Source organism: Marinobacter shunpengi (genome assembly GCF_045449715.1).
In the GTDB taxonomy this organism is placed as follows: domain Bacteria; phylum Pseudomonadota; class Gammaproteobacteria; order Pseudomonadales; family Oleiphilaceae; genus Marinobacter.
Window position 1 is genome coordinate 1 of sequence record NZ_JBJJLA010000028.1, and the last position, 57,671, is coordinate 57,671.

Annotated in this window: 47 protein-coding genes and 1 pseudogene (1 of these 48 running past the window's edge); 35 read left to right on the plus strand and 13 right to left on the minus strand. The window is 57.1% G+C overall.

The genetic code is table 11. The annotated features are described in order from the left end of the window. Positions 1-120 precede the first annotated feature (120 nt). Entirely contained in the window at positions 121-1,428 is a 1,308-nt protein-coding gene (locus ACJO3T_RS19390) for a TRAP transporter large permease (RefSeq protein ID WP_406979219.1), read from the plus strand. A gap of 148 nt (positions 1,429-1,576) precedes the next feature. On the opposite strand, the gene ACJO3T_RS19395 is transcribed toward ACJO3T_RS19390, so the two are convergent. The 5 genes from ACJO3T_RS19395 to ACJO3T_RS19415 all read right to left on the minus strand — a co-directional run bounded on the left by ACJO3T_RS19395 (position 1,577) and on the right by ACJO3T_RS19415 (position 11,397). Further along, entirely contained in the window at positions 1,577-2,347 is a 771-nt protein-coding gene (locus ACJO3T_RS19395; RefSeq protein ID WP_406979543.1) for a VOC family protein, read from the minus strand. A 79-nt stretch (positions 2,348-2,426) separates the two neighbouring features. Next, entirely contained in the window at positions 2,427-2,891 is a 465-nt protein-coding gene (locus ACJO3T_RS19400) for an acyl-CoA thioesterase (protein ID WP_406963606.1), read from the minus strand. 83 nt (positions 2,892-2,974) lie between these two features. Continuing rightward, on the minus strand, positions 2,975-6,256 hold the full coding sequence (locus ACJO3T_RS19405; RefSeq protein WP_406979545.1) for an acetyl-CoA carboxylase family protein: 3,282 nt from the start codon (positions 6,254-6,256) through the stop codon (positions 2,975-2,977). A 78-nt stretch (positions 6,257-6,334) separates the two neighbouring features. After that, complete coding sequence (locus ACJO3T_RS19410) at positions 6,335-8,053, minus strand: AMP-binding protein (protein ID WP_406979546.1); 1,719 nt, start codon at positions 8,051-8,053, stop codon at positions 6,335-6,337. Positions 8,054-8,100: 47 nt separating this feature from the next. Then, complete coding sequence (locus ACJO3T_RS19415) at positions 8,101-11,397, minus strand: carboxyl transferase domain-containing protein (protein ID WP_406979547.1); 3,297 nt, start codon at positions 11,395-11,397, stop codon at positions 8,101-8,103. 224 nt (positions 11,398-11,621) lie between these two features. Between ACJO3T_RS19415 and ACJO3T_RS19420 the strand changes: the two genes are divergently transcribed. From ACJO3T_RS19420 to ACJO3T_RS19455, 8 genes are all read left to right on the plus strand, one after another. Beyond that, positions 11,622-12,272, plus strand: a complete 651-nt coding sequence (locus ACJO3T_RS19420; protein ID WP_406963610.1) for a TetR/AcrR family transcriptional regulator — start codon at positions 11,622-11,624, stop codon at positions 12,270-12,272. Between the two features lie 68 nt (positions 12,273-12,340). Continuing rightward, on the plus strand, positions 12,341-13,414 hold the full coding sequence (locus ACJO3T_RS19425) for an ABC transporter ATP-binding protein (RefSeq protein WP_406979549.1): 1,074 nt from the start codon (positions 12,341-12,343) through the stop codon (positions 13,412-13,414). Beyond that, positions 13,411-14,415, plus strand: coding sequence for an ABC transporter ATP-binding protein (locus ACJO3T_RS19430; protein WP_406979551.1), 1,005 nt, complete (start codon positions 13,411-13,413; stop codon positions 14,413-14,415). The genes ACJO3T_RS19425 and ACJO3T_RS19430 overlap by 4 nt, the downstream gene beginning before the upstream one ends. Positions 14,416-14,490: 75 nt before the next feature. Further along, positions 14,491-16,074 carry an ABC transporter substrate-binding protein gene (locus ACJO3T_RS19435; protein WP_406963613.1) on the plus strand — a complete coding sequence of 528 codons (1,584 nt, stop codon included), beginning with the start codon at positions 14,491-14,493 and terminating at the stop codon, positions 16,072-16,074. A 113-nt stretch (positions 16,075-16,187) separates the two neighbouring features. Further along, positions 16,188-17,123 carry an ABC transporter permease gene (locus ACJO3T_RS19440; RefSeq protein WP_406963614.1) on the plus strand — a complete coding sequence of 312 codons (936 nt, stop codon included), beginning with the start codon at positions 16,188-16,190 and terminating at the stop codon, positions 17,121-17,123. After that, complete coding sequence (locus ACJO3T_RS19445; RefSeq protein ID WP_406963615.1) at positions 17,120-18,010, plus strand: ABC transporter permease; 891 nt, start codon at positions 17,120-17,122, stop codon at positions 18,008-18,010. The genes ACJO3T_RS19440 and ACJO3T_RS19445 overlap by 4 nt, the downstream gene beginning before the upstream one ends. Positions 18,011-18,045: 35 nt before the next feature. Continuing rightward, the gene (locus tag ACJO3T_RS19450; protein WP_406979552.1) at positions 18,046-19,692 is read left to right on the plus strand and encodes an AMP-binding protein; all 1,647 of its coding nucleotides are present in this window, start codon (positions 18,046-18,048) and stop codon (positions 19,690-19,692) included. 7 nt (positions 19,693-19,699) lie between these two features. Beyond that, positions 19,700-21,355 carry an AMP-binding protein gene (locus ACJO3T_RS19455; RefSeq protein WP_406979553.1) on the plus strand — a complete coding sequence of 552 codons (1,656 nt, stop codon included), beginning with the start codon at positions 19,700-19,702 and terminating at the stop codon, positions 21,353-21,355. 27 nt (positions 21,356-21,382) lie between these two features. Here the strand turns inward: ACJO3T_RS19455 and ACJO3T_RS19460 are convergent, their stop codons facing one another. Together ACJO3T_RS19460 and ACJO3T_RS19465 are read right to left on the minus strand one after the other, a co-directional pair. Beyond that, positions 21,383-22,459: a phosphotransferase family protein gene (locus ACJO3T_RS19460; RefSeq protein WP_406979555.1), complete on the minus strand. Its 1,077-nt coding sequence runs from the start codon at positions 22,457-22,459 to the stop codon at positions 21,383-21,385. Positions 22,460-22,498: 39 nt separating this feature from the next. Continuing rightward, complete coding sequence (locus ACJO3T_RS19465) at positions 22,499-23,194, minus strand: GntR family transcriptional regulator (protein ID WP_406963619.1); 696 nt, start codon at positions 23,192-23,194, stop codon at positions 22,499-22,501. A 251-nt stretch (positions 23,195-23,445) separates the two neighbouring features. On the opposite strand from ACJO3T_RS19465, the gene ACJO3T_RS19470 reads away from it, so the two are divergent. The 4 genes from ACJO3T_RS19470 to ACJO3T_RS19485 all read left to right on the plus strand — a co-directional run bounded on the left by ACJO3T_RS19470 (position 23,446) and on the right by ACJO3T_RS19485 (position 27,548). Then, positions 23,446-24,240 (plus strand): enoyl-CoA hydratase, encoded by a 795-nt coding sequence (locus tag ACJO3T_RS19470; protein WP_406963620.1) that lies wholly within the window; start codon positions 23,446-23,448, stop codon positions 24,238-24,240. Positions 24,241-24,295: 55 nt separating this feature from the next. Further along, positions 24,296-25,120 (plus strand): enoyl-CoA hydratase, encoded by an 825-nt coding sequence (locus ACJO3T_RS19475; protein ID WP_406963621.1) that lies wholly within the window; start codon positions 24,296-24,298, stop codon positions 25,118-25,120. 77 nt (positions 25,121-25,197) lie between these two features. After that, entirely contained in the window at positions 25,198-26,382 is a 1,185-nt protein-coding gene (locus ACJO3T_RS19480) for an acyl-CoA dehydrogenase family protein (RefSeq protein ID WP_406979556.1), read from the plus strand. After that, the gene (locus tag ACJO3T_RS19485) at positions 26,379-27,548 is read left to right on the plus strand and encodes an acyl-CoA dehydrogenase family protein (RefSeq protein ID WP_406979557.1); all 1,170 of its coding nucleotides are present in this window, start codon (positions 26,379-26,381) and stop codon (positions 27,546-27,548) included. Before ACJO3T_RS19480 ends, ACJO3T_RS19485 begins: the two co-directional genes overlap by 4 nt. Before the next feature lie 75 nt (positions 27,549-27,623). Here the strand turns inward: ACJO3T_RS19485 and ACJO3T_RS19490 are convergent, their stop codons facing one another. Next, positions 27,624-28,772: a C4-dicarboxylate TRAP transporter substrate-binding protein gene (locus ACJO3T_RS19490; protein WP_406979559.1), complete on the minus strand. Its 1,149-nt coding sequence runs from the start codon at positions 28,770-28,772 to the stop codon at positions 27,624-27,626. Positions 28,773-29,066: 294 nt separating this feature from the next. On the opposite strand from ACJO3T_RS19490, the gene ACJO3T_RS19495 reads away from it, so the two are divergent. The 6 genes from ACJO3T_RS19495 (at position 29,067) to ACJO3T_RS19520 (ending at position 35,746) form a co-directional block, all read left to right on the plus strand. Beyond that, the gene (locus tag ACJO3T_RS19495; RefSeq protein ID WP_406979560.1) at positions 29,067-29,837 is read left to right on the plus strand and encodes a VOC family protein; all 771 of its coding nucleotides are present in this window, start codon (positions 29,067-29,069) and stop codon (positions 29,835-29,837) included. Between the two features lie 11 nt (positions 29,838-29,848). Continuing rightward, positions 29,849-30,988, plus strand: coding sequence for an acyl-CoA dehydrogenase family protein (locus tag ACJO3T_RS19500; protein WP_406979561.1), 1,140 nt, complete (start codon positions 29,849-29,851; stop codon positions 30,986-30,988). A 9-nt stretch (positions 30,989-30,997) separates the two neighbouring features. Beyond that, complete coding sequence (locus ACJO3T_RS19505; protein WP_406963627.1) at positions 30,998-32,194, plus strand: acyl-CoA dehydrogenase family protein; 1,197 nt, start codon at positions 30,998-31,000, stop codon at positions 32,192-32,194. A gap of 176 nt (positions 32,195-32,370) precedes the next feature. Beyond that, entirely contained in the window at positions 32,371-33,117 is a 747-nt protein-coding gene (locus ACJO3T_RS19510) for a GntR family transcriptional regulator (protein WP_406963628.1), read from the plus strand. Between the two features lie 46 nt (positions 33,118-33,163). Then, the gene (locus ACJO3T_RS19515; RefSeq protein ID WP_406979562.1) at positions 33,164-33,955 is read left to right on the plus strand and encodes an enoyl-CoA hydratase-related protein; all 792 of its coding nucleotides are present in this window, start codon (positions 33,164-33,166) and stop codon (positions 33,953-33,955) included. A gap of 57 nt (positions 33,956-34,012) precedes the next feature. Further along, entirely contained in the window at positions 34,013-35,746 is a 1,734-nt protein-coding gene (locus tag ACJO3T_RS19520) for an AMP-binding protein (protein ID WP_406979563.1), read from the plus strand. Here ACJO3T_RS19520 and ACJO3T_RS19525 read toward each other — a convergent pair. From ACJO3T_RS19525 to ACJO3T_RS19545, 5 genes and pseudogenes are all read right to left on the minus strand, one after another. Continuing rightward, on the minus strand, positions 35,743-37,116 hold the full coding sequence (locus ACJO3T_RS19525) for a sodium:solute symporter family transporter (RefSeq protein ID WP_406963631.1): 1,374 nt from the start codon (positions 37,114-37,116) through the stop codon (positions 35,743-35,745). The genes ACJO3T_RS19520 and ACJO3T_RS19525 overlap by 4 nt on opposite strands. 243 nt (positions 37,117-37,359) lie before the next feature. After that, the gene (locus tag ACJO3T_RS19530) at positions 37,360-37,764 is read right to left on the minus strand and encodes a PilZ domain-containing protein (protein WP_406979565.1); all 405 of its coding nucleotides are present in this window, start codon (positions 37,762-37,764) and stop codon (positions 37,360-37,362) included. A gap of 259 nt (positions 37,765-38,023) precedes the next feature. Next, positions 38,024-38,977 carry a cyclase family protein gene (locus tag ACJO3T_RS19535; protein ID WP_406979566.1) on the minus strand — a complete coding sequence of 318 codons (954 nt, stop codon included), beginning with the start codon at positions 38,975-38,977 and terminating at the stop codon, positions 38,024-38,026. Between the two features lie 834 nt (positions 38,978-39,811). Then, a pseudogene (locus tag ACJO3T_RS19540) lies at positions 39,812-40,800 on the minus strand (transposase family protein). Between the two features lie 79 nt (positions 40,801-40,879). Next, a complete protein-coding gene (locus ACJO3T_RS19545) occupies positions 40,880-41,767 on the minus strand; it encodes a LysR family transcriptional regulator (RefSeq protein ID WP_406979567.1) in 888 nt (295 codons plus the stop codon). A gap of 291 nt (positions 41,768-42,058) precedes the next feature. Between ACJO3T_RS19545 and ACJO3T_RS19550 the strand changes: the two genes are divergently transcribed. The 16 genes from ACJO3T_RS19550 to ACJO3T_RS19625 form a co-directional block, all read left to right on the plus strand. Next, positions 42,059-43,264 carry an MFS transporter gene (locus tag ACJO3T_RS19550; protein WP_406979569.1) on the plus strand — a complete coding sequence of 402 codons (1,206 nt, stop codon included), beginning with the start codon at positions 42,059-42,061 and terminating at the stop codon, positions 43,262-43,264. A 10-nt stretch (positions 43,265-43,274) separates the two neighbouring features. Next, entirely contained in the window at positions 43,275-44,681 is a 1,407-nt protein-coding gene (locus ACJO3T_RS19555) for a flavin-containing monooxygenase (protein WP_406979570.1), read from the plus strand. Then, complete coding sequence (locus ACJO3T_RS19560; RefSeq protein WP_406979571.1) at positions 44,669-45,559, plus strand: hypothetical protein; 891 nt, start codon at positions 44,669-44,671, stop codon at positions 45,557-45,559. Before ACJO3T_RS19555 ends, ACJO3T_RS19560 begins: the two co-directional genes overlap by 13 nt. After that, the gene (locus tag ACJO3T_RS19565) at positions 45,560-46,084 is read left to right on the plus strand and encodes a hypothetical protein (protein ID WP_406979572.1); all 525 of its coding nucleotides are present in this window, start codon (positions 45,560-45,562) and stop codon (positions 46,082-46,084) included. It abuts the gene before it with no gap. Positions 46,085-46,128: 44 nt separating this feature from the next. Then, positions 46,129-47,877: a fatty acyl-AMP ligase gene (locus tag ACJO3T_RS19570; protein WP_406979573.1), complete on the plus strand. Its 1,749-nt coding sequence runs from the start codon at positions 46,129-46,131 to the stop codon at positions 47,875-47,877. Continuing rightward, positions 47,870-48,127, plus strand: a complete 258-nt coding sequence (locus tag ACJO3T_RS19575) for a phosphopantetheine-binding protein (protein ID WP_406979575.1) — start codon at positions 47,870-47,872, stop codon at positions 48,125-48,127. The genes ACJO3T_RS19570 and ACJO3T_RS19575 overlap by 8 nt, the downstream gene beginning before the upstream one ends. 17 nt (positions 48,128-48,144) lie before the next feature. Further along, the gene (locus ACJO3T_RS19580; protein WP_406979576.1) at positions 48,145-48,648 is read left to right on the plus strand and encodes a PaaI family thioesterase; all 504 of its coding nucleotides are present in this window, start codon (positions 48,145-48,147) and stop codon (positions 48,646-48,648) included. 12 nt (positions 48,649-48,660) lie between these two features. Continuing rightward, on the plus strand, positions 48,661-48,948 hold the full coding sequence (locus tag ACJO3T_RS19585) for a DUF6506 family protein (RefSeq protein ID WP_406979577.1): 288 nt from the start codon (positions 48,661-48,663) through the stop codon (positions 48,946-48,948). Positions 48,949-49,049: 101 nt separating this feature from the next. Next, positions 49,050-49,847 carry a 4'-phosphopantetheinyl transferase superfamily protein gene (locus ACJO3T_RS19590; protein ID WP_406979578.1) on the plus strand — a complete coding sequence of 266 codons (798 nt, stop codon included), beginning with the start codon at positions 49,050-49,052 and terminating at the stop codon, positions 49,845-49,847. Positions 49,848-49,952: 105 nt separating this feature from the next. After that, complete coding sequence (locus ACJO3T_RS19595; RefSeq protein ID WP_406979580.1) at positions 49,953-50,801, plus strand: metal-dependent hydrolase; 849 nt, start codon at positions 49,953-49,955, stop codon at positions 50,799-50,801. 323 nt (positions 50,802-51,124) lie between these two features. Continuing rightward, positions 51,125-51,910, plus strand: a complete 786-nt coding sequence (locus ACJO3T_RS19600; protein WP_406979581.1) for an alpha/beta hydrolase — start codon at positions 51,125-51,127, stop codon at positions 51,908-51,910. Positions 51,911-51,986: 76 nt separating this feature from the next. After that, positions 51,987-52,955: a fatty acid desaturase gene (locus ACJO3T_RS19605; protein WP_406979582.1), complete on the plus strand. Its 969-nt coding sequence runs from the start codon at positions 51,987-51,989 to the stop codon at positions 52,953-52,955. Continuing rightward, entirely contained in the window at positions 52,952-53,965 is a 1,014-nt protein-coding gene (locus tag ACJO3T_RS19610; protein ID WP_406979584.1) for a TauD/TfdA family dioxygenase, read from the plus strand. The genes ACJO3T_RS19605 and ACJO3T_RS19610 overlap by 4 nt, the downstream gene beginning before the upstream one ends. 6 nt (positions 53,966-53,971) lie before the next feature. Next, positions 53,972-55,798: an asparagine synthase (glutamine-hydrolyzing) gene (gene asnB, locus ACJO3T_RS19615; RefSeq protein ID WP_406979585.1), complete on the plus strand. Its 1,827-nt coding sequence runs from the start codon at positions 53,972-53,974 to the stop codon at positions 55,796-55,798. A 6-nt stretch (positions 55,799-55,804) separates the two neighbouring features. Next, the gene (locus ACJO3T_RS19620) at positions 55,805-56,929 is read left to right on the plus strand and encodes a lysophospholipid acyltransferase family protein (protein ID WP_406979586.1); all 1,125 of its coding nucleotides are present in this window, start codon (positions 55,805-55,807) and stop codon (positions 56,927-56,929) included. Positions 56,930-57,258: 329 nt separating this feature from the next. After that, positions 57,259-57,671 carry the 5' end (the start) of a fatty acyl-CoA reductase gene (locus ACJO3T_RS19625; protein ID WP_406979587.1) on the plus strand. Its footprint extends 1,123 nt past the window's final position, so only the first 413 of its 1,536 coding nucleotides appear in the window; it begins with the start codon at positions 57,259-57,261; its stop codon lies off the right edge, out of view.

A 57,671-nucleotide genomic window follows, 5' to 3' on the forward strand; every position in this document is an offset into this window, starting at 1 on the left:
CTGATGGTGCTGGTGGTGCTGTACAAGCTGATCATGAGTTTCCTCCCCCAGGAGAGTGGCCTGGATACCGAGCGTGCCAAAGCCGACGAACTCGACCCGGACTGACGAGAGACAATAATAATGAGTGACGTACAGATTGGCCTGACCGGTCTTGGCCTGATCATCTTCCTGATTGCCCTGCGTATCCCCATCGGCGTCACGCTGGTGGGGGTGTCCTTCGGTGGCCTGTGGTACCTGATGGGCTTCAACGTGGCCTGGGGTTCCCTGGGCATCATTCCCTACCAGTTTGCCACCAACTGGGTGCTCAGTTCGGTGCCCATGTTCCTGCTGCTGGGCTTTATCTGCTACCACACCCAGCTCACCCAGGGCATGTTCCGGGCGGCGCGGATGTGGCTGTCCGGCATTCCCGGGGGCCTGGCCATTGCCGCCATCTTCGGCTCCGCCGGGTTTGCGGCGGTGTCCGGTTCGTCGGTGGCCTGTTCTGCGGCCATGGGGCGGATTGCCGTGCCGGAAATGGTGAAGTACCGCTACAACCCGGAACTGGCCACCGGCACCGTGGCGGTGGCGGGCACCATCGGGGCGCTGATTCCGCCGTCCATCATCATGATCCTGTACGGCATCATCGCCCAGGAGTCCATCACCGGGCTGTTCCTGGGGGGGATCTCCGCCGGTATCCTCACCGCCATCGGTTACATCACCGTGGTGCTGGTGCGGGTCAAGCTGAACCCGGAGCTGGCCCCGGACACCAATGAACAGATTCCCTTCGCCGACAAGGTGTGGGCGCTGAAGGACACCTGGCCGGTGATCCTGATCATGATCGGTATCTTCGGCGGCCTGTTTGGCGGCATCTTCACGCCCACCGAGGCGGGCGCGGTGGGGGCCTTCCTGTCGCTGGTGGTGGCGGGCATCAAGGGCAGCCTGACCTGGGGGCGGTTCCGGGATGCGATCCTGGAAACCCTGCTGACCACCAGCGCGCTGATCATCATCGCCGTGGGGGCCAGCCTGCTGACCCGCTTCCTGGCCCTGTCCGGTGCCGGTGATTTCCTGTCCGAGTGGATCATCGGCCTGGAGGCCTCCACCGTGGTGATCCTGCTGGCGATCGTGCTGATCTACATCCTGCTGGGCATGTTCCTGGAGCCCATTGGCGCCATGCTGCTGACGCTGCCCATCGTGTTGCCGATCATCGATAACCTGGGCCTGAGCCTGCTGTGGTTTGGCGTGGTACTGACCAAGTTGCTGGAGGTGGGCATGATCACCCCGCCCATTGGCATGAACGTGTTCGTGATCAAGAGTGTGGTGGGCAAGCTGGTGAGCACCGCGCAGGTCTTCCGGGGGATCTTCTGGTTCCTGGTGATGGACCTGTTCGTGCTGTTCCTGCTGATGGCCTTCCCGGACATCATCCTGTTCCTGCCGGGGCTGGGTAAGTAGGAGACCAAGGCAATGCTTCCGCGCAGGCCTAGCGTCCCGTTCTTCGGGAGCCACTGGGAGCCTTGAGAGCAAGGCTCCCAGTGGCTCAGTAGCTCAGCGAACTAACCAAACGGGGCACCAGGGTTTGAACTGGCGCGCCGGGGCATGGCTACTCGCAGGTGAACCGGACCCCACCCAGCCGGAATCCGTTGTGCCACGACGGTAGCCCCCGGTCGGACGCCCTGCCAACGATATCGGCTGGATCTGACACCGCCAGGTCGATCCCCGTCAGGCCGTGGTCCCTGGAAGCTTCCCCGTAGGAAAAGCGCAGCAGCGCATTGGCAAGGGGAATGGCGGGCAGGCCATTATGGGACTGGACCGGCTGCCCCAGGACCCGAGACCAATGGTCCGCCAGGCGCTGCGGGTCAGTGCCGGATAGCTCCAGCCCGATGATTCCGCTTATGGCAGTGCCGCGGGCGCTGTCGACCCAGTCCAGTCCCCCGGCGGGTTGCCAGTTGCCCTGCACGTCCGCCTTTTGGTCCCAGTCCACTTCCAGGAACGCGGCGCCCATGTCCCTGGGGTGCAACTGCATGATATTCCAGGTGCCACGGTCGGACTCGTAGGCTACCCGGACGTTGTTTTCTGCCGCCCGGGCTCGAAGCTGTGCCTGCTCCTCCAGCATCGGCACCTGGCAGATCACCATATAGCCGCCATCACCCCCCTTGCGCTCCAGGAAACGCCCGGCCGCCGTGCCGCTGCGAACCGGCGCCACCACTTCCAGGAACTGGCTGCCGAATGCCATCAGGGCATTCTCCAGCCCGAAGGCTGCCACCTCCGGATCGCGGTGGCAAACGGGTGTCTGGAAAACGGCTTCGATATCCTGCAGGCAGGGCTCCAGCTTGTCGGCGACCAGACAGACCTGGCGAAGGTGGATAGGCATGGCAACTCCCTGTGTGTTGTTGTCTGGCGTATGGTGGTTGGTTGTTCATGCTTGTTGGTTGTTCGTTAATCAGGCGATTCTATGCATCAATCGCCTGTCGGGCAGTATAGAGGCCAGCATGGTCGATAAACTCACCCGGGCTGCCGTGTTGCAGCGCCTCTCGCATGGCATCGGGAATCGGCATTTTTTCCACGGTTTCCGGGTGAGCGGCGACGCCGATCATCTCACCCCGGGCGAGGAACTGGCCGGTGCGGGCATTCAGGATGTCCATTGTCAGGGTGAAGGAGGTATTGCCGATGTGGCTGGCGTGTACGGAGATCTCCAACGGGTCGCGGTAGCGTGCGGGCGCCTTCCATTCTATGGTCAGCTTGACCACCTGGTAGTCGAAGCCACCACCGGGCAGTTGCTCCTGGTCACAGATGTGATGCAGGAATTCGGTGGCGGCCAGATCGATATAATCGCCGTAGCGGGCATTGAAGACCACCTTCTGGGCATCGCATTCGCCGTAGCGGACCTGCATGTAGTATCGGAATGGCTGGTTCATAGGGACTCCGGTTCGGTTGCTGATTGGTATTTCTGGTCATCCTTCAGGCGCTCCCGGCATGGGGGCATGCCGGGAGCGTTGTATCACGGGCGCGTGCCGAAAGCCGGTCTGCCCAGTAACTGTGGCAGCCGACGGTAGGCATCCTCCACCCAGTCGCACAGCAGCTGTCGACTTTGCCTTGGGTCGATCAGGTTCTGGACACCGAACTTCTCGGCGGTGCGGAACGGCGACGCGATCTTCTCCATCTCCTGGCTGAGGCGCTCCATTTCCTGCTCGCGGTTTTCCGCCTGGTTGAGCTGGGCGCTGAATGCGGCCTCGATACCGCCACGGGAGGGCAGCGAACCCCAACTGCCGGATGGCCAGGACCAGCTTGGCGCCGCCCGGTGCCGGTTGACGATGCCGGCACCACCCACCCCATAGATCCGGCGCAGGATCAGTTCCGCCTGGGGTGCCCGGGCCTGGTAGATGGCGGACAGGGCTCGCACGCCGTGGCGGATGGTGCCTCGCCGTTCCGCGGCGGAGCCGATGGACACGCCACCCTGGTCGGTCAGACTGACAATGGGCAGATGGAAGGTCTCGCACAGATCCACCAGCCGGGTAGCCGCCTGTGCGCCCTCCACGGACATGGTGACTCCCTTCAGCGGGTTCGTGGCCAGCACCCCGACGGGGTAGCCATTAAGTCGGGCCAGGGCGGTGACGGTGGAGCCGCCATATTCCGCATAGGTGAACACAGAACCCTGGTCAAAGATGGATTCCAGGATGGCGCCGATATCATAGGGCTTGCGGGAATTGCGGGGGATGGCTTTCAGCAGGAATTCGTCGCGCCGGTCCACCGGGTCATCGCAATCCTGTATCGGCGGAAGCTCGTCAACATTCGTTGGCAGATAGGACAGGAAGGTCCGAATTACATCGAAGGCTTCCTGCTCTGAGTCCACCATTCGCTCGACCACGCCGCTGTCGGTATGGATATCGGTGCCGCCGAGCCCCTCGAGGCTCAGGTCTTCCCCGGTACTGCCCTTGACCACGGGTGGCCCGGCGGTGAACGCCTGACCAATGCCCCGGACCATGATGGCCAGGTGTGACATGGCGAGCCTGGCGGCGCCCAGTCCGACGGTCGGGCCCACGGCTGCCGAAACCACCGGGGCCAGCGACAGGTTGTCCACTACCGCATCCCAGCCGGGATTGTGGGGTACGTAATGAAAGCCGTTTTCCAGGGCCATTTTCACGCTGCCACCGCCGGAGGCGCCATCCAGCAAACGCACCACAGGCAGCCGCATCTCGCGGGCGTAATTCTCCAGGAAGATCTGCTTGCCATGGATGGCGGCATCGCCTGAGCTGGCCCTCAGGGTAAAGTCGTCCACGCCCAGGGTCACCTTTCGGCCATCGACCCTGGCGGTGCCGCCGATAAAGTTGGCGGGTTTGACGTGGGTCAGCTCACCGTCCTCCCCGTACTCGGCAAACCCGGTCAGGGCGCCCACTTCGATGAAGCTGCCCGAGTCCGCCATCGCTTCCACACGTGCGCGGGCGGTCAGTTTGCCTTTCGCCGTCTGTTTGCCGACCTTGTCGGGACCGCCCATCTCCTGGGCCATCCGAAGGCGGCGCTGGATCTCCTCAACTTCGTCGCCCCAGCCCTGTTCCTCCTCGCTGAACAGGCCACTCGTGGGGCTATCCGCCGTGGATGCCACGGTGTCGGTGGATTCGACGACGGCCAGGATTGCCTGCTCCCGGATGACGTCGCCGGTAGCCACCGATATCGAGCGCACAATACCGCTGTGGGGAGCGCGGACCGACTGTTCCATCTTCATGGCTTCGATCACCATCAGCGGCTCGCCCTGGCGTACCGGGTCGCCGGGAGTGACGTCGACGGAGACGATCATGCCTTCCATCGGGGCGTGAACGGCATCGGCCGGGTCGTAGTCCGCCGGCAAAGGTTCCGCCGGTTCCTGGCGGGCCTGGTCATCCTGGTGACCGGCGTCCGACGTTCCCGGCGGTAGCAGCGTACTCTGTCCCGCCATGGCCTCCCGCAAGGCTGCCATGTGGTCGCCAATAAACGATGTGCTGTAGTCGTTGCCCAGGAATGCCGGGTGTTCCAGGATGGCCCTCAGCAGCGGGGTGTTGGTGGGAACACCGGCAATATGGAACTCACGGAGGGCCGAGGACAGGGCGCCAGCGGCGGCCGGGAAGTCATGGCCACGGGCGATCACCTTGGCAATCAGCGAGTCGTAGCGATGGCTGCTTTGGTAGCCGGCATAGCCGTACGTGTCCACCCGGATGCCCGGTCCGGAGGGGGGCGCGAAGGCCCGTAGCAGACCAGCCCTGGGCACCGTGCTACCGTCGTCGGAAAGCTCTTCCAGGTTGACCCGGGCCTGTAGCGCAAACCCCTTGGGCGCCGGCGGCGCCTGCAGGCCAAGGTCCGCCAGTGAGTGGCCTGCAGCAAGCTGGATCTGGGTCTGCACCAGGTCGACCCCGGTGATCTCCTCGGTCACGGTGTGTTCCACCTGTAGGCGGGGGTTGGCTTCCATGAACCAGAAGCCGTCGCCGGACACCAGGAATTCAAAGGTGCCGATGTTGTCGTAGTTCACGTGGGAGGCCAGCCGCAGGGCCGCGTCCAGGATTTGGTCCCGCAGGCTGTTGTCCAGTACCGGGCTGGGGGCGATCTCCAGCAGTTTCTGGTGGCGCCGCTGGACGGTGCAGTCCCGCTCCCACAGGTGAATGGCCTGGCCGGAGCCGTCGCCCACCACCTGCACTTCGATGTGCCGGGCATCCAGCAGCAATTTCTCGACGTACAGGTCGCCGTTGCCGAACGCCTGCTGGGCCTCCGACCGGCAACGCTCGAACGCCTCATCAAGCTCGGCGGCATCCCGAACCGCCCTCATGCCCCGGCCACCACCGCCGGCCATGGCCTTGAGCATGACGGCGCCGTGTTCCCGGGCAAAGGCCCTGGCGTCCTCCAGACTGGTGGGCTCCGAGGTGCCGGGCATCACTGGCACCCCGGCGTCCCGGGCCAGTTGCAGCGCCCGGACCTTGCTGCCGAACAGGTCCAGGAGTGCCGGCGCCGGCCCGATGAAGCGAATGCCTTCGGCGGCACACAGGCGTGCAAAGTCGGCGTTCTCGCTAAGGAAGCCGTACCCCGGATGAACCGCCGTACAGCCGGTGCTGATGGCCACGTCCACCAGCGCCTGTGAATCCAGGTAGGCGGCCGCGCCATTCCCGGGCAGTTCGCAGGCCTGGTCGGCGTAGCCCGCATGGAGGGAGGAGGCGTCATCGCCAGCGTATACCGAGACGGTCTCCCTTCCCATCTGCCGTGCCGCCCGAATGATCCGGATGGCAATTTCGCCGCGATTGGCGACCAGGATCCTCTCCATTGTTTTCACCTCTGTTGTTCTGTTTGTGTGGCCGCCATGGGCGGCCGGCGATCTATCAGTTCTGCCTGACCCCGCAGGTCATGGACGAAAGGCGGACTCTTCCGTCAGCATACGGCGCAGCTTGTATTTCTCGATCTTGTTGGTGGGGGTGACCGGCAGCGTATCCACGATACGGATATGGTGCGGGCGCATGTACTTCGGCATCTGGTCTGCAGCATAGGCAGCAATGTCGCTTTCCGTGCAACTCCCCGCTTTCCTGAGTTCCACGAATACGGCGATGTCATCCTCGTTGCCTTCCCTGGCCGGTACCGGGACAGCGGCCACCGCGCGAACCTCCGGATGATCCGCCAGCAGTGATTCCACCTCGTAGGAGGAGACGTTTTCGCCTCGAACCCGGAAATAGCCGCCCATGCGGTCCACGAAGCGGAAGTTGCCGTCGGCTCCCTCCACAACGGCATCGCCGGTGTGGAACCAGAGGTTGCGCCAGGCCTTGAGGGTGGCTTCCGGCTTGTTCAGGTACTGCTGGAGGAGCAACCCCGGGAACCGTGGCCGGAAGGCCAGTTGCCCTACCGTGCCCGGAGGCAACCGGTTGTCGTCCTCATCCAGGATGGCCACATCCACCAGCGGCGATGGTCGGCCCATGAAACCAGGGGGCAGGGGGCTGTCACCGCTGACAACCAGGCGACCGGAGGCCTCCGCCGACGCCCGGAGTTCATCCCTGGGCATCCCCTTGTACTGTTCGGGTGGGGTGCCCGTGTCGTCACCAAACTGGTCGATAATGGCCATGAAGCCGGCACCGGATTCGGTCTGGCCGAATCCACAGGTCACAAAGTCGAAGCCGAAGCGCCGGGCCACCTCATGATGGTTCGCCGGCAGCGGTTGCATGTGAACCTTGTTGAGGGTGTTGTTGCGATCCTCCGGTGACGGCGGTGCGGACATCAGCCAGGGAATCATTACATCCAGCAGGATGGCGGCGCTGGCACCACACTCGCGAATGCGGGTCCAGAACGCCGAGGGGCTGAAGCGGTTCCACAGGCCCACGGTGTTGCCTTTCCAGACCGCTTTCACCAGCAGGGCGAAGGCGCCGCCCACGTGGTACATGGGCAGGTCGCAATAGACCACATCTTCGGATGTCCACTGGCTGCGGCCGGCAAAGGCATACTGGTTGATCCAGCGAAATGGCAGCAGCACACCCTTGGCCGGGCCGGTGGTGCCGGAGGTGTAGATGATGGTGGCGGGGTCAAACGGGCCCAGTTCGGGATCGTCCAGGGTCACGTCTGAGGCATCGATGGCATCGAGGGAGTGTGTCCGGGAGTGGGGCAATTGGAACCCGGTCTCGTCTGGTGTGTCCCCGGTGCCGGCAGGACCAAGCACCACATGGGCCGGGTGTATGTCGCCACCGATAGATTCCAGGGGTTCCTTGAAGGTGGGATCGGTGACCAGCAGGTCAGCGCCGGTATCATTGATCTGATAGCTGAGCAGCTTGCCCCGCAGGTTGAAGTTGATGGGGGCGTAGATGGCCCCCAGTTGCCAGCAGGCGAACATGGCAATGGCGGCCAGCAGGGAATTGCTGGTCAGCACGCTGACCGGCTGCCCCCGCCCGGCACCCAGGGATTTGAGTACCTTTGCCATCTCCCGGCTGCGGTCATGCATTGCCCGGAAGGTCAGGCTCTCGCCGGTTTCGCCGTAGTGGATGTACACCTTGTCGCCGTTTTCCCGGGCGTGCCGTTCCAACTGGTAGAGGGCAACGTCACCCTCGTTCACCATCTGCTCGAAGATGTCCTGTGGTTGCTTCATGGCGGTGGTCCTATTGTTCTTGTTGGCTTTTGGGGACGATCGGCGTGTTACCAGGTGTCCACCATGGGGCGGCGCCGACCCTGGCGGGGCCCCGCCTTTTTCACTGATTTCAGCCCCCGGAGAATCCAGCTGCGGGTTTCGGCGGGATCGATAACCGCATCGATCTCCAGTGACACCGCCATACTCAGGGCCTTGCCCTTCTCGTACTGTTCCGCCACCAGTTTCTCGAACAGCGCCTTCTGGGCGGCCTCGTCACCGGCGTTGGCAATCTCGTTGCGATAGCCCAGGCGAACGGCCCCTTCCAGGCCCATGCCGCCGAACTCGCCGGTGGGCCAGGCTACATTGAAGAAGGGGGCGTGGAAGGACCCGGCGGTCATGCCCATGGCGCCCAGGCCGTAACCCTTGCGAAGCACAATCGACATGACCGGAATCTGCAGGCTGGCGGCGGTGACGAACATGCGGGTGGTGTGGCGTACCAGTCCGGTTTTCTCGGCCTCGGGGCCCACCATAAACCCGGGGGTGTCGCACAGGCTGACCAGGGGCACGTCGAAGGCGTCGCACAGTTGCATGAAACGGGAGGCCTTGTCAGCACCGTTGGCATCAATGGCGCCGCCCAGGTGGCGGGGATCGTTGGCGATCAGGCCGATGGGGCGGCCCTCGATGCGGGCGAAGGCGGTGACCATGCCGGGGGCGAACGCCGGGCGCAGCTCCAGGTAACTGTCGGTATCCACCAGGGTCCGGATCAGGGCCCGGATATCGTAGGAGCGCAGGCGGTTCTCGGGGATGGCGGAACGCAGCAGGCGCTGGTCGGCGTTGGTCCACTCCGGCTGCGTGCCCTGGAAATAGGACATCAGCTTGCGGGCCACCCCGGCGGCTTCCTGCTCGTCCTCCACCAGGCAGTCGACCACGCCGTTGGCCACCTGGACCGACATGGGGCCAACCTCTTCCGGCGCGTACACACCCAGCCCGCCACCTTCGATCATGGCCGGGCCGGCCATGCCCAGGCTGGCGTTGCGGGTGGCGATCAGCAGGTCGCTGGAGCCGGCAAAGACCGCGTTACCGGCAAAGCAGCGGCCGGACACGATGCCGATACGGGGCGCCAGGGCGGTCAGGCGGGCGTATTGCAGGAAGCTGGGCTGATCGAGACCGGCAACCTTGGTGGCGTTGTCGGTATCGCCGGGGCGACCGCCGCCCCCTTCGGTAAAGAAGATCACCGGCAGTTGCTGTTCCTCGGCCACCTGCAGCACCCGGTCGGTCTTCTTGTGGTTCATGGTGCCCTGGGTGCCGGCCAGTACCGTGTAGTCGTAGGCCAATATGGCGCAGCGGGCCTGGTCTTCATCAAAGGTGTCGCCGTTGACGGCGCCAACACCGGCCACCAGACCATCCGCCGGTGTCGACCGGATCAGGTCGTCCACCTCCCGGCGGCGACGCTGGGCGGCAAAGGTGAGGGCGCCATATTCCATGAAGCTGCCCGGGTCGCAGATATTGTCGATGTTCTCCCGGGCGGTGAGCATGCCCAGTTTGTGGCGCTTGGCGATAGCATCCGGGCGGGCCTCGTCCAGGGTCAGGCGATGGCGTTCGATGGATTCCGCCAGGTCCGGGCGGATATGGTCCAGGTCCACCTGTTGCTCCGTGGTCTCGTCCTCCAGGCCGCTGTCGCCGGGTTCGATAAAGGCAATGGCCTGACCTTCGCTGACATAGTCGCCTTCCGCCAGGGGCAGGGCGCGGATCAGGCCGGCGGTGGGGGCCTTGATCTCGTGCTCCATTTTCATGGCTTCGAGGATCGCCAGGGTCTGGCCTTTGGCGATAGCCTCCCCCTCAGACACCAGGGTTGTCACCAACTGGCCCTGCATGGGGGCGGAGGCGGGTTCAGTGCCTTCCGGTGCTGCGGTCGCCGCCGTCGTTGTGCTGCTGTTGGCGGCCTGGCCGGTGCGGAACAGCCGTGGGTGTTCCCTCTCGCTTTCGGCTACCAGGCCCGCCATCTGGTCGTCCACATAACGGGTATAGACCCGGTTGCTGGCCACATCTTCCCGGGAAAGCAGGGCCTGCAGGAAGGAGGTGTTGGTTTTCAATCCCTCAACCCGGAACTGGCACAGGGCCCGGTAGGCTTTGCGAACGGCCTGGGCATAGTCGTTGGAGCGGTTATGCACGATCACTTTGGCCAGCAGCGAATCAAAATGGGGGCTGGTGGTGTAGCCGCTGTAGCCGAACGTATCCACGCGGACCCCGGGGCCGGTGGGTGGTTCGAAGGCCGCGAGGGTGCCGCCGCTGGGTCGGGTGCTGCCGGTGGCGTCCATGGTTTCCATGTTGACCCGGCACTGGATGGCGTAGCCGCTGGCGGCGGGAATCTGATCCTGGCCAAGGTTCAGGTCCTCCAGGCTTGCGCCGCCGAGCACCGAGATCTGTGACTGCACCAGGTCAACCCCGGTGATTTCCTCGGTGATGGTGTGCTCCACCTGGAGGCGGGGGTTGGCTTCGATAAAGAAGTAGTCGGTGCCGTTGGCGTCCACCAGGAATTCGAAGGTGCCCAGGCCGGCGTAGTTGACCTCCCTGGCCATGCGCAGGGCCGATTCCAGCAAGCGGCCCCGGGTGTTGTCAGCGAGGGTAGGGCTGGGGGCGATCTCGATCAGTTTCTGGTTGCGACGCTGCAGGCTGCACTCCCGTTCCCACAGGTGTACCGCGCCGCCCTGACCGTCCCCGAGGACCTGCACCTCGATATGGCGGGCCTGCCGTACCAGCCGTTCCGCGTACAGGCGGTCGTCGCCGAAGGCCGCCTTGGCTTCCCGGGCACAGGCCTGGTAGGCGTCGCCCACATCCTCGCCGGGCTGGACAATGCGCATGCCCCGGCCGCCACCGCCGGAAATGGCCTTGATCACCACGGCGGCATCGTCGCCCAGACTGGCGGCGAATGTCTCGGTCTGTTCCAGGGATGTATGGCCCCGGGTGCCGGGCACCACCGGCACATCACAGCGTTCCGCCAGCTCCCGAGCCGCGGCCTTGTCGCCCAGCAGGGCCAGGGTATCCGGATCAGGGCCGATGAAGGTGATGCCCTGGTCGGCACAACGGCGCGCCAGTTCGGTGTTCTCACTGAGGAAGCCATAGCCGGGGTGCAGGGCATCGGCTCCGGCTTCCTTCGCGGCGGCGATAATTCCGTCGATATCCAGGTAGGCATTGGCACCCTTGCCCGGCAGCTGTACGGCCTGGTCGGCGTGACTGACATGGAGGGAAGCGCTGTCGTCTTCGGAATACACGGCAACACACGCCAGACCCATCTCCCCCGCTGCACGGGCGATACGGACGGCAATTTCCCCACGGTTGGCAATCAGTAACTTGTTGAAATTCACGGGCGCCTCTTTTTGGCTTTGTTATCAATCCGGTAGCGCTGGTGCTCCGGGTGGCCTATGGCGGCGCCGATGTCCGGCTACGGACGGCTTGACGCCACGGCCGTGAGCTACCATGCTTGCACTTACTTACAGGTCAGTCAGTTTTATCCAAAAAAAACTGACTTGCAAGTAAGTCAGTAATTGGCAATGATAAGCACGAAACGATCACTGCCTCAGGAGAGTCCATGGCCCTGGCTTCAGCCTCATCAAGCCCCGCCCGCCGGAAGTCCGGCGACACCCGAGCCCGAGTGCTCGAGGTGGCCCGGTACCTTTTCATCACCAAGGGGGTGGATGCGGTCAGCTATGGCGATATTGCCAAGGAAGTGGGTTCGACAAGGGCCAACCTCCACTACCACTTCGGTAACAAGTCCGAGCTGGTGAAGGAGGTGTTCCAGGACACCTTTGAGGAAGTTCGGGCCACACTCGATGCGATCTGGCTCAAGCCGGGTCTGTCCCTCGAGGACCGCATCGATCTGCTGTTCGAGGACGCGCGGGTTCGTTTCGAGGAATTTAACGAACCGGGAGGAGAACGTACGCCCTGGAGTCTGTCGTCACGGGTCCGGTTCGACTTCAGCGCGGTGGATACCGAGGTGGTTGAGGGCATCGGCGAGATGTCCCGGTACTTCGAGGAATGCGTCACCCATGCAGTCCAACTGGCCATCGGGTCCGGCGAGTTCCGCAGTGACACGCCGGTCAGGGACGTGGTGCTGATTATCACGCCACTCTGGTACTTCGGGTCGCCCATTACCCAGTTCTCGGGCATCAAGCGCCTGCGGAACCACTACGAGGCCACCAAGAGACTGATCAGGGCGGCTTATGGTACTCAGTCCGGATAAGCCCGGATCCCAGAACTCTGCGAAACAAGAACAAACAGCCCGGACAACGCCGGGTACGTGGAGGAAACATGTTAGTTGCGAAAAGCGAGCAGGGGGGCGATGTGGCCACCCTGGCTGGCAATACCGCCAGCGTCCCGCCGGATACCTCAGCGGAAACCACACCGGTGCTGGATGTCCGTGGCCTGAGCATTTCATTCAGGGGACGTGACGGCATAACCCATGTCACCCGGGACGTGTCATTCACGGTCGCCCCGGGCGAGCGTGTGGGTGTGGTGGGTGAAAGCGGTTGCGGCAAGTCCGTTACCGGGCTTTCGCTCATGGGGCTGTTGCCTGAACGAACCGCTGTGATCGAAGGTGGAATCCACTTCGATGGCCGGGACCTGAGGAAGATGCGACCCAGGGAGATCCGGGCCATCCGGGGGCGGGACATCAGCATGATCTTCCAGGAGCCCATGACGGCGCTGGATCCGGTGTTCACGGTCGGTCAGCAGTTGATGGAAACACTCCGCACCCACTACCCCATGCCGGCTGCCGAGGCCCGTGAGCGGGCCATCGAGGCCCTGAAGGAGGTGGGTATCCCCTCTCCGGAACGGCGTATGGAGGAATATCCCCACCAGTTCTCAGGCGGCATGCGACAGCGTGTGATGATCGCCATGGCGCTGATCTGCAAGCCCAAACTGATCATTGCCGATGAGCCCACCACCGCCCTGGATGTCACCGTCCAGGCTCAGATTATCGACCTGCTCAAGGACCTGAGTGAGCGCACCGGGGCGGCCCTGTTGTTTATTACCCACGACCTCGGGGTGATCGCGGAGACCTGCAGTCGCATGATCACCATGTACGCCGGCGAGGTAGTTGAGAGTGCGCCGGTCGACGACGTGCTCCGCCGTCCGGGGCACCCCTATACCTCCGGATTACTGCAGTCATTGCCACGACTGGGACATCGCGGCGGGCGCCTGCCTTTTATCCCCGGCCGTGTTCCGTCGCCCGGCGCCATGCCGGAAGGGTGCCGGTTCCAGCAACGCTGCCCCCACGCCAGCGGGGGGTGTGACCATTATCAGTCCATGGTCAGCATTGCGCCGGGGCGTCATGCCAGGTGCCGCAGGGCACTCGAACTGAAGCTTGAGGGAGCCGTGGAATGAGTACCGCAAACCAGCCCAGGGTCACGGAAAACGAGAATATCGTCACCGTCGACAACCTGAAGATCCATTTCCCGCTCAAGGGCGGCGAGACGGTCAAGGCCGTTGACGGTGTCAGCTTCCAGATCCGTGCCGGAGAGACCCTGGGTATTATCGGTGAGTCCGGTTCCGGCAAGTCAACGGTGGGGCGAGCCCTGGTGGGCCTGCTGAAGCCAACCGAGGGCACGCTGCGCTATGGCGAGACTGATATATCAGAGCTGTCGGCGGCCGAGTACAAGCGCCTGCGGAAGAACTACCAGATCATCTTCCAGGACCCCCATGCGGCCCTGAATCCCAGGATGACCATCCTCCAGAGCCTGGTGGAGCCCATGGAAATCCAGAAGGAGGGCACCCGGGAATCCCGCCGCAAGACCGCCCTGGCCGCGCTGGAACGGGCAGGGCTGGCGCCGGAGATTGCACTGCGCTACCCCCATGAACTCTCTGGTGGCCAGAAGCAGCGGATCAATATCGCCCGGGCACTGACGGTGCATCCCCGGTTTATCGTCTGTGACGAGGTGGTGGCGGCCCTGGATGTGTCCGTGCGGGGTTCCATCCTCAACCTGTTTGCGGACCTCCAGGACGAACTCGGCCTGACCTATGCCTTCATTACCCATGACATCTCGGTGGTGGCCCATGTCAGCCAGCGGGTGGGTGTCATGTACCTTGGCAACATGATGGAGCTGGGCCCCACCGGAGCCGTGATCGACCAGCCCCTGCACCCCTATACCCAGGCGTTGCTGTCCGCCGAGCCGCGGCCCGTGCCCAGTGACATGAGGGAGGACCGCAGGATCCGCCTGGAGGGTGAGATCCCCAGCCCGGTGGCGCCGCCATCCGGGTGCCGTTTCCGTACCCGTTGTCCTTTTGCTACTGAGAAGTGCGCAGCGGAACCCCCCGAGTGGCGGGAAATCGTGCCTGATCACTGGGTCGCCTGCCATTACGCAACCCCTGAGGGGCAGGTGGCCTGATTCCCGGGATACCCGGAACGGGCTGCCTGCATACACAAAAAACAATCACAAACACCAAAACAAGGGAGCGCCCCCATGAAAAACAACGAGAACCCCATCGTTTCAGAAGCCGACGGCTTTACCTTCCGTCGCCGTGAGTTCCTGGGCATGCTGACCGGCGTGGCGGCGGTGGCCGCGATGGCCGGGCCGTCTGCGCTGATGGCCAAGGTCAAGGACAATGGTGGCGTGCTGCGCGTTGGCGCGGCGGCCAACCCGTCGAGCATGGACCCGGCCACGGGTGGCTCCGGTTCGGATCACATCTTCCTGTTCCCGGTGTTCGCCACCCTGGTGGAGTGGGAGTACGACACCCTGGAGCCCCGCCCCGGCCTCGCCGAAAGCTGGGAATTTCCGAATCCACAGACGCTTGTTCTCAACCTCCGGGAGGGTGTCAAATTCCATGACGGCACCCGCCTGGACGCAGAAGCGGTGAAGTTCAACCTGGACCGCAACCGCACGGATTCAAGATCCAACATCCGCTCGGACCTGGCATCGGTAGAGAGCGTTGAAGTGACCGGTGACTACCAGGTTACGGTTCATCTCAAGAATCCGGACACCTCCCTGCCGCTGGTGCTGTCCGACCGTGCCGGCATGATGGTGTCGCCAACCGCGCTGGAGAAGCTGGGCGAAGATCATGACCGGAATCCGGTGGGTGCCGGTCCGATGAAGTTTGTCGAGTGGAACGACGGCGACCGCGTCGTACTGGAGCGCAACCCGGAGTTCTGGGACCAGGAACGGCCCCTTGTAGATGGCATTACGTTCCGCATCATCACCGACAGTGCCACCCGCCTGCGCTCCGTCAGGTCCGGCCAGAATGACCTGGCCTATCATCTCGATGGCCGCCAGAAGGCCATGATCGAGCGTGGCGGTGGTGTTGAAGGCACCTTTGGCCCCACCGTCTACTGCTACCAGATCTACCTGAACCACGCCAGCGGCCCCCTGAGCAACGTCAAGGTTCGCCAGGCCCTGAACCACGCCATCAACCGTGAGGCGCTGGTGCGCGCTTCCATGCGTGGGGCCGGCGAGCCTGCCTACATGAACCTGCCGTCCTCCCACTGGGCCTATGACGCCGAGGTGGCCGAGCTCTATCCCCATGACCCGGAGAAGGCCCGAAAACTGCTCGAAGAGGCGGGCTACCCGGATGGCATCGAACTGGATATGCGAGGCTACAACGACCAGGGGTCGGTCCAGCGTCAGGAAATCATCATGGGCATGCTGGCCGAAGCCGGCATACGTGGACGCTTCACCACAGGCACCATTTCGGACATGTCCGCCGCCTACTTCGCCCGCGGGGAAGGCGATTTCCTGGTATCGGCCTGGACGGGGCGCCCTGATCCGTCACTGACCTATGCCCTGTTGTACGCAGGCGATTCCTACTTCAACGCGGGCAAGGTTACCCCTCCCGACGGCCTGATGGACGCCATCCGGGCATCGCGTAGCACCGACGATCTGGAAGAACGGAAGCAGGCTTTCTCGACGATCCAGCGCATCGTGATGGAGAACGCCCTGGTGGTGCCCCTGGCATTCCGGGAGGACATCATGGCATCGGCGCCCAAGGTGCGGAACCTGCAGACGAACCTGCTGGGCAAGCCCAAGTTCGAACACGTCTACCTGCAAGGCTGAAGCCGTTGACCGGAAGGGTGGGAGTCTCGTGACCGGGTGTCGCGGGCCCTGCCTGGCCGGTGTCTGTCACCATCCACAACGGACCGATTATCATGTCTCGGAGTAAACAGCTCATGTTGCTGAATCGCCTGGTGCAGGCGATTCCTATCATGATTCTTGCCACCTTCCTGGTGTTTTCCCTGCTGCAACTGGTGCCCGGGGATATTGCCATCACCATTGCCGGGGAGAACGCCAGCGAGGAGCGGATCGAGGAAATCCGGGAGCTGTATGGCCTGAATCAGCCCTTCCTTGTGCAGTATGGCAACTGGCTAATGAACGCGGTGCAGGGGGATTTCGGTGAATCCCTGCTCAGTGGCGAGCCGGTGCTGGATACCATTGCCCGGGTGTTCCCGAACACCCTGTTTATCGTTGTCTACGGGGTGCTTCTGTCGGTCGTCGTCGGGGTGCCCCTGGGCATCCTCGCCTCAAGCCGGCCGAACTCCCGGCTGGATGGCTCCATCATGGGCGTCACCTCCCTCGGCGTGGCCGTTCCCAACTTCTGGCTGGGTATGGTGCTGGTGTCCGTGTTTGCCCTCGGCTGGAACTGGTTCCCGGCCACCGGCTTTACCGCGCCCAGTGAGAGCCTGTCGTCGGCGATCTGGTTCGCCACCCTGCCGGCCATCGCCCTGTGCACCAACGGTGTTGCCGAGGTGACCCGACAGCTCAGGAGTTCCCTGGTGGAGATTCACGGCTCCCAGTATGTCCGCACCCTGCATGCCAAGGGGCTGTCACCCGCCGTCATCCTGTGGAAGCACGGCCTCAAGAACGTCAGCGTCAACCTGCTGACGGTCATCAGCCTGCTGTTCAACAAGGCGCTGGCGGCCACCGTGGTGGTTGAAACCGTGTTCGCCATTCCCGGTATGGGGAACACCATCGTCAAGGCCGTGCTGGAATCGGACTTCCCGGTGGTCCAGGGGGCCGTGCTGGCCATGGTGGTGACCGTGATACTGGTAAACCTGCTGACTGACCTGCTCTACACCGTACTGGATCCGAGGATTAAACAGGTATGACTAGCCATGCACATGCCTCCGCACCTGAAATGGTGGTCGAGGAAGATTCGCTGTTCCGCAAGTTTGGCCAGTGGTGCCGACGCGACAAACGCGGAGCGACCAGCCTTGTGGTACTGCTGCTGATCATCGCGATTGCCATTTTTGCGCCCTGGATCGCCCCCTATTCGCCGACCGAGCAGGACTACAGCAAGATCCTGCTGGAACCCAGTATGGCCCACTGGCTGGGCACTGATGACCTGGGCCGGGACGTGCTGAGCCGGTTGATCCACGGTGCCTCGAAGTCGGTCTACGCCGCCTTCCTGGCGGTAGGTGTGGCCCTGCTGATCGGGGTGCCCGTGGGCCTGCTGGCCGGTTTCCTGGGTGGCTGGGTTGATGCGGGCATCAGCCGTATCATCGATACCCTGCTGTCGTTCCCCGCCATCGTGCTGGCGGTTGCCGTCACCGGAGCCATGGGCATCGGTCTGACCAACGCCATGATCTCTGTCGGTATCGTGTTCTCTCCCCATCTGGCTCGGCTGATACGCGCCCGGACGCTGGTGGTGCGGGAGGAGCTCTATGTGGATGCCGCCCGCTGCTTCGGCGCCCCGGTCTCCCGGATACTGATCCGGCACGTGACCCCGAACGCCATCCAACCGGTGATCGTGCAATGCACCCTGCTGTTGGCGGTGGCCCTGCTCGCCGAAGCCAGCCTCAGCTTCCTGGGGCTGGGCGTGCAGCCCCCGGACCCCAGTTGGGGCCAGATGCTCGCCCGGGCCTATATGAACATGGAGATTGTACCGGAGCAGATGTACGCCCCGGGCCTGGCGATCATGGTCACCGCCCTGACGTTCAACACCCTGGGCGAGTCACTGCGCGTGGCCCTGGACCCCACCATGAAGGGCCTCTGACCCCGGGGAAAACGCATAAGAACAAGGAGCAATGAATGACGCTTTCCAACGCACATTTTCCAGAAGCGGCGGAACAGGTGACCTATCGCCATGGTCCGGTGCCGATGCATGACTACCTGCTGCTCAACGCCGAGGAGGCCCCGGACCAGGCCGCCTACATTTTCTACGGCCGGGAAATCAGCTGGCGGGAACTGGCGGAGTCGACCCGGCGACTGGCGGGTTTCCTCAGGGAGCAGGGTATTGGCAAGGGTGATCATGTCGGGCTCTACCTGCAGAACTGCCCGCAATATGTGATTGCCCACTACGCTATCCAGATGCTGGGCGCCGTGATCACCCCGCTGAACCCGCAATACAAGGCGGCGGAGGTGGAGTACCAGCTGGATAACGCCGAAGCGAAGGCGGTCATCTGCGGTAGCGATCTCTATCCCATGGTGGAAGCCGTGCGGGACCGGCTTGGTAAGTTGGGCCTGGTGATGACCACCCGCTATGCCGATTACCTGCCTCAGACGCCGACACTGCCAGTGCCGGAGGACATGGCCGGCGGCCCCGTCACCCCCAAGGGGACCGTGGACCTGGTGACGGCCATCGACCAGGCCCGGCCGATCGACCAACCGGAGCCGGTGGACTTTGACAACGACATCGCCCTGATGACCTTTACCTCCGGCACCACCGGCCGCCCCAAGGGCGCCATGCTGCCGGTGGGGGCGGCGACCTTCAAGACCGCGGCACTGTTCCAGGCCAATGAGCTGGAACTCGGCAGTACCTCCCTGGCCATTGCCCCGTTCTGCCACATTGCCGGTATGTGCCTGGGTGTATACGCGGGCGTCTACGGTCGCTGGACCACGGTGATCCTGCCCCGGTTCGATCCGGAAACTACCGTGAAAGCCATCGAAACCTACCAGGTGGACATGTGGTACAGCATCGCGCCCATGAACCGGGCCATCCTCGGCCTGCCGGATATCCAGTCCCGTAACCTGCGATCCCTGCGCTTCAATCCCGCCACCAGCTTCGGCATCCCGGTGACCGAAAGCCTGGCGGACGAGTGGCAGCAACTCACGGGTTGCCAGATGCATGAGGCCTCCTATGGCCTGAGTGAAACCCACACCATGGACACCTACATGCCCCGGGAGGCCATTCACTGGGGAAGCTGCGGGAAGCCCATGCCGGGCAACGACATCCGCATCATCAACCTGGAAACCGGTGAACAGCAGCCCACCGGCCAGACCGGCGAGATCGTCGTCGGCAACGCCCATGTCTTCAAGGGGTACTGGCAGCGGCCGGAAGCCACCGACCAGACCCTGCGTAACGGCTGGGTATATACCGGCGATGTGGGCTATTTCGATGAGGACGGCTACCTGTTCTTCACCGGCCGCATCAAGGAGATGATCAAGTGCTCTGGCTACAGCGTGTTCCCGGAAGATGTGGAGGCACTGATGCTGAACCACCCCGCTGTTGCCCAGTCTGCCGCCGTCGGGGTGCCGGACGAAAACCGGGGCGAGAGCGTCAAGCTCTTCGTGGTCCTCAAACCGGACTATGACGGCAGGGTAAGTGAACAGGACATTATCGACTGGGCGAAGGACAACATGGCGGCCTATAAGTACCCCCGTTACGTTGAGTTCCGGGATTCGCTGCCCGCCACCGGCGCCGGCAAGGTGCTTCGCCGCTTGCTGAAAGATGAATGAGGAACCCATGAACCACGCATCAACACACACTGGTTACTGGCCTCCCGGACTGCCCCGGAAGGTGGATTATCGTGCCGGCGAGAAGCCCATCCACGAGTACCTGTTTGATAACGAGCGCCGGATTCCGGATCGGCCGGCCTATATTTTCTATGGGCGGGATGTGACCTGGCGGGAACTGGGGCAATCCGTCCGCAGGCTGGCGGCCTTCCTGAAGGAGCAGGGCGTGGGCAAGGGCGACCGGGTAGGGCTCTACCTGCAGAACTGCCCCCAGTATCCCATGGCCCACTACGCGGTTCAGATGCTCGGGGCCATCGTGTCGCCGCTGAACCCGCAGTACAAGGATGCGGAAGTGGAGTACCAGCTCAGCAACGCCGAAACCCGTGCGGTGATTGTGGGTGAGGACCTGCTGGCGACGGTACAGCGGGTGCAGCCCAACGTACCCGGGCTGGAGATTGTGGTCTCGGCGGCCTACGCCGATTACCTGCCGGACGAGCCGACTCTGGACGTACCGGACTTCCTGCGGGAGCGGTATCCCGTTGAGGGCGAAGTGGTGGACCTGTCATCGATCCTGGAACGCTACCAGCCGCTGGCGGAGGCCGAGCCGGTTGACCTGTGGAACGATATCTCCCTGATGACGTTCACCTCCGGCACCACCGGTCGTCCCAAGGGCGCCATGCTCTCCTTCGGAAGCTCGCTCTACAAGACGGCGGCCTCCATGATGGCCAATCAGATTGAGCCCGACGGCAGCTCGCTGGCCATCGCCCCCTTCTGCCATATTGCCGGAATGAACTCGGGCGTCTACATGCCGGTGTACGCGCAACGGACCACGGTTATCCTGCCCCGGTTTGATCCCGAGTCGGTGGTACGGGCGTTTGAGAGGTACCGCTGTGACATGTGGTACAGCATTGCCCCCATGCTGAGGGCGATCCTGGATATGCCGGGCATCGAGCAGCGGGATCTGCGCTGCATCCGCAACAACCCCGCCACCAGCTTCGGCATACCGGTCACGGAACAACTGGCGGAGGAATGGAAAGCCCTGACCGGCTGCCAGATCCACGAGGCCGCCTTCGGCCTCAGTGAGACCCACACCTCGGACACCTTCATGCCCAAGGAAAGGATCAAGTGGGGCAGTTGCGGCATTCCCATGCCGGAGAACGAGATCCGCATCCTGAATATCGAAACCGGTGAGCCCTTGCCTGACGGCGAGAGTGGTCAGATCGCCATTCGCAACCAGGGTGTGTTCAAGGGCTACTGGAAGCGCCCGGACGCCACCGCGGAAACCCTGCGGGACGGCTGGGTGCACACCGGTGACGTGGGCTATTTCGATGAGGACGGCTACCTGTTCTTTACCGGTCGCATCAAGGAGATGATCAAGTGCTCCGGCTACAGCGTGTTCCCGGAGGATGTGGAAGCGCTGATGCTGCGTCATCCGGCCGTTAGCCAGTGCGCGGCCATCGGCGTGCCCGATGAAAAACGGGGTGAAACCGTGAAACTTGTGGTGGTGCCCCATCCGGATCATGCTGATGGCATCACGGAACAGGAACTGATCGACTGGGCCAGGGACAACATGGCCGCCTACAAGTACCCACGGATGATTGAGTTCCGGGATTCCCTGCCCGCCACCGGGGCGGGCAAGGTGTTGCGGCGGTTACTGAAGGACTGAGATGGCAGCGGGCCCCGCCGGAACCTGTTAAAGGCCGCGTGCGATGCGGGCGCCCGTCTCTGCCAGCCGACGGGCCCGGGCACCAACGGTTGTAGGGTCCGCACTTCCGGTGCTGACATTGCCCCGGACCGCCCGGGCGGCCACACCCTGGCCGATGGCGGCCCCCCGGAAGAACGCGAAGGCAAGGAATACCGTCCAGTCAGGAATCCCCGGGCGTCCGGTCTTTTCGCAGTAACGGGCAAGCATTTCCTCTTCCGTTGGCAGCCCCGACCGGGGCCGGTCAGCAGTGCCTCCCAAATCGCCGGGCAGGTGATAATGCAGGCACAGGTAGGCAAGGTCGGCGATGGGATGGCCAATGGTTGACAGTTCCCAGTCGAGAACGGCGACGACTTCCGGCTTCTCGGGGTGAACGATGGTGTTTCCGATCCGGTAGTCCCCGTGCACGATCGCGCTCTCATCGGGAACCTGGCTGTGATCCATCAGCCAGTCCCGCAGCCAGTCCATTTCCGAGTAATCAAAGTCTGCCGGCAGATCGCTTTTGGCCGCTTCGTACTGGGAAGACCAGCGGGAAGTCTGGCGGGCCAGGTAACCCTCGGGGCGGCCGTAGGAGGCCAGACCGGCCTGGTGCCAGTCCACCCGGTGCAACGACGCCAGCGTGTCGATCAGTGAGCGCGACAGGGCGGCCCGCTCATCCAGTGAGGCCGAGCCCATATCGTCGGACGGGATGATCCGGCCTTCAACATGGCGCATCACAAAAAACTCCGCCCCGATGACGTCGGGGTCGTCGCAATAGGCCACCATCCCGGGCACTGGTACATCGGTATCGCCGAGGGTCTGCATGACCCGGTATTCGCGATCGACGGCATGGGCCTTGGGCAGCAGGTCTCCGGGAGGTTTTTTCCGCAGAACGTAGCGGGTTCCCGTGGCATTGGTGAGCAGGTAGGTCGGGTTCGACATCCCGCCCTGGAACTGCTGCACTGTCAGACCGGCCCCCACTTCAGGCGCTTCCCGCCGCAGCCAGTCGGCAAGTGCTCCGGCGTCGATCCGGTGTGCCGGAAGCGGATCAACAATGACGGGTGATGAATCGTTGTGCTGATGGTTCATTGACGCTCCTGAATCGGGGCACTGCATTATGCCCGGTCGTTACTGCACGGCGAGTTCCTCGGCGGATGGCTGTCCGCCCAGGCCTCTGATGATCGGATCGGAAAGGGCAATAATGTCCGCCTGGATGCCTTGTTTTGCGAGCTCCGGGTCATGGTTTTCCAGGCCCCGGATAACGTCAAGATGGGGATGGGGCGCCCCTGCGGTGATGGATGATTCACCGGCAATGGCGTTCATGAGCGGCCCGGACTGCAGCCACAGGTTGCGGACGATCCGCGAGAGCATGGGCATATCAGCCAGCTCGCACAGGAACAGGTGGAGGTTGGCGTTGGCCACCGTCGCCCTGGCCTGGTCGTCGGCTTCGCAGGCCTGACGGTACTGCTCGTGCAACGCCTTGAGCTGCTGGACGTCCGATGCGGACGCCAGCGTTGCCGCGCGGCTGGCGGCCTGCCCTTCCAGGGTCCAGCAGAGATCCCTTATTTCGGTGTAGCGTTCCGGTGACAGGCGGGGGACCTGGACAGAGCGACGGTCCACCTGGGAGAGAATCTGTTCCGATACCAGACGGCCAAGCGCTTCCCGGACAGGCGTCTGACTGATGCCCAGGTCATCCGCGATTTCCTTGAGCTTTATTTTGTCGCCCGGCCTGAACCGACCGCTCATAAGCGCATGGCGGAAATACCGGTATGCCTGCAGAGTCAGGCTTTCTGATCTGACGCCTTCCTCATTATTGATAAACATGGTTCCAGTCAGCTCCTAGCTCCAGGGATTATTCGCCAGTTTCCGGGTACTGCCTTTCTGGCCAATCGCTAACTATACGAGCGCCCCTGATATTTATAAAGCGGTTACCTTGACACAATATATTATATATTTTATAAAAAATGAAGAATAAATGCTGCCGCCGCGCACAGCGACCGTCGTGTCCCTTGTCATCGGAAACCCCGGGACTGACCCTGAATCTTCATATCAATCACAATAAAAGGTAGACCGTTATGGCCACGGATGAACTCGTCGAACATCTCGAGAATGGCATCCTCTGGATTACGCTGAATCGCCCCGAGAAACTCAATGCACTGACCACCACCATGATCAGCAGGTTACGCACATCGCTTGAAAGGGCTTCGGTCAACGAAGAGGTCCGGGTCGTGGTTCTGCTCGGGGCGGGCCGGGGCTTCTGTGCGGGCGGTGATGTCCAGTCGATGGCGGAGGAGGACGTTGAACCGGCATCTCTTGAAGTGAGAGCCCAGCAACTGAGGCTGGGTATGGAAAGCGCCAGGTTGCTGTACGAAATGCCCAAGCCCACCATCGCGATGACCCGGGGGGCGGTTGCCGGCGCCGGCCTGTCCCTGGCCCTGGCCTGCGACCTGATCATTGCCTCCGATACGCTCAAGATGACGTCAGCGTTCATCAATGTCGCCCTCTCCGGAGATTTCGGAAGTACCTATTTCCTGGTCCATCGCCTTGGCCACCGGGCCCGGGAATTCGCGCTGCTCTCTCCTGTCATCAAGGCGGACGAGGCGAAGGAGCTGGGTTTGGTCAACCGTGTGGTGCCGGATGACGAGCTCCAGGCGGAAACCAACAGGCTGGCCACCAGGCTTGCTGAAGGTCCTGGTATCACCCAGGGGCACATCAAGGCCAACCTCAACTTTGTCGAGCAGGGTGCGACGCTCGCGCAGCTGCTGGACCATGAAGCGATTCGCCACATACGTTGCGGCGAGACCGACGACCATCATGAGGCGGCCAGTGCCTTCGTAGAGAAGCGAACGCCGGTGTTTCGTAACCGGTAGGCCGGCTGCGTCCGATGTTCCCTCCCCGTTTTCCCGCTTTTGAAGGAAATGCACGATGAACTTTGAAGAGATTAACTACCGTCAGGATCGTCATGTGGCAACCATCGCCCTGAACCGTCCCGACAAGCTGAACGCCTGGACCACAACCATGGAAGCGGAAGTGCGAACCGCCGTGGAGACCGCCGACGCCAATGAAGAGATCCGGATCATCATCATTACCGGGGAAGGGCGTGGCTTCTGTGCGGGCGCCGACATGAACCTGCTGAGCTCCGCCATGACCCGGGGTAATGACGCGGACCACCCGTCGGATTCCTCTCCTGGCAATGCCGACAGCGACCCGGTCGAAAGGAACTACCAGCAGCGGTTCAGCTATCTGCTTCGGGTCACCAAACCTGTTGTGGCGGCCATTAACGGCCCCTGCGCCGGCATGGGGCTGTGCATGACATTGTTCTGCGATATGCGGTTCATGGCGGACCATACCAAGCTGACCACCGCCTTCTCCCGGCGCGGACTGGTGGCGGAGCATGGCATTGCCTGGATGCTGCCGCGTCTGGTGGGCCCCATGAATGCGTTGGACCTGCTCTACTCGGGGCGTTCCGTTGACGCCACTGAAGCGGAACAGATGGGACTGGTCCGGAAGCTACCGGAAGAGGGCTTCCTGGAGAAAGTGCAGAGCTGGGCGGCACAGTTGGTGACCGAGTCCTCTCCGAGATCTATCCGGGTCATGAAGCGGCAGGTCTTCGACTCACTGTTCCAGGACCTTTCCGACTCCTGGGAGATGGCGGACCGGGAAATGGTGAAGTCGTTCTCCTGCGAGGATTTCAAGGAAGGTGTTGCGCATTTCCTGGAAAAAAGGGAACCGAGGTTCTCAGGGCGCTAGGCATCTGATGTGCCTGTCGCCACAGGAAACCAGGCTCGGGAACAAAAAAGAGAGAACAAGAAGAGAACGGAGGCTTCATGCCCGACAGTTTTTTATCTGAATTCCAGCCGTTCAGGGAGGAGATCCGCGAGTTCGTTGCGGAAAAGCTTCCCGATGATATGAAAGAGCGTACCAGGCAGGGCTTTCATCCGACGAAGGAAGAGATGCGGCGGTGGGCAGCCATCCTGCATGAGCGTGGCTGGTCCGCCCCGGGCTGGCCCCGGGAATACGGAGGCGCGGGGTGGTCGCCACTCAAGCGAATGGTATTCGAGATTGAGATGGCCAATGCCGAGGCTCCGGGCCTGAGTCCTTTCGGGCTGCATCTGATTGGGCCGGTCATTTACACCTTTGGCAGTGAAGAACAGAAGGCGCGGTATCTGCCGGCCATTCTGGATGGGTCCCAGTTCTGGTGCCAGGGGTATTCGGAACCGAATTCGGGCTCTGACCTGGCCTCGCTGCGAACCACGGCCATATCGGACGGCGAGCATTACGTGGTCAATGGCCAGAAAATCTGGACCAGTGAAGCCCAGTACGCGGATATGATGTTCTGCCTGGTCAGGACCGATAGCAGCGGCAGCAACCAGGGCGGCATCAGCATGCTGCTGATCGATATGAACAGCCCGGGCGTTACCGTGCGGCCGATCATCACCCAGGACATGTCCCACTATGTGAATGAGGTCTTTCTGGAAGACGTTAAGGTTCCGGTCGAGAACCTGGTTGGCGAGGAGAATCAGGGGTGGCGTTATTCCAAGTTCCTGCTGGCGAACGAACGCACCGCCAGCGCCTATCTTCCCCAGTCCAAACGGGATCTGAGGCGCCTTCGAGAGCTGCTTGGCCAGCTCAGGGAACAGGGTGATGACCTGACGCACGACACGGTGCTGGACCTGGAGGTGGCCCGGACGGAGATCGATCTCGCCGCCCATGAAATGATGGTGTATCGCATTATCGAAGGCGCCTACCGCATCGACCCCAATGCGGCCGCGTCCATGATCAAGGCGCGCGGGGCGGAACTCCAGCAACGGATCTCCTCCCTCTGGGTTGAAGCGCTGGGCCCCCATGCCCTGCCGCTGTTTGGCTCCGGGACGCATGAGTCGGGTGGTTATGGCCTCGATCTGTCTCCGGGGGCCATGTCCCAGTACCTGATCCGTCGGGCCGTCTCCATCTACGGCGGGACCAACGAGATCCAGTACAACATTATTGCCAAGCGGGGGCTGAACCTATGAATGACGCTACGGATACCTCAGGTCTGGCGCTTACAGAGGACGAGTCCCAGCTGCAGGCAAGTGTTGAACGCTTTGTCTCCAGGGAATACCCCTTCGAGCACTATCGCCGGACGGTCAGAGAGCGTCAGTCCATGGACCGGGAGTTCTGGCGTCAGGTGGCGGATCTGGGGCTGATCGGTGCGTGCTTTCCCGAGGGCTGGCAGGGCTATGCCCAATCCGGGAAGGAGCCCTTCCTGATTCTCGAGCAGTTTGGCCACGGGCTTGTGGTCGAACCACTGGTCAGCGGTGTGCTGGCGCCCGGTGCTGTGCTGGCGGCCTCCGGCGAGCGGGAAAGATTTACCGACGTGTTTGCCGGGCTGATGAGTGGCGAGCAGTTGCTGGCGCTGGCCTGGACGGAACCGGATCAGCGCTTTGATCCCTCACCGGTCCATGTCCGTGCCTCGAAAACCGGTGGGGGCTGGAGGCTGAGCGGTCGAAAGTCGACAGTACTGGCCGCTCCGATGGCCGAGACATTGCTTGTGTCGGTCGCGACGGAAGACGGGCCATCCGTCTTTCTGGTTCCAAAGGAAACGGCCGGTATTGAATCGGTTGGGTACCAGACCCTAGATGGTCAGAGGGCTGCGGATATCCGCTTCAACGAGGTGGACGTTGGCCGTGAGTCGCTTGTCGGCAACGCCGGGGACGGGCTGGCCATGGTGCAGGCCGGGCTGGACCAGGCCGCTGCGTTAACCTGTGCAGAAGCCGTTGGTGCGATGAGTGCCGCCCTTGAGCTGACCGTGGACTATACCCAGACCCGAAAACAGTTCGGTCAGGCGATAGCGTCCTTCCAGGCGATACAGCACCGTCTGGCGAATATGGCCATCGAGCTTGAGTATTCCCGGGCCATGCTCCAGTTGCTGTCGTCCGGAATGGACCGCCTGCCCCAGGGCGAGCGCGGTACCTTTGTCTCTGGCATTCGGAGCAAAATCCTTGGGTGTGCCCGTTACCTTGTCAGCGAGGCGGTGCAACTGCATGGCGGTATTGGCGTAACAGATGAGGCGCCCATCAGCCACTATTTCCGGAAGGTGACCGCCCTTGATCTGGCGTGGGGCGATGCGCGGCAGCATCTTGAGCGGTACCATTCGGCACGCCCGGCGGACTATGACCTGGTGGCGGCTCTGTACTGAACACCCCGCAACATCGATCATCTGTAGCACCGAAGGGAGCGGGCGGTAACCCGGCTCCCTTCGATGGCACCCTCGCTATTTCACACCGTAGGTTTCCGGGTCGACTCTGGAGAAGATCTCTTTCCAGTAGAGCTCCGCCAGGGCTTCCTCGTTTTCAACGTCCTGAACCAGCCCACGCCATTTACTCAACCGCTGCCGGAAATCGCTGAGTATCTGTTCCCCGTTTTCATTGCCGTGCTCCTGTGCGTAGACATCGGCCGCGTTCCTGATGTCCTGCTCGATAAAGGCAGCGGTCGCGTCCAGGACTTCGTCGTCTGCCTGGTGGAAGGAGGCACCAAGTTCCGTCATGAGGCTCTGGGCCTCTTTCAGGTCGCTTCTGTACCGGGTCAGAATGGCGGCAGCGCCGGTCGCCGCGGCTCTTAACAGGGCCTCACGCTGCCCGGTGGAGAAACTGCTCCACCTGTCACGGTTGTACTGGAAGACCGAAGAGGGGAACAGGCCACCGGGAACGGCGGGAGTGATATCCGTGATGGTCTCTTCGACGCCGTAATTCTGTATGTCCGAGACGGCCAGGGTGGAGCAGTCAACAACGTTCCGATCCAGGGCTTCATGCATTTCATTGGCGGACATCTGTACGGGGACCGCATTCAGGGCTTCAGCCCACCGGGCCTGGTTTGCCGCACCGGTCCGGATGCGTGCTCCGTCCAGATCCGCCAGGGATCTCACGGGTGAAGTGCAGATCAGGCCGTACCAGGTGCCACCAACAATTGCCGTTGGTACCTGATTCTGATCAGCAAACTCCTCCAGGCACCGTGGACAGTCATGGAGGATATATTCTGTCAGCGCGCCCCCGAACGCCCATCCTTCCTTGCCTTCCGATTGACCGGATAACGGTTCCAGCATCATGGAACTTTCAGCTACGAAATTGGTGTGCGGGTATTCCGTTGAATGGTATGGCGTCAACACCCAGCCGGCATCGGCCATGCCGTCCCGGATACCATCTGACATCTCCGCGAAGCTGAGCAGGGAGAGGGCATAGATCTTCATGCTGAGCTCGCCATTGGTGTTGTCCTCGACAGCCGCCGCGTACTTCTCAATCGCCTGGACCTGAGGCGCCGTTGGCGGGGCGCCGACGGCATAGCGGATCTGTTCCGCCATGGCCGTCGTGCCCGTACCCATGAAAATGGTGGCGGCCAGTGCCGCGTGAAAGCTGGACCTGTGCATTGTTCGTCCTCCCTTCAGGCCCCATGAGGATTCTGGTGACGGGCGTCACCGGAACGCGTCTTCTGTGTGGGGCTGATGATTGTTGTTATGGCAAGTCGTTGGCCGATATCCGACCCGGATTGTTCTTGGACAAGTTCGCCAAGAATGCTATAAGGTATAGTATATATTTTATAAAAAATAAAATTAAACGACATGACCCCGACAACGCCAGGTGCTGGGAAGGGCTGGCTCCGAGTGGTGCTGTCCACCTTGCCGCCGGCGGGCCCGGGATCCATGAGAAGAGGAGAAGAAGCGATGTTCCTGAGACTGCGTCAATTATGCCTGGTGGCAGGGAAGCTTGAACCGGTGGTTGAAGACCTGCGGTCGGTCTTTGATATCGAGGTGTGCCACCGTGATCCAGGCGTTGGGCAGTTTGGTCTGGAAAATGCGCTGTTACCGATCGGGCACTCGTTCATTGAGGTGGTGGCCCCGGTGGAAGAGGGGACCGCTGCAGGGCGGTATCTCCAGCGCCGCAATGGGGATGGTGGCTACATGGTGATTCACGACACGGACGAGATCCGTCAATGGGAAGCCCGCATGAACACGCTTGGTGTCCGTATCGCGGCCGCCCTGGAGGTGGATGAGTACCGTGGCCTGCAACTGCACCCCAGGGACACCGGCGGAGCGTTGCTGGAAATCAATCAGACTGGTAAGGGCGGCCCCCTTGAGGGCGCTTACCACCCCGCCGGCCCGGACTGGCAGTCCCACGTTCACACCGATGTTGTCACGGCGGTGATGGGCGCCGAACTCCAGAGTGATGAGCCTGAAGCGTTGGCCAATCGGTGGGGAAACATCCTGGAGAGGCCGGTTGTGGCCGGCGAATCCGGTTTCAGTATCGAGCTTGATAATGCCCGCCTGCGATTCGTCCGGGCTCGGGATGGTCGCGGGGAGGGACTGGGAGGCATCGATCTCCTGGTTCCCGATGCGGAGGTGGTGAGGGAACGTTGCCGCCGGAACGACCTGCCGCTGGTCGACGGGGGTGTCCTGGTGGGCGGTGTGCGGTTCTATCTTGGAACGGGTGACTGAAGGGGCGTGTAATGGATCTGAACTACAGCGAGGAGCAGCAGATGCTCCGTGAAAGCGTCGAGCGTTTCGTGCGCCGGCACTATGCCTTTCCCGACCGGCAGAAGCGGCTGGCCGAAGGCCGTGGTTGCTCCCGGGAGTTGTGGCAGCAGATGGCTGAACTGGGCTGGTTGACGATTTCGTTACCGGAAGAGGATGGCGGTATCGGAGGCTCGGTTGCGGACACCGCGATTGTCATGGAAGGGCTGGGACAGGCCCTGGCGCTTGAACCGTATTTGCCGACCGTGCTGGCGTCAGCCCTGATCGCCAGGGTGGGAACTGATGAACAGAAAGCCCGGTATCTGACACCGCTTGCCGAGGGGCAGCTGCAAATGGCGGTGGCGTTCACCGAGCCCCAGGCGCGATATCAACTGGACGACTGTGCGACCCGTCTTGAGGTTCAGGACGATGGCATGGTTCTGGAGGGGGGTAAATCCCTGGTTATGGGCGGTCAGCATGCGGACATGACCGTTGTGGTGGCCCGCAGCGGTGGCGATCAGAAATCGCCGGACGGGCTCAGTCTGGTGCTGGTGGACAGGGAGTTACCAGGTATCGAGCGGCGGGATTATCAGACCAATGATGGCCTGGGCGCCGTGGATATGCACTTCAACGGTGTGCGACTGCCGGCCAGTGCCCTGTTGGGCGTCCGGGGCGAGGCGTTGCCCGAAATCGAGTACATGCTGGATCTGGCCATAGCCTGTGTGGCGTCTGAAGCCGTGGGCGCCGTATCCGCGCTTTGTCAGGCCACCCTGGAGTATCTGCGCAATCGCAGGCAGTTCGGTAAACCCCTTGGCGCCAATCAGGCCCTGCAACACCGCATGGTGGATATGTTCATTGCCCAGGAGGAGACAAGATCCATCGCGCTTTATGGCGCCATGATGATGGAGGAGCCGGATCCTGTTGCCCGCAAACGGGCGCTTTCGCTGACCAAGGTCGAGATTGCCCGCACCGCCCGCCACGTGGCGCAGGAGGCTGTCCAGCTTCATGGCGCCATGGGGGTGACGGACGAGCTGTCCGTAGGCCATTACTTCAAGCGACTGACCGCCATCAACGCCACTTTTGGCGACAGCGACTGGCACCTGCATCGCATTGCGCAATGCGATCACCAGAAGTGAGGAACGAGCATGGAATTCAGGTTGAATCAGGAACAACAGGCGTTCGCCGACGAGGTACGTGAATTCATCCGGGCGCATCTGCCCGAGGATATCGCCCGCAAGGTGAGGCGTGATCAGCACCTGTCCCGGGACGACTATATGCGCTGGCAGCAGATCCTGGGACAGAAAGGGTGGCACACCTTCAACTGGCCGGAGGAATACGGTGGGCCGGGCTGGAATGTCATCCAGAGTTACCTGTTCGAGGTGATCTCCGCAGAGATGGACTGCCCGATTATCCAGCCCTTCGGGCCCCGTATGGCGGGCCCGGTCATCTATACCTTTGGCACGGAAGAACAGAAGGACCGGTTCCTGCCGGGTATTCGCGACTCCACGGTGTGGTGGTGTCAGGGTTACTCGGAACCACAGTCCGGATCGGACCTGGCTTCGTTGAGTACCCAGGCCGAGGACCATGGGGATCATTACCTGGTCAACGGGCAGAAGATCTGGACTTCCTACGCCCATTACGCGGACTGGATGTTCTGCCTGGTCCGTACCCGTGGCGATGGCCGGCCCCAGGAAGGCATTTCCTTCCTGCTGATCGACATGAACAGCCCGGGCATCGAAGTGCAGCCCATCCTGATGATGGAAGGCACGCACTCCTTCAACACGGTGTTCCTGGATAACGTCAAAGTGCCCAAGGAAAACCTCATTGGTGAGCAGGACAAAGGGTGGTCGTACGCCAAGTTCCTGCTGGAACATGAGCGGGTGGACAACGCCGCCATTGGCGTAACCAAGGCCGCCATGCGACGGCTGAAGGCCATTGCGAGCCAGGAGCGCTCGGATGAGCGGCCATTGCTTGATGATCCCCTGTTCCATGCCCGGGTGATCGGCGTGGAAGCGCAACTCCAGGCCCTGGAGGTGACGGCGTTGCGGGTGCTGTCCCAGGTGGCGTCGGGGCAAGCGCCCGGGCCGGTGGCGTCATTGCTGAAGATTCGGGGGACCGAGATCGCCCAACGGATCAGCGAACTGACGTCCCAGGCCGTCGGGCACTACGCCCTGCCGTTCCAGCCCGGGTACCTCCGGGACGAGGGCGCGGAAGAACCGGTGGGGCCGGCCCATGCCGCGACGGCGGCCAATAACTATCTGTGGCGGCGCAGCATGTCGATCTACGGCGGTTCCAACGAGATTCAGCGTAATATCATCGCGAAACACATGCTCGAACTGTAAACCCGTCAGGCGGTATGGCCTGGCAATGTAGCCATTGCCAATGGTCATCCGAGATCGCCATGGGGAGGCCGTTTTTTGCCCTTTAATATTGTTAACAATTAACTGTTGACTAAGCGTGATGCTGGTCTAGACTGAGCATTTGATAACCACCATCGCGCTTCAGAACAGGGGACTTGATGAACAACGTGGCACTTGAAGGGCGCAGTAACCTCACAAAAACCGTTCCACAGCAGATTGCCGATCAGATAGCCAGGCGCATCGTCGACGGTGAGTTCAAGGATGGTTGTCCCCTCCGGGAACAGGAGCTGGCCTCCTACTACGGCGTGAGCCGGGGGCCGATAAGGGACGCGATCCAGGAGCTCGAACGGCGGGGTTTGCTAGAGATACTGCCGCGCAGGGGCGCTTATGTCATTGAGCCGACCATCAACACCATTGCGGATGTCTTCAATGTCCAGGCTGCGATGGCCGGGCTGGCGGCACGCTACATGGCCCGCTGCGGGACACCGGAGGCCATAGGCTACCTGGCGGAAGTTATCGGGGAACTGGAGAAACTGGCGGAACAGCAGGACGTGGAGCCGATCGTCTTCGTGACCCCATGCTGGCGACTGCTCAGCATCGTTGCCGCCAACTGTGGCAATGAACACCTGCGCCGGATGATGCGGGACCTGTTCAAACACTCCCTCTGGGGCGTGTTATGGGGAAGCCAGCCGCTGGATTACCTGACCCGGGAGCGTCGTCAGCAGATGGCGTTGAACTCACGGGCACTTCTGGAGGCGATCTCCGCCGGTCAGGATGAACGGGCGGAGTGGTTACTGCGGGAAATCGTGTTTGCATCCCGGGATGAAGGGATGCGAATCATCAGGAAGTTACGTGGCCAGGAAGTAGATCCAAGCCGGATTATGCACGACAGCCACTCCGGCTGAGATTGGCTCAACTCCATGAGTAAACCAGAACAAGAAGGGGCCAGATATGGGCTGCATTCTACAGTCATCACTCACCAGGGGGCTTCTCACTCTCACCCTTAACCGGCCAGCGCAGAGAAACGCGCTCAACATGGCGCTTGCCGAAGCGTTGCTGGAGGCCGTATCCCATGCCCGGAGCGACGAGCGGGTGCGGGCCATCCTGATCCGCGGGGCGGGCGAGCACTTCTGTATCGGCCCGGACATCGAGGCAATGGCCGACGAATACGAGTGGGCCTTTGACTTCTCCCATCGGGTATCTTCCCTGCGCAGACTGATGGAAGTATCCCGGATCATCCACGACATTCCCATTCCGGTGGTTTCGGCCCTGCATGGCAAGGTTAGCGGCCCGGGGCTGGCTCTGGCGCTGGCATCCGATATCCGGATTGCGGCGGAGTCGACCCGCCTTACCACCGGTTTTGCCCGGTTCGGTCTCTCCGGTGGCTACGGCGGTGTCTACTTCCTGACCCGGTTGCTGGGCAGTGCCAAGGCGCGGGAGCTGCTGTTGATGTCACCGTGTCTCGATGCCCGGGAGGGGCTCAATATGGGGCTGGTGAGCTACGTTGTCCCTTCCAGCGACCTGGAATCAGAGGCGTTTGAGCTTGCCATGGGGCTCGCCAACGGTCCCACCACGTCCTTTGGGTGTATCAAGCAGAATGTGAACATGGCCGAGCAGGCTTCAATCAGTGAGACGCTGGATATCGAGGCTGAGAACCATGTCTTGTGCACACTGACCTCGGATCACCGGGAAGCCAGCATGGCCTTCCGGGAGCGACGATCACCGGGATTCATCGGCGTCTGACGTTCCCTGAGGCCCGTTCGTCCGGGGCATTCATGACTCAGGATTGGAGACAATAAGATGATGGAAAGATCCGATCTTTTCGAACACCTGCTTGAAGAAGGGGACATTGCCCTTCATAAACTCGACGAATGGGCTGGCGAGACGCCGGATAAAACGTTCATTTACTATGGCGAGACCGGCCTTGGCCTGAGCTTTGCGGAGGTCCGGCAGAGAAGCGATGCCCTGGCGGCCGGCCTGGCTTCATTGGGTGTGGCGAAGGGCGACCGCGTCAGCGTGCTCAGCAGCAACTCGCTGGTGGCGACGATTTCGATGTTCGCTGCGTGGCGGCTCGGTGCACTGTACGCCCCCCATAACTTCAATCTTCGCGGGCAGCTGCTGAGCTACCAGATCAACGACACGGGGCCGGCTGTGCTGATCACGGATCCGTCTTTCGGAGAGCCGCTTTCCGAGATCGGAGATGAACTGGATCTGGACCATATCGTCGTCTTCCCGGAGGGTTACGGCTCGCAGAGCCCGGGCAATGAAGACCTGGGCGTGGCATGGAAGCGCACCGCCTGCCATCCGCTCTCCCGGCTACTGGAGAACGGGACCGCGATCCCCGATGTCCCGCTGGATCCCCACGATCCGGCCACCATTATCTACACCTCCGGCACCACGGGGCCCGCCAAGGGCGTAGTATTGGGGCATCGCTGGATCAATCAGTATTCCTTCCCCCTGCGCAACATGGACGGGGATGACGAGGTACTTTACTGCGATTTGCCGCTTTACCATGTGGGCGGCGTCTACGCACTGCTGATCCGGGCCCTGTGGAAGGGCAACACCGTCGGTCTCTGGAACCGCTTCAGTCCCAACGACTTCTGGAACCGGATCGCCAGTTGTGGAGCCACGTCCTGCATACTGATGGATGTGATGGTGCCCTGGCTCATGGGGGCGCCGGCCCGACCGGATGACCGTGCCAACACACTCTATAAGGTCCACATGCAGCCGCTGGCGGCGAGCCATCATGAGGTCGCCCGTCGGTTCGGATTCGATTTTGTCAGCTGCGGCTTCGGGCAAACGGAGTCGGGGTGTGGCTTCCTGGCGATCATTGACCAGTTTGGCGATGAGCATGGCACGCCGCCGGAGCTGTATCGGGGCATGCCCAAGCAGGCACTGCGCGAACGCATCGAGTATCTCGGTGGCATGGTGGTGGAAGGCACCGGGCTCATACCGAAAGGATTCATGGGCCTGGCAAATCCGTTTCTTGAAGTTGCCATCATGGATGACAATGACAATCCGCTGCCTGTGGGAGAGGTGGGGCAGATCGCCTTCCGCCCCCGTACCCCGGGCGGCATCATGCAGCAGTACCTGAACAAGCCGGACGCCACGCTGAAAGCCTGGCGCAACCTCTGGTTCCACACCGGCGATGCCGGCGTCCGGGACGCGGATGGCACCTATCGGTTTGTTGATCGAATTGGCGGGTACTTCCGGGTGCGGGGCGAAAACGTTTCGTCGTTCGAGGTGGAAAGTGTGCTCAACACCCACCCGAAAATCCGGGCGGTGGCGGCTGTTCCCGTACCTGCCCGGGTCGGCAGTGAAGACGATATTGCGGTGTTCGTGGAACTTTCCGACGATCAGGACATGTCCGAGCCTGAACTCCGTGCCTATGCCGAAAAACAGATGCCGAAATACATGCAGCCCGCGTATGTCCGGTTTATTGAGGCGCTCCCCATCACGCCGACCAACAAGGTTCAGAAGTACCTGTTGAAGAAAAGCATTCTTGAGGAGCTCGATGTGCCCCGGGGACACTAGTCCCCAGAGCGACCGTGCACAGCGGTCCATACCAGCGTGACGCCCCCCGACGCCAGCAATGCGCCGGCAAACGGCGCCAGCGTCGGCGCTCCTCCAGGAAAGCTGGCGATAAAGAGAGCCTCGGAGAGGCTACCGGTCATGATCCAGTCGGGCAGGATCGCACCGACCAGGCCCGCCAGCACACCGCCCATCGCCGCACTCGTCGTTACCCGGGACCACAGCCCCATCAGGATCGGGATAATGGCCGTCGCGCACAGCAGATCGGCGATCAGGAACAGCCGCAGAACCGAAACACCCTGCAACGCCACGGCAATCACCGGCACCATCAGGGCCACCGTCACCCAGCGGGCGGAGGCCAGCGTCAACCCCTCTTTCTCGGCCACCGCGAGGGAGGCGATGCCATTCTGCAGGGTGTCCACCGACGAAGCGACCAGCGTAACGGCCAGAACCAGGGCGACCGCTCCCAGCCATTGTGGCGCCTCACTGAGCAGTGCAAAGAACGGGATCGGCGGTGTGCCCAGTTCAAGCCCCGCCATGGCAGCACTGATGCCAAGGCCGCCCACCACCGCGACCACCACAATGGTGGTTCCCCCTCCGAGGATCGCCCCCTTCCAGAGCGATGCGCTGTCCCGCGCAGCCCACACCCGCTGCCAGTATCCCTGGTGGAAAAGGTTGGCTGCGGTCACCGCAAGCACCAACGTAACGGCCACACTGACCGCGCTCCAGAAGGGAATGCCGGGGAGCTCGGCAGACTGCGCCGCGGCGGGCAGGTGTTTCCAGTCCACAAACAGGACCGCGGCCAGCAAGGCCATCAGCAGCAACGCCTGCCAGCGGTCGGTGGCGAGGCTGGCCCGTAACCCGCCCCAGGTGGTGTAGATCAGGGTGGTCAGCGCCACGGCAATGATCACAATCTGGCCGTTCAGGTCCGAGAGCAGCCCGGTAATCGCACCAATGGCTGTCAACTCCGCCGCCAGGAAGCAGAGCATATAGAGCACGGAAATCAGCGATACCCACCGGCGTATGCCTTTACCGAACCGTTTCTCCGCAAACTCGCTGATACTGCGCCCCTGGGGCAGTTGCCTGCGGATCAGCGGGCCGAGCATGGCGAAGACGATAAACGGCAGTGCCGCGCCGAGGGCATAGCCGGCAAGGGCGACCGGGCCGACAAACGCGCCCACCTCCGGCGGTGCAAACAGTATCCAGGCACCCATGCCGGAGGCCAGGAAAGAGAGGCCGATGGTGGTGGCGCCCTGACTGTTGCGGGCGGTCATGTAGTCGTCAAGGCCATTAGCGGTTTTACGGGCACGCAGCCCCAGCCAGCCGAAAAGGCACAGTGCCGCCACAATGGCGGCCAGGTGGGTCATCATCATGTCGCGCTTCCTCCGCCGGAATGATCCGGATCAGGTTCCAGGGTCTGTCTGGTATTCCGTCTGATGCATTCGCTGACGGGACACTGGGACACTCTCAGTCCCGACCGCTACGGTCAGGACTCCCCTGTCGACTGGATTATGGGTTTGTGATGTTTTCAGTGGGTTCGGTTAGCCACAGATGGGCACTGTAAGGCCACAGCCAGGACACAGGCAAACGAAACCGGCCAGAGCCCGTCCGACCCACTACCCATTGCCGGACTTCAACAGTTCCGGGAAATAAGGTCGGGTCAGGGCCTTTAGCGCGGGATTGGCCACGAACTGTTCATCAAAGCTGACGGCAAGCCTGGTAAACTGCCGGGCGACTTCGACACGAATGACCGTTCCCGGCACGTCCCTGAGCATAGTGACGCGGTTCCAGAGAGTCAGGAGGGCCCTTTCCCCCGGAATCACGTCCGTCAGGTCGCAGAGCAGGGCAATACCGTGGTGGCTGATGTTAAGGCAGTGACATTCCCTCGGCTGGGGAGAGGATTCAAAGGCAACTTCGGCATGCAGTCCTGCGGGTGATATCCGGAGGGATCGGCGCAGATCTGAATGTTCCTCGACACTGATAAGGTCAGGACGGAGATAGTCCCTTTGTGGTGGACGCATCGTTCACTTCCTTTTGGATGCCTGAAAACGTAATGTGAATCATGTCACAATAATTGACAGTTGCAATGCGCAGATTGGTGTGAACCGTAAAAGAGTGTCAAATGATTGATTGGCCCGGTGGCGTTCTGCAGGACATCTATGACGGCACCCCCGGGGCAGGACAGGAAAGCGCAGGTGTAACCTTTCTGAGTCACGGATAAGCGGCCCGCGTCCTTTTTTGAAGAACGGGGCCAATGTCAAATGTGTTATCTGTCAGCGGTCACTTGATGGCGATCGGGTTCACCATCATCTGTACGGCGCCTTTTACCTTGGGTTGGCCCAGGACAAACATGAATTCATGCACATTATCCTTGGCTAGCTCAGCGGTGTTCATGTTCTCGAGGATGTAGACACCGTTCTTGGCCAACAGTGTTTGATGGACTTCGAACACGCCAGTGCCGTCTTCGAAAGGAATGACCTCAAGGCCCCAGGTATCGGCCCCGACGGCAACGACGCCCTGGCCAGCCAGGTATTTCGCTCCATCGACACCGAGGCCCGGCTCAGCCTTTCCAAATCGCTCATTGTCGTTACCCACCAGGCTGAGCCAGCCGGTATGGAAAAGCACCACGTCTCCCTCCTGAATCGTCACATCCTGGGTTTCCGCTGCAGCGCGTATTTCTTCGCTGTTGAAACCCTGTCCCTCTGTCAACATGTCCTGGCCGAAGTGCTCGGCCATGTCCAGAAGCACGCCACGGGTGACAATCGGCGGAATACCCTCGGTGCCCAGTTTTTTCAGGCCATCAACAGCCACGATGTCTTCGGCTGCCAGTCCGTTGTAGTGTTTGTGATCGATACCAATATGGCCAAAGCCGTCAATCTGACTGCCAATGCCCAACCAGGTATGCAGAATGTCATCAGTACTGGTCAGCTTGGTGGGTCCGATAGCCTGGCCGCCGGCCCTGGGTTCCATCACGGTAATGTCGAAGAAACGCGTGCCATACGCTGGGAAGTCACGATTCAGTTCCACACCCAGAGAGTAGGCCTTGCCCTCAGTGACCAAACTTGTCGCTTCCAGGATATGGTCTGCGGACAGGTAATTGGCGGCGCCAATCGTATCGTCTTTGCCCCACTTTGAGTTCTGCCAGTCTTCGTTTGCGAACCCGGTTGGTGCGTTTGCGCCTAGTAAAGCGCCTGCGAGAATTGTTGCCATGAGGGGCGTTGTTGTTCGTTTCATGGAATGCGTTCCTTAAGTTGTTTTTATCGAGATGCTGACTGTTGATGGGATTGACTCAATAGTCATCCCGCCAAGACCTTAACTATAGCTGGCTAATAATGATTTTCCTCTTTGCAGCCGGAGCCATAGAAATGCCTGCCATTTACCTTTTTCTGTTGTGTTCAGGTAAATGGCAGGCATTCAGTGCAAGGGTCAGCGTGTTGTGTTGAAGGAAATGCCGCTAATTACGTGGACAAACCACGGGCACAATTTGGACAGAGCCAAATAAAAGGCCTGCGTTCTCACACAGGCCATTTGGGAACAATGGCCCCAGCAAATTGGGAGCGGAGCAACTTGAACAAAAGGGGTTTATACAATGCACCTCAGTTGCCTGAGGGGGCAGGATGGACTCAGATTGCCTTTGGGGCTTCGCCCCGCCTACGCTGCGGCACCCAAACGGCTATTGCCGTTTGTCGAACGGAGGTTCTCACCAAGACTAACGGGCGATCCATATCCCACAAAAAAGCCCCGCACTTGGCGGGGCCCTTTTGTATAAGATGGCCCGCCCGTCAGGATTCGAACCTGAGACCTTTGCCTCCGGAGGGCAATTCATCTCATCACCTATATTGACCAAATTAGGCTTTAAATGTTTTAAAATCAATGTGTTGAGCTTTTAGAAGCAATGCTTTTTAGTCGGTTAATCACTGTCTGAAACATCGGGTACCGATTGAGAACGGGCACATGGTGTCGTTTGGGCTGCCTTAAAAATGACCATTGTTCAAACTGAGATAGGTGTTCTTCTTCCGCACGATCTTAGCCTAAGAACTCAGTTTTGGACTTCCTCCGAAATGAGTGTCACCAGCCCAGAACGGAGGCCTGTTCCAAGGGCTCTGGACTGACGCCAACCAGATGGGTATTACGCCGAGGCCGTTTATAAAACACTTCGTATGTAGTCGAACACATCCGCCTTGGCCAGATCTCGGGTTCTGTAGAGCCGTTTTGGATCCGCTCCTTTTGCAGCTTTAAGACGGGACTCGCTTCTGTCTTTGCAATCCCTAGTCGGACTGGGCCAGGACTGTTGCCCTTTGCCATCGCCAAACGGTCACGAGTAGTGCATTCACCACCATGCTGCAGTGAAGAGTGGATTTCATCGATCAGCCAACCACACGCCGTGAGAAGAGATCGACGACCACCACGGAGACAACGCCCCTGCCAAGTCCGAAGGTAGGTGATATCAGTGATTAGGGATTGTCAGGCGGGCCAACCGTAAACTCGCGGTGGCGATTGTTCGGGACCAGGATTGATGGTCTTCCTGCGATGAATCTCTGGGCCGTGTAACCCCTAAGCGCTTTAAATTTATGTCCTTTCATCAAGTCCGCCGCTCGGTCTAGGCTACTGGTTTCATCTGCCTCCTCGAGGGCCCAGAAACGCCATTGGGGGCTCTAAACATGATAAGAAGTCGGATCTGCACCAACAGGCGTTGGTTATCGATGGCTCGGGCAGATAACGGTTTATGCAGCCATTGATAGAAGCCGCTACGAGCCACCTGGAGCGCGCGAAAAATAGCTATGGTACTGAGTTCGCGCCGGCGATAGTAGATGAACCGGAGCTTTGCTCGAGCTCTTTGACATAATACCGAGAGGTTGTTTTGGGGATGTCGCGCTCTTATTCGATCCGGCGCATCTGGGCACGCAGCCAGAGAATTTCGCTCTTGGCTTGGACCAACGCGGCGGCGCGCTCATCGTACTTACATGGCTTCATGGCCTTAACCCTTGTGTAGAATCTGTGAGACTGACCTGCCCCGGCCGTTGCGATACTTCGGCAGCGGAATAGCCCCATTTCAGTACTTCTCAGACAGCTTCATTCTTGCATTTTAGGAGCATCAATTTCGGGGAAGATCCAAGTCTGAATTAAGGTCCAACCTCACCCAAGCGCGCTGGCAATAGCAAGAAATTGGGATACTGATGTCTTGGCTATCGATTTACTGTGCATCAGATAGATACGCACTGCGTAATTTAACCAAGGTAGTTCGCGCATAACCAAATTGCTTGATTGGGGGTGACTCATACTCCTTTGTACCAAGGCAACCCCCAGACCTGCCTCAACCAACTCTACCGCGGTAGATGGCTCTGACGCCTCATACCGAATATCAAGTTCCCAGCCGACCGCTCTGCATTCCGCTATCAAGTCTTTGGTTGCATCTGGGTGGAAGGACTTGGGTAGACCAACAACTGGACAGCTCTGTAAATGATCGACGGTGATAGAAGGCTCTTTGGAAAGCGACCAGTTGCCTGGTATTGCAAGAACTAACGGCTCCTCCATAACAAGGTGAGCCGTGAAATCGTCAAGATTGTTCGGCAACGAATATATAAATCCTAGATCTAAATTTCCTTTACGAACTTCTTCTGTTTGTTTGTGCGAGCGTAGTAACCTGGTCTCAACCTCAACGTCCGGAAACTTTTCTCCAAATTGACGAAGTGAACGTTGGAGTAACTTTGCGTGCAGCGCTCCCTCGACGTAGCCAATGCTTATTTTCCCTTCGAGACCATCGCGTATCAGGTGCGCTTGCCGTTCAACCTCCTCTGCATGATGAAGAAGCGACTTCGCGTTGTTAAGGAACCGTTCACCTTCACTAGTCAGACGAATCCGACCGCGACCACGATCAAACAGTGCTATACCTAGCCTCTCCTCAAGTTGCTGTATCTGTCGACTCAAGGGAGATGCGGAGATACACAGCTTTTCAGCCGCACGTCCAATATGCTCCTCTTGAGCAACCACTACGAAGTATCTCAGTAGTCTGAATTCTAACATATGTCCTCTTAGGTCATGGGGCTGACCTTAACAGTCCTTTACCAGTGAGTGCCTGCTTGCTGATAATCGCCGAGATCAGAAAGAAAACGTTCCTACCTCCACGGAAGCTATCAATTCGCAGGCGCAGGATCCAGGCACGCGATTGTAGATATTCAGGTAGGCGTTGGATATTCAGTAGTCACTAGCATTGATCATAGAAATACGCCAGTTTCTGTAAGTAATTAATATTGGTCAGTGAAGTCACAGATACCATGGAAAGTCAAACCAAGTCACAGGCGAGGTCCCCAAAAAATGTTGAGCAATATTAATGGCCGCCTTCTACTGTTGGCCCTGGGCGCATTTTCGATAGGGACCGAAGTTTTTGTGATCGCGGGGATTCTTCCAGGTCTTGCAGAAAGCTTGGATGTCACGCTGTCATCAGCCGCGTTCTTAATTACAGCCTTCGCATTTACTTACGCCGTCGTTGCACCAATAGGGGGTGCATTCTGTGCAAGATTTCCCCCTCGAACTACCCTAATCGGCGCGTTGGTTATATTCGGCCTTGCGAACGTTGCAGCAGCAATATCCCCTAACTATTACTCGCTGTTAGTGGCGAGATTGGTGGCTGCCGCAAGTGCCGCTATATATACGCCAGCAGCCGTCACAATGGCGATACGACTCGTGCCAAAAAAGGAGATGGGTCGCGCTTCAAGTGTGGTTTACGGGGGGCTTTCGATGTCACTAGTAACGGGTGTGCCGATTGGGGTTTTTATAGCAGAGCTAACTAGTTGGCGGTTTACGTTTGCATTCGTCTCCTTGATCGCTTTAGTTGCTGCATCTGCACTAACAATACTACTGAAAGCCTTGCCTCCGAGTGGTGGGTTAACTTTAAAAGCGCGACTTTCACCATTGGGGAGGCCGGTTGTGGTCGCGACCTTACTGAGTGGCCTAATCTGGATGACCGGAGGAATCGCCGTATACACTTATATTGCGTTATTTGTGACTGCGTCGGGCTGGGGGGCTGAATCGGTTAGCGCAATACTCTTATTATACGGTGCATCTGCAATATTTGGTAATAAGCTAGGTGGACGGCTAAGTGATAGCCGTATCGGCCCCAGAGGGACGTTGATCATAGCTTTAACAGTACACTTTTCCGCATTGGTTCTCTTAGGCTTTGCAGCAAAATGGGGGGCACCGATAGGTATCTATATAGCGCCACTGGCTATCGGGTTATATGCGATGGCGGGATGGGCCTGTACTCCACCACAAGCCGCCCGATTAGTTAGCTTGGCTCCACAATCCTCAATGGAAGTGCTCTCTCTTAGTACCAGTGCGACCTATTTTGGGATCGCTTCGGGCGCAGCGCTGGGATCATTTGTTGTTGAGACGGCTAGCCTACCGATGGTGGCCTTTGTAGCTGCTGGTGCTCAAATTATAGCGCTATCCGGCGTCGTACTATTTAAATCACCTGGGGTCTACGAACCAGAAATTGGTGTTGCTGAAAGCCCTAGTAAATAAGGCAAAAGGAATGACGAAAAAGGTAAGCAAAGTGCCTGAATCAAGGATAGAGCGTAAACGGAAAGTAGCCGTTGTTGGTATGGGGCCTTCAGGGATCGCAACGTTAAAAAATCTACGTGACCGTGGGATAGAATGCGTAGGGTACGAGTCTCACTCAGAAATTGGAGGCATCTGGAATCGAGAAAACCCTAAAAGCTCCGCTTATCGTAATACGCATACCATAACCTCAAAAGAGGTGACTGCGTTCAAGGATTTACCGCTAAATAGAGACCTGCCGGTCTATCCTCGGCATGACCAAATATTGGACTATTTGCAACAATACGTTGAGCGCTATGGGCTGAGAAAATTTATACGTTTTAATCATTCAGTAGAAAAGACCGAAAAGCTAAATAATGGTTGGAAAGTGCACACGAGCGTTGGTACGTCTGATACGTATACAGACCTGGTGATCGCCAACGGTCATAATTGGCATCCTAGATATCCAGACTTGAACGGGAAGTTCGATGGCAAAGTCATTCATGCTCGTGATTACGAAGACGCTAAATGCATGAGCGACAAACGAGTGCTAGTCATTGGTGGCGGTAATTCGGCCTGTGATATCGCTGTGGAATGCTCACAATTAGCTGAAAAGACCGACATGAGCATGCGACGTAGATACAACTTCTACCCCAAATTTATCCTTGGAAAACCGACCGACCAAGTGGGAGCTTACGTTCGATCATTAGGTCTGCCAGTATATGTCTCTAGCAGATTGATGAAGTTGTTGATTAGGTTTTCTTTAGGTAGACAGGAAGACTTGGGTTTGCCAAAGTCTGACCACTTGCCATTAGAGACGCCAGCTATTATAAACTCCCTCGTGCCATATTATATTGCACATGGAAGGGTAGGGTTGAGGCCTGCGATAAAAAAGGTCGATGGTCGAAGAGTCTATTTTGAGGATGGTACCTCTGACGAGTTCGACGTCATCGTTGCTGCTACCGGATACGAAGTCTATATCCCGTTCGTAGAACCTAAATATTTATCTTGGGGAAAATATAGCCCCGATTTTTATCTATTTGCATTCTCACCTCGTTATAATGATTTATTTATTTCCGGAATGACTGACTCCACGGGAGGACACTTTCCAACAGTCGATCTTCAGTCTCAAGTGATTGCTGCATATATTAAGGCGAAAGAAGAAAATCCTTTGAACGCAGATAGGTTCGATAACTTAAAGCAAAGTCAAGAAATCGATCTACATGGAGGTGTGGATTTTATAGACGTGCCTAGAAATGCGACCCAGTTTATTTTGGGCCTGTTTAAGCAAGAACTCCATAACCACCTGGAACTGCTAGAACCTGCTGAGCAAAAGCGTCAGTGGAAACCATTTTTCAATTTTAAAGAGATATTTAATACAAGGTTCGCATGGAAGAAATGAATAATAGAAAAGGGTTCATATTTGACGAATATGATGAAGCACTTAATAAAGCACTTTTTGAGGTCCCATATAACAGTTGCGCCCAGATAGTTGAGTACTTTGCCAATGAGAAAGTCGGCTATAACAAGGGGGCCTCATGCGCTTGGCAAACATTCTTTGTCGCTGATGAGGTCCGGAAACTTGGGGTTAGAAATAAACCGAAGTATTTGAGGGATGGAAGGCATGTCGCCGCCGTTTATTTCAACGAACGCGATGTTATCGTCTTGGATCCTTATCTCCTGCATACGCAAGCGATTAGATTTTCTGCTCCGTTGGACTCAACTGATCATATCGTCACGGCGAGTGTCGATGCTTATCCAGTGAGGGTCGCAATAAACGGCGAGGTAAAGTGGTCGCGACTGAAAGGGACTTTGAATATGCAAAAAAAGGAAATAAGACTCGACTACATCCGGTTTAGTCCGAGCAAGAATCATAACTATATATATAGAAGTTTTACGTTGGCTTTTGAAACGGCCATGGAAAAAGTTCCGTCTCCGCCGGAGGAAGTGCGTAATAAGTTGCTTCACTCAGAGCAGAATAATTTGTCTGTTAGAGCGGTTTGCAGCGATAGTAAAGAGCTAACTGAAATTATTCTACCTTTAAAAATGGTAGCGGAAGGGAAAAGACCTTGCAGAGAATGGTGTTTTATTAAGTCCAATTTAGGTGAGGTTATAAAATATAAAGATAGCGAATTTGACCCCCATCTAGGAGTCATCGCGAAGGCTATTGATAGTGAGCCATCAGATGTACTGGATTACCTCGTTTCTACGGCGTTTCTTTATCACTCTGTGATGCCTGTGGGGCAAGTACTTTCAGCCTACAGCATGGAGAATGATTAAATGACCGAAGTAGCGAGAGCCCGTACTAGTCCTTTAGACGGAAAAAGTTTTTTTATCGCGGGACTGATGCAGGGTGCCCGTACGGGGTCAAAGTTAGCGAATCAGGACTATCGTAAAGATCTCGAGCAGGCAATAAAAAGCCACTGCCCGAATAGTCCCATAAAAGATCCGGCGAAATTGATGTGGCAGCTCAATAAAAGCTCTAGAGAATCGATAGGCGAAGAGCACGACTTACTGAAACATAAAGAAATAATAGATTGCCGGGGTCTATCCCCCCCGTTAAGCGAACTGGCTGGAATCTTCCATAAACTTACTGATATAGCGGCTGAGTGTGATATCTGTGTTGCATGTCTTCCGAATCATGAACCTAGTATGGGCACCGCCGCCGAAATGTATAGCGCATATCGAGCAGGAAAAACAGTGGTTGCGATAACCGGTATGACTCAAACGTTAGCGATATTGGCCTGTTCCACGATCATAGTTCCAACAATCGGCCACTTCGGTGACTGGTTGATAAATGAATAAAAATATTTTTATTACAGAATCGTATGGATTACAGGGAGGTAGTGATGAAACTAAACAAAATAGAAAATCTTGTACTGGCGCTTGAAGCTGAGGCAGACAGTGAGTTTGGTAACCAGGCTAGATATAAGGCGATTGATCTAAACGGGGCCACGATCCAAGAGCTATCAGCAGTTGAGTGGAAGAGGAAGGCTCTGGCCTTGGCTTCTAAACTAAGTGATGTCGCATCCCCCGGTGATCGAGTTCTTCTTCCAACGTTGGGTGGGCTTGATTTTCATATTGCATTTCTTGGCTGTGCATATGCCGGGTTGGTGGCTGTCCCAGTGCCTAATCCGTCAATGGGGACTGGCCAAACGAAAGCCACTGGCAGAATCGCTGAGCGAATTAAGTCAATCTGCCGAGATTGCGCCCCCAAAGCAGTAGTTATGGACGGCAATAACCTCCACTTATTTAAAGATTATGATGTAGTTGCTGTGGACGTCTGTCAGTCGGAAAGCCGATCCGCGTGGGAGCCTCCCGGGCTCGCGTTCGATTCGGAAACCGTCCTATTAATCCAGTATACCTCTGGATCTACTTCAGAGCCACGTGGAACAGTAATAACCCATGCTAATTGGCTTATTAACCGCAGGGATGCTAGTGAAAGAGGTGACATTGGTCGAGATACTACTATTGTGACCTGGCTTCCTCTGTTCCATGACATGGGCATTGGTAACGGCCTGGTACTACCGTTGGTTTGTGGCGCCTCGTTGTCGATTATGGAGCCTAGGGTATTTGTTCGTTCGCCGTTAACTTGGTTAAAAGAGATAGAAAAGTACAGCGATGTCTTTAACGCAGCTCCAGATTTTGCGTTCCATATGTGTGTCGATCGTACAACCGAAGAGCAAAGGAGCCGTTTGGATCTTACCGGTTGGCGCACCGCAGTTAACGGCTCTGAACCAGTTCGAGTAGAAACTATCGACCGATTCGTTAAGGCGTTTGAGTGTTCTGGTCTTCGTAGGGAAACAATGAGGCCCGGATATGGACTAGCAGAGTGCACCTTGGGTGTGACGATGGCTGCAGCACAGACCCCTGTGATTTTTCGCAGTTTCGACAGGGCTTCATTGGCAAAGGGTAAGGCAATACCTATCGAAACTGAATCCAATGGGGTCAAATTGGTTGGCTGTGGCACCGCCTGCGGGGAAATAAATTTAGCAATAGTCGATCCGGATAGCAGTCTCGAGTTGGCTCCGAATGAGGTAGGAGAAATTTGGGTTGATTCTCCCAGTAACTCGTCTGGCTACTGGAGTGGCGTAGCGCATAAAGATGAGTCGCCTTTTGGTGCGGTTCCTATTGGAAGGAACAGCAATCGTAAATTTGTAAGAACAGGTGATTTGGGATTTGTTGACGAGGAAGGAGAACTCTTCATTACCGGGCGGCGAAAAGACGTACTGATAATAGGAGGAGAAAACTTCTTTCCCCAAGACGCCGAGTCAGCTGCGAGAAGCTCTCATCCTGCATTTACAGGGCGTGCCTGCTCAGCATGGACCACAGATTTCGACTCCGCGCGCTCAACTTTGGTCGTGGTGATGGAAACCACCGAGCGGGATGCTGAAGTGCTTAAAGAGGCTACGCGCGCCGTCGGGATTTCGGTAGGGGCTATTATTCCAACAAAAGTTGTCACGATAGCAGTTCCACTTTACAGCATTCCCAGAACTACAAGTGGAAAAATTAGACGACGAGATTGCGCTAAGCAGGTCTCGAGCGGCGAACTAGAAATACTATCAAGCTGGGGCGAAACAAATGCGACCTATGTGTAATGATGACGTCATATCTAATCTGTGCGCGATAGTCGCTAACGCTATTGATATGCCCGAGAGTGATATCGATATCGATCTGCCGCCTTCTGCATACGGTTTAGACTCCAAGAGTATAATTTTTGTTGTGCAAGATATGGAAAAGTTTCTAGGCATTGAGCTTGATCCGGAGATCTTTGTGTCGGGTTGTACAATGCAGCAAATATCAACCTATATTCACTCTACATACATATCGCAGGACTTCTTCGCATAATAATAAGAGGTATTAAAATGACTGATATGGCGATTACACGAAACAGCGATATTTTGGTCCCCGAGGGTTTTCCCGCGCTAGGCGACCTAACTAGTCATCGACAAATGTTAAATGAGATATTGGACGGTACGGATATAACTCCCCCTGCAGTTGTGAATTTTGGGCTTCCTTTTGCAGTTCCATGCAATGCGTCGTGGAGTTGCGGACGTTTTGAAGGAGAATTTACTCCTGAAGGAGATGTTTTCATAAAATATGACGTGGTGTTTGGCGGATACGTCGCAAGCGTTATTGATCAATTCGCGGGCTTGGCAACATCGTCTATGCTGCCGGACGGTTGGACATATTTAACGGCGCAGCTGGACATTGGCTTTAAAGCACCTTTAAAAGCAAGCCCAACCGTAGTTAAGGCGACTATAGATTCATTAAGTCATCGTAAGGCCATTTGTGACGTCGTTTTGTTACAGGATGATTTGGTAGTAAGCCGCGGCCGTGTTACGGAAATTTTGGTACCACCTAATTAAAGGAATCAGCTAATGGCTCTGAAAAAGTTTGGTTTTATTGTAACCGGTGATAGGTTTACACAAAAACAAGGAACTAAAGATTTCTCAATGACCGTTATAGGTGTTCTTGAACCTTCAGAAGGTTTAAATGCCGCTGAGAAGCTGGTGGAAGATGGCGTTCAGTTAATCGAGCTTTGCGGTGGTTTTAGTCCAGTGTGGGTTGGACGTGTTCTAGAAGCAATTGATTATGCTGTTCCGATTGGGGTAGTTGCTTATGGGCCCGAGTCTATTGATAAGATGTATAAGTTATTTTTGGATTGAGTTAAGATTCGCCTTTAGAGGTTCAGCCAATGGAATTTATAAAATGATTCAGTCACAAGTAGGTTTCCGTAATTTCAATATAACAGGCGTAACTGTGGCATTTGACTATTGAAGTCGAGACATTTAGTTTTTCGCAGCTTGAATTAGCTTTGTCCGCCCGTCGCTATGACGTGGATGACGACTATGTTTCAGGGTTTCGGTTCGATGGTTTGAGTGTGCCCGATAACTTTTGGGAGGGTGGTGTAAAAAGACGCTGTGAGTTCGTTGCTGGAAGAATGGCCGCGCTTGATTGCCTTATTATGATCGAGCCCAAAAGGGAGCCGGTTATAGACATAGGGAGCGGAGGTGAACCTCTTATAAGTCTTGGGCATATTTCAATAAGCCATACCGAAGATTTAGCCGTAGCCGTAGTTTCTAGAGGGCGTCATCGAATTTTAGGCGTCGACGTAGAAGTTGTTAGTCCTGGTGCCGATAACGAGTATTTATTGAGTCGAATATGCGCTAAGTCTGAGCTTGCAGTAATTAAATGTTTTGGTGACGTTGACTTAGCAGCGACTATAATATTTTCGGCTAAAGAATCTATTTTTAAGGCTCTGTTCTCGGCCTTTAATGTAAGGGTTCGGTGGAGTTGCGTTAAATTAATTCGCTGTGACGTTTTTGCGTCGAAGCTTTTGTTTTTTATTGACGACGAAAAATGCCTCTTTTTTCGGGGGATTATTACGGTAATGTACGATGCCTGTGGTGAATTTGTTTGCACGATCGTCGATCAGTGTATGGAGGAGGTTTTTCTAGATGGTGGATACCGTCTCACGGCACTAATTAAACAAAGTTGCGATCCACTTTTTAGAGCTATAGATAAATCTATCTTGTGCGGCCGGGCCATCTTTATGGAGCGTTGATTAGTTTATTAATATCGCTCTGAAAAAGAGGAAATTTTTTCGCTTTATTCTAGTACACGCGATCTTTATAGTTTAGGAAGAACTTTACGAAACAAGGGGTTTTAAATGATGGCAAGGGCAGATGAAGTTTCCTCTATTCCTCGGCGAGATATAAAATTCGATCTAGACGATTGTGATATGAATCACTGGCATAAATCGGGCAGGCATGTTAGCCAGTTTTTAAATGCGCTCTCCTTAGTGTTTCCAGAGGGTGAAAAGTTCTTCATTGATAGTGTGCGTTTTTATAGAGATGACATTACGGATTCGAATCTTGTCCAGGATGTTAAGGGTTTCATAGGGCAGGAGGCAATGCATAGCCGAGAACATATTGCCTACAATCGGGCATTGGAGCGCTGCGGATTGCCGGCCAATGAACTAGAGCGCTCATTTAAAAAGCAACTTCGATTGTTACGTAAGTGGCTACCCGCGAGGATTCAGTTGGCTATCACAACCGCCGCAGAGCATTTCACCGCGTTGATGGCCGATATGACCCTAGGTGATGAACGAACGCTTGCGAGCAAAGAGGAAAGGCTTAGTTCTTTATGGAGGTGGCATGCGATAGAGGAAACTGAGCACAAGGCAGTCGCGTTCGACGTATATAGCACGATGTTCGGGCGTGGGCCAACAGCCTATTTCGTGCGTGTTTGTACCATGGTATTTGTTACGTTTTATTTTCTCTGTCTTATAACCTATAACCACTTCCGTTTGTGTAAAGCTGCGGGAATATTATTCGATTTTCGAGGCTGGGTTAGTTACTTTTCTTTTGAGTTCGTAAGTCCTGGTCCGTTGCGAAAAATGCTACCTCAGTATCTTTCTTATTTTCGTCCTCGGTTCCATCCATGGGACCGTGATAACCGCTATCAAGTACAGCGATGGCGGACAGAATATACTGCCACCGGAGAGCCGCCATCATAGGGTGTATTAATAACGGGCGTAATAACCTGCACAGCTAAAGGTCTTTTTGGGAGCGTTGTGGTTTGGTCTTCTCGATTTGATCAAGTATATCGCGAGTTCAGGAGTTCCATTTAATTCCTGCTTAGGTATGTCGGTACTGTTATTGCACAAATTTCGCTCCTATCACTTTTAGGGTGGCGATCCAGGACCCTCGGTGAATCTACCGTTGGTATCAAACGTTGGGTTTGATTATTAACCCTGCCCAAGGAGATGTTGGAATGTATTCGTTGACCCTTAGGTTGATTCCTATCATACAGCCGATTTCTGCACACCTCGCAGCGGGTATGGCTGCACGACTGCTAGTAGTACCTCGTCGCCTACCACCTAGCGATCTGGAGCTAGAATTTCGAAAAAGTGCAGAGCAAATTACTATTGGTGATGGGCTGAGAGGGTATTCGTGGGGCAAGGGCCCTACCGTTCTCCTCGCGCATGGTTGGGAAGGTCGGGCTACCCAGATGGCCTCGTTCGTGGACGCATTAGTTTCGAATGGATTTCGTGTCCTGGCCGTGGATGCGCCAGCACATGGTCAGTCTCCGGGGACTCGAATGCACGTGATGAGCTACGCCGAAGCACTTTGCAAAATTGGAGAGTCACTTGGGGAGCTACAGGGAGTTATCGGGCATTCTGCGGGGGGCAATGCCGTTGCGGTTGCATTATCCAAAGGGCTAAAGGTTAGGCGAGCGGTTCTCATTGCCCCACAAGCCTCGGTTGATTGGGGCGCGAGACGAATAGCGCCTCTGATGGGGCTCAAGGGGCGCGCTTTAGACAGTTTTCCTGCTGCACTTCAGAAGAAAATGGGTGTTTCTCTTGGTGCGACGTCAGTGCCTTCACTAAGAGATCGAATCGTTCAGCCCGTGCTAATTATTCATGACATTTCAGACAAAGAAGTGCCTGTCACAGATGGACAGGCCATTGCTGATGCCTTGCCTAATGCGCAGCTTGAGAAAACCGAAGGATTAGGGCACCGGCGAATACTCAAGGCCCAAGAGGTAACTAAACGGGCAGCTGAGTTTCTCGCCGAAGGGGCCGCCTCGATTGGCGCGAGTGGTATTAGGTCCTCGACGTTATGAGAATGGAACTTGATAAAATTTCCTAAACATTTGAACGCGTACCTTAAAGAATAATTGCTAGATCGGGAACTAGGTTATGGATAACTCACATACTGAAAGCAAAATGAAAACCTTTCGTGCAAGGTTTCTTAGGGATAACCCTGACCTTACACGGGAAGTCCTAAAGATTCAGAGCAACCAACGTGGCGCGCAAGATATAATCGAATTTGACAGAAAAACACGCAAGAAGGTATATGCGCTACAGGGTACTACCTTTGCATTTATCGCCACCTCATCAATTTGGATTTCCAATTGGTATCTCGCAGCGTTGGCGATCATAGTACTTGGAACCTTCGCAATGCCGTACATTCGGGTTTTCATGCATTCCGAGTTTCACTGGGGTCTTGGAGGAACGACACTGGAACGCCGCTGGTTTCGCAACTTCATTTCATTGACATTCTCAGTCCCCCAGCGGGGTTACGAAATCGGTCATCGCATTCATCATCGGTATGATAACGATTTTTCAAATGACGGTAGGCCTAGGGACCCACAGTCGACGTATATATTCGCTAGAAATGGAAGCCCAAGTAATCCGTTCCTTTGGATAATATATTATGCTTTTCTATTTCAACACATGGTATTGCCATATCTCGTGGTTAAAAATGGCAAAAATACGGATATTGCATCTTATTTTTTTCAGTTGTCTGGGATAATCTCGCTGCACGTTATAATATTTCTCTACGCAAAAGAATTTTATTTGCTTATATATCTTCCATCGACCGTCATATCCTGGTTTGGGTCTGCGATAGTATTATATATGATGCATGACGTGAGTCTAGAAGGTATTAGCTCGCATCCCACCAATAACTCGGCCTCTCAGTTTTTTAATTGGTTTGGTGATAACGATGGCTTCCATCTTGAGCATCACGTGTTTGCAGGTGTTCATCCAGCGAGGTTGCGTGAAGTGCATGATATTGTCCGAGATAACATTCCAGATAAGCAAATATTGCCTAATCACTATGCCACTGAGTTTTTCAAGCGACACGTAATCGGAGGCGTAGAATGAAGTTCGACGATCATTCTGGCTTACCAATAATTACCCCTTCAGATATTGGATTTCAGGGAGGAGAAACCTATGTGGAGGGAGTCTCAGCATGGGTAAAAAATAATAAAGATCATATAGTTAAGATGGTTTCACGGCGTGGTGGAGTTATTTTTCGACACTTCGATTTCTCCGATCACCTGGACTTTGAGCACATGGCCAATGCCCTGCCTGGAAAACCGATGCAAAACTACAGAGGTGGTGCAGTTAAACGGAGTAGATTGAGCAGTAATGTATTTAACAGTACCGAACTCACTCGACTATACCAGTTGAACATTCACCACGAAATGGCTTACCAACCGCATTATCCAGATATTGTCTGCTTTTTTTGTGAGCAACCTGCACGGAAGGGTGGCGAAACCACCCTGTGCGATAGCCGCGAGGTCGCGAAAAATTTAGGTGAGGAGAGCGCCGCAGTTCTGAAAGAAAAAGGTATCCGTTATGTGCGGACTTTTCAGGATCGACGCTTGTTTAGAGAGACTATTAAGGCTGTTAATCCGGTGTATGTGCACCTGACCTGGCAGGATGCTTTCGGGACGGAAACACCAGATGAGGTAGAAGCATGGTGTCAGAAGGAATCGATAGGCTATGAGTGGAGGCCCAATGGTGACCTCGCACTAATAACGAACTTGCCAGCGTTCGTTGAACATCCTTTGACCGGAGAAATATGTTTCTGCAATCAAATCCATAGCCAACACTTCAATCGACGGAACTTTGGCAGTTTGGTTTATGGTTTCAGGAAATGGAAGTATCGGTCTGAGGCTGATATGCCCAACCAAGCTTATCTTGGAGACGGGAGTCGTATCCCGGAAAGCGTTGTTACAGAAATTATGGATCTCACTGACAGTAATACCAGGTATATCTCTTGGAAAAAAGGTGACTTGCTGGTAGTAGATAACCGCGTATTGGGGCACGGGAGACGCGCATATAGTGGGTCGCGCAAAGTCCGGGTTGTTATGAAAAAGGGAGTATAGAGCGCAATGTGTGGAATCGGTGGTTATATCTCTACCCGGTTATCGGAACGCAGTGGGCACGAAGTGTTGGAAGCGATGTCTGGTGTCTTGGCGCACCGGGGGCCAGATGGTCGTGGAACCTTTCAGAGTGGTTCAGTTGGGATGGTCCACAGACGACTCTCAATAATCGATATTGAGCAAGGGCAACAGCCTATGACGACTGCCGACGGCAAGGCAGTCGGGGTATTCAATGGTGAGATTTATAACTACGTGGAGCTCCGGAAAGAACTCGCTGCACGAGGAGCAACTTTCCGGACCACCTCGGACACAGAGGTTCTGCTTGAGGCATACAGGCATTGGGGGGTGGACTGCGTAAAGCGCTTTAACGGGGACTTTGCCTTCGCGATCTTTGACACCACCCTACAAAAGGTTTGTTTGGGACGAGATCGACTCGGAGTGAAGCCTCTCCATATTGCGCGCAGGGGCGATGGCTTATTTTTTGCCTCAGAAGCGCAGGCACTGTTGGGTCCTCTGGACATTCAACCAACCCTTAACCCTTATGGATTTATAGAACAATTGACCTTCGGTCAACCGGTCGCGCCGAACTGTTTCGTGAACGAAGTGGAGGTGGTTGAGCCCGGCACGATTGCTGAGTTTGATCTTAATGGGCGATGTATCAGCTCAAGACGCTATTGGCGCCTACGGCGTGACAACGCGATCGATGATGTTCAGGACTTGTCCCAAGCAATTCATGACGGTTTATCAGAAGCTACCAGATTGAGACTGAGGAGTGACGTAGAAGTTGCGTGCCTGCTTAGTGGTGGCCTTGATAGCTCTGCCCTGACTTACCTGGCCAAAGAACACTCGCAGAGCTTAAGCGCATACTCAATTGACCATGAACTTTCGACCGACGGTACTGCATCACGCCAATTAGCACATATCCACGGCAGCGACGCTGAGCGAGCAATGGAGTTGGCAAAAGCACTTGACCTTGAGCATCACTTTATAAAGGTGGGCGCGGATGGCCAACACCGCCACTTGGAAGCTGTAGCTGAATGTCGACTCTCACCCGTTACGCTCGGTTCCGAGCTTGCTATGTATACTCTATTCGAAAAAGTTTCAAAGCAGCATAAAGTAGTGATTTCTGGTGATGCTGCTGACGAGCTCTACCTTGGTTACTATATGCAGTTCGACGCATTACAGCGCGCCAACCAATTGGACCCGTATTTCGTCGCTCCAAGCTATAAGCTATTCCCTGCATTAAGAAAGCGTGTCTTCGGCTTTGACGCCAATGAATACGTGCAGCATAGATTTTCAGAGATACTTAATGAGTCGGACCTAGATCCTCAAGCACCTGACTATCCGTTTCATGCTATGCATTATCTACAGCTGCGCGTTATGCTTCCTTATTTGCTGGATCGCTTGGATCGAATCAGCATGGCCCACGGGGTGGAGGTGCGCGTACCGTTCACCGACCACAATTTGATCGACCAGTTCTATCGTATTCCAGCCGCACTAAAATTTGAGAACACTGAAAAAGCCGCTTTAAGGAACGCCTTTAGAGGGAAATTACCTTCCAACATAGTTGATCGAAAGAAAAGTGTCTTCCCCTATGCCAACGATGACAAGGGCGTCGCGCGCCTCAAGAAGAAAGTATTTCAGCAGGCGACTTTTGATTCGTTAACCGGTAAAGGCCTCTCCAAAATCTTTAACGTTCCAAAGCTCTTGAGTGCAAACCAGAAGAACAAGGGGCAAATAGACTCTTTTCAAACCCACGCCATGATGCTTCAGCTTTTATCGATGCGACACCTTATTAACCATCATACACCGACCTCGCGTCCCAAGCTAAGGTGATCGCCGATGAGCGCAGTGGTTGATCTTAGCCCGGATATTAAAAGCGATAAAAGTCGATTTGGATATGATCCTGATTTTACATCTGTGGTTTATGACAGAGCGTTGAGCTTCGTCGCTGAAGAGTATTTTCGAGCTGAGCTAATAAATAAAACTGGCAGGCCATGGAAAGAGGTTTTTCGTGGACCTGCCATCTTCTCGGCCAATCACAGCGGCATGACGCTCTCTTGGGATAATATAATATTCGATTATTTGGTGTATTCTGAGATGAAGCATCTAGAGGGGCCTAGGATAAGTCGATTGGAACGAAAATTACGCCGACTCGTAGATCCGTTATTAATTTCTGTAGGACGGGCCGACCCCTTTTTTATTTCCGACTGGTGGACCCGGACAGGTTGTGTTCCTGCTTCTTTTGATAATTTTCGCACGCTACTTAGTAGTTCGGAGCTAGTATTGGTCTCTCCTGAAGGTGTCGCCGGAATTGCAAAGGGTTTTTCAAAGCGCTATTCACTTCAGCCTTTTTCTAGTTCGTTGGTGGCTCTGGGGAACGAACTAGATGTGGAAGTGTACCCCGTATCAGTAATTAATGCCGAATATTTACGCCCTTTCAACTATAACGTAAAGATATGGAGTTCTTTCGTTCGGCAACATATTAAACTATCATTCATGCCTGTCGGGCTTGGCGCGAGCCAACTAATTTGTGGGGCAACCTACCTAACGCCTTTTCCAGCAAAGTTGCGATATGTCATCCACCCGCCAATACGGATTTCCCACTATTTAACGACGGTGCATCAAGAGTTGAAACCGAAGATTGATCAGAACCGTCGGGCCAGTGAGGTTTTGCGTCGTCACCAACAAGGGCTTTTAAATGAAGAACGGGAGCAGGCGCCGCCGATATATTCTCTAGGGGAGCTTGCTCAGGTATTTAGGAGTTCACGCAATAAAAGATTTTTTGACCCTTTTTTTTGGCACGAACGATTTCACCGTGCGGCTGGAGTTCCGAAAGTCCTGTCGTTAGCCTGTAAGTTCCCGATCATTGGCTTACCCCTAGCAGCTTGGGTCCGCCGAAGGCTCGAGCAGGGCGCCGGCCGATCGACAATTGTTCAGGCTAAACAGTCTTCAACCTCGCTCTGACTCCAAACATCCCCAAGACCTTGGTGCGCAGTTTTTTGGGGCGGATCGAGGTTCGGGCGACCATCCCCGCCTCTCATATCGGGGTCACTGGTCCAGTTTGGCTAGGATATTTTTCATTTAACATTGCGCGGCAATTAATAAAGATTAGTAACAGAATTTTTACGGAGTTCTTCATCATGGTTTGTTTTTTAAGTTGAGATATGGATTGTAGATAGTGTAGGTCTATAGCTTCTAAGGTGGCTATGGTGTGACACCGCTCCTGAGGCGCTAAATTTTGGTAAACGCTGTTACGTCGTATGATACAAATAGAAGAAAAGGTGGGTTCATATATGACTTTTATAATCCAGGGATCGGAAGAAATTAAATCTTTGACGTTAGAAAGGTTCAAAGGTAAGCGCTTGTTAATCACAGGAGCGACTGGGTTCGTCGGCAAAGTGGTTTTGGAGAAGCTACTTAGATGCGTTCCTGATGTTGGCGGAATATTCCTCTTGATTCGGGCTAACTCACGTTACCGAAACAGCTATGATCGCTTCTGTTCCGAAATCCTTAGTTCGTCCGTTTTCGACCGTTTAAGGGCAGAAAAAGGTGAGCAGTTTGGTGAATTGGTTTCTGCCAAAGTGCACTGTGTAACCGGAAACGTAACAGAGAACCGCTTTGGTTTGTCTGCGGCAAAGTTCGTGCATCTCGCGAATAAAATTGATGCGGTCATCAACGCCGCAGCTAGCGTTAATTTCCGTGAAGA

Excerpts from the sequence above, each read along its gene's own strand:
- ACJO3T_RS19410 (WP_406979546.1), bottom strand. The coding sequence starts at position 8,053 with ATGAAGCAACCACAGGACATCTTCGAGCAGATGGTGAACGAGGGTGAC.
- ACJO3T_RS19610 (WP_406979584.1), top strand. The coding sequence starts at position 52,952 with ATGAAGTTCGACGATCATTCTGGCTTACCAATAATTACCCCTTCAGAT.
- ACJO3T_RS19585 (WP_406979577.1), top strand. The coding sequence starts at position 48,661 with ATGGCTCTGAAAAAGTTTGGTTTTATTGTAACCGGTGATAGGTTTACA.
- ACJO3T_RS19480 (WP_406979556.1), top strand. The coding sequence starts at position 25,198 with ATGCCCGACAGTTTTTTATCTGAATTCCAGCCGTTCAGGGAGGAGATC.
- ACJO3T_RS19425 (WP_406979549.1), top strand. The coding sequence starts at position 12,341 with ATGTTAGTTGCGAAAAGCGAGCAGGGGGGCGATGTGGCCACCCTGGCT.
- ACJO3T_RS19495 (WP_406979560.1), top strand. The coding sequence starts at position 29,067 with ATGTTCCTGAGACTGCGTCAATTATGCCTGGTGGCAGGGAAGCTTGAA.
- asnB (WP_406979585.1), top strand. The coding sequence starts at position 53,972 with ATGTGTGGAATCGGTGGTTATATCTCTACCCGGTTATCGGAACGCAGT.
- ACJO3T_RS19530 (WP_406979565.1), bottom strand. The coding sequence starts at position 37,764 with ATGCGTCCACCACAAAGGGACTATCTCCGTCCTGACCTTATCAGTGTC.
- ACJO3T_RS19445 (WP_406963615.1), top strand. The coding sequence starts at position 17,120 with ATGACTAGCCATGCACATGCCTCCGCACCTGAAATGGTGGTCGAGGAA.
- ACJO3T_RS19400 (WP_406963606.1), bottom strand. The coding sequence starts at position 2,891 with ATGAACCAGCCATTCCGATACTACATGCAGGTCCGCTACGGCGAATGC.
- ACJO3T_RS19510 (WP_406963628.1), top strand. The coding sequence starts at position 32,371 with ATGAACAACGTGGCACTTGAAGGGCGCAGTAACCTCACAAAAACCGTT.
- ACJO3T_RS19440 (WP_406963614.1), top strand. The coding sequence starts at position 16,188 with ATGTTGCTGAATCGCCTGGTGCAGGCGATTCCTATCATGATTCTTGCC.
- ACJO3T_RS19435 (WP_406963613.1), top strand. The coding sequence starts at position 14,491 with ATGAAAAACAACGAGAACCCCATCGTTTCAGAAGCCGACGGCTTTACC.
- ACJO3T_RS19580 (WP_406979576.1), top strand. The coding sequence starts at position 48,145 with ATGACTGATATGGCGATTACACGAAACAGCGATATTTTGGTCCCCGAG.
- ACJO3T_RS19560 (WP_406979571.1), top strand. The coding sequence starts at position 44,669 with ATGGAAGAAATGAATAATAGAAAAGGGTTCATATTTGACGAATATGAT.
- ACJO3T_RS19470 (WP_406963620.1), top strand. The coding sequence starts at position 23,446 with ATGGCCACGGATGAACTCGTCGAACATCTCGAGAATGGCATCCTCTGG.
- ACJO3T_RS19535 (WP_406979566.1), bottom strand. The coding sequence starts at position 38,977 with ATGAAACGAACAACAACGCCCCTCATGGCAACAATTCTCGCAGGCGCT.
- ACJO3T_RS19525 (WP_406963631.1), bottom strand. The coding sequence starts at position 37,116 with ATGATGATGACCCACCTGGCCGCCATTGTGGCGGCACTGTGCCTTTTC.
- ACJO3T_RS19570 (WP_406979573.1), top strand. The coding sequence starts at position 46,129 with ATGAAACTAAACAAAATAGAAAATCTTGTACTGGCGCTTGAAGCTGAG.
- ACJO3T_RS19430 (WP_406979551.1), top strand. The coding sequence starts at position 13,411 with ATGAGTACCGCAAACCAGCCCAGGGTCACGGAAAACGAGAATATCGTC.
- ACJO3T_RS19490 (WP_406979559.1), bottom strand. The coding sequence starts at position 28,772 with ATGCACAGGTCCAGCTTTCACGCGGCACTGGCCGCCACCATTTTCATG.
- ACJO3T_RS19515 (WP_406979562.1), top strand. The coding sequence starts at position 33,164 with ATGGGCTGCATTCTACAGTCATCACTCACCAGGGGGCTTCTCACTCTC.
- ACJO3T_RS19460 (WP_406979555.1), bottom strand. The coding sequence starts at position 22,459 with ATGAACCATCAGCACAACGATTCATCACCCGTCATTGTTGATCCGCTT.
- ACJO3T_RS19395 (WP_406979543.1), bottom strand. The coding sequence starts at position 2,347 with ATGCCTATCCACCTTCGCCAGGTCTGTCTGGTCGCCGACAAGCTGGAG.
- ACJO3T_RS19550 (WP_406979569.1), top strand. The coding sequence starts at position 42,059 with ATGTTGAGCAATATTAATGGCCGCCTTCTACTGTTGGCCCTGGGCGCA.
- ACJO3T_RS19565 (WP_406979572.1), top strand. The coding sequence starts at position 45,560 with ATGACCGAAGTAGCGAGAGCCCGTACTAGTCCTTTAGACGGAAAAAGT.
- ACJO3T_RS19420 (WP_406963610.1), top strand. The coding sequence starts at position 11,622 with ATGGCCCTGGCTTCAGCCTCATCAAGCCCCGCCCGCCGGAAGTCCGGC.
- ACJO3T_RS19600 (WP_406979581.1), top strand. The coding sequence starts at position 51,125 with ATGGCTGCACGACTGCTAGTAGTACCTCGTCGCCTACCACCTAGCGAT.
- ACJO3T_RS19450 (WP_406979552.1), top strand. The coding sequence starts at position 18,046 with ATGACGCTTTCCAACGCACATTTTCCAGAAGCGGCGGAACAGGTGACC.
- ACJO3T_RS19520 (WP_406979563.1), top strand. The coding sequence starts at position 34,013 with ATGATGGAAAGATCCGATCTTTTCGAACACCTGCTTGAAGAAGGGGAC.
- ACJO3T_RS19500 (WP_406979561.1), top strand. The coding sequence starts at position 29,849 with ATGGATCTGAACTACAGCGAGGAGCAGCAGATGCTCCGTGAAAGCGTC.
- ACJO3T_RS19405 (WP_406979545.1), bottom strand. The coding sequence starts at position 6,256 with ATGGAGAGGATCCTGGTCGCCAATCGCGGCGAAATTGCCATCCGGATC.
- ACJO3T_RS19545 (WP_406979567.1), bottom strand. The coding sequence starts at position 41,767 with ATGTTAGAATTCAGACTACTGAGATACTTCGTAGTGGTTGCTCAAGAG.
- ACJO3T_RS19475 (WP_406963621.1), top strand. The coding sequence starts at position 24,296 with ATGAACTTTGAAGAGATTAACTACCGTCAGGATCGTCATGTGGCAACC.
- ACJO3T_RS19575 (WP_406979575.1), top strand. The coding sequence starts at position 47,870 with ATGTGTAATGATGACGTCATATCTAATCTGTGCGCGATAGTCGCTAAC.
- ACJO3T_RS19605 (WP_406979582.1), top strand. The coding sequence starts at position 51,987 with ATGGATAACTCACATACTGAAAGCAAAATGAAAACCTTTCGTGCAAGG.
- ACJO3T_RS19485 (WP_406979557.1), top strand. The coding sequence starts at position 26,379 with ATGAATGACGCTACGGATACCTCAGGTCTGGCGCTTACAGAGGACGAG.
- ACJO3T_RS19455 (WP_406979553.1), top strand. The coding sequence starts at position 19,700 with ATGAACCACGCATCAACACACACTGGTTACTGGCCTCCCGGACTGCCC.
- ACJO3T_RS19555 (WP_406979570.1), top strand. The coding sequence starts at position 43,275 with ATGACGAAAAAGGTAAGCAAAGTGCCTGAATCAAGGATAGAGCGTAAA.
- ACJO3T_RS19620 (WP_406979586.1), top strand. The coding sequence starts at position 55,805 with ATGAGCGCAGTGGTTGATCTTAGCCCGGATATTAAAAGCGATAAAAGT.
- ACJO3T_RS19595 (WP_406979580.1), top strand. The coding sequence starts at position 49,953 with ATGATGGCAAGGGCAGATGAAGTTTCCTCTATTCCTCGGCGAGATATA.
- ACJO3T_RS19505 (WP_406963627.1), top strand. The coding sequence starts at position 30,998 with ATGGAATTCAGGTTGAATCAGGAACAACAGGCGTTCGCCGACGAGGTA.
- ACJO3T_RS19390 (WP_406979219.1), top strand. The coding sequence starts at position 121 with ATGAGTGACGTACAGATTGGCCTGACCGGTCTTGGCCTGATCATCTTC.
- ACJO3T_RS19465 (WP_406963619.1), bottom strand. The coding sequence starts at position 23,194 with ATGTTTATCAATAATGAGGAAGGCGTCAGATCAGAAAGCCTGACTCTG.